Source organism: Rhizobium sp. H4 (genome assembly GCF_003013335.1).
Classification (GTDB): domain Bacteria; phylum Pseudomonadota; class Alphaproteobacteria; order Rhizobiales; family Rhizobiaceae; genus Rhizobium; species Rhizobium sophoriradicis.
In genome coordinates, this window is sequence record NZ_PSOW01000023.1 from 1 (window position 1) to 56,194 (window position 56,194).

The 56,194-nt window shown below is 64.0% G+C and carries 52 protein-coding genes, 2 pseudogenes and 1 riboswitch; of the genes and pseudogenes, 21 read left to right on the forward strand and 33 right to left on the reverse strand.

Annotated elements, in window-relative coordinates; all coding sequences use genetic code 11:
- Positions 1–256: 256 nt before the first annotated feature.
- From C4N04_RS27815 to C4N04_RS27835, 5 genes are all read right to left on the reverse strand, one after another.
- On the reverse strand, positions 257–2,389 hold the full coding sequence (locus C4N04_RS27815) for a beta-galactosidase (protein WP_106797515.1): 2,133 nt from the start codon (positions 2,387–2,389) through the stop codon (positions 257–259).
- Positions 2,390–2,403: 14 nt separating this feature from the next.
- On the reverse strand, positions 2,404–3,549 hold the full coding sequence (ugpC, locus tag C4N04_RS27820; RefSeq protein WP_106797516.1) for a sn-glycerol-3-phosphate ABC transporter ATP-binding protein UgpC: 1,146 nt from the start codon (positions 3,547–3,549) through the stop codon (positions 2,404–2,406).
- Between the two features lie 37 nt (positions 3,550–3,586).
- Positions 3,587–4,438, reverse strand: a complete 852-nt coding sequence (locus C4N04_RS27825) for a carbohydrate ABC transporter permease (RefSeq protein ID WP_106797517.1) — start codon at positions 4,436–4,438, stop codon at positions 3,587–3,589.
- The gene (locus tag C4N04_RS27830; RefSeq protein ID WP_097667520.1) at positions 4,438–5,322 is read right to left on the reverse strand and encodes a sugar ABC transporter permease; all 885 of its coding nucleotides are present in this window, start codon (positions 5,320–5,322) and stop codon (positions 4,438–4,440) included. Before C4N04_RS27830 ends, C4N04_RS27825 begins: the two co-directional genes overlap by 1 nt.
- A 206-nt stretch (positions 5,323–5,528) precedes the next feature.
- Positions 5,529–6,803 (reverse strand): ABC transporter substrate-binding protein, encoded by a 1,275-nt coding sequence (locus C4N04_RS27835; protein ID WP_077992849.1) that lies wholly within the window; start codon positions 6,801–6,803, stop codon positions 5,529–5,531.
- Between the two features lie 203 nt (positions 6,804–7,006).
- Here C4N04_RS27835 and C4N04_RS27840 point away from each other — a divergent pair, with 203 nt between their 5' ends.
- Together C4N04_RS27840 and C4N04_RS27845 are read left to right on the forward strand one after the other, a co-directional pair.
- Entirely contained in the window at positions 7,007–8,215 is a 1,209-nt protein-coding gene (locus tag C4N04_RS27840; RefSeq protein WP_077992851.1) for an ROK family protein, read from the forward strand.
- A 302-nt stretch (positions 8,216–8,517) separates the two neighbouring features.
- The gene (locus C4N04_RS27845) at positions 8,518–8,904 is read left to right on the forward strand and encodes a cupin domain-containing protein (RefSeq protein ID WP_106797518.1); all 387 of its coding nucleotides are present in this window, start codon (positions 8,518–8,520) and stop codon (positions 8,902–8,904) included.
- A gap of 102 nt (positions 8,905–9,006) precedes the next feature.
- On the opposite strand, the gene C4N04_RS27850 is transcribed toward C4N04_RS27845, so the two are convergent.
- Together C4N04_RS27850 and C4N04_RS27855 are read right to left on the reverse strand one after the other, a co-directional pair.
- On the reverse strand, positions 9,007–9,462 hold the full coding sequence (locus C4N04_RS27850; RefSeq protein ID WP_009993066.1) for a DUF4168 domain-containing protein: 456 nt from the start codon (positions 9,460–9,462) through the stop codon (positions 9,007–9,009).
- 182 nt (positions 9,463–9,644) lie between these two features.
- A complete protein-coding gene (locus C4N04_RS27855; RefSeq protein ID WP_077992853.1) occupies positions 9,645–10,508 on the reverse strand; it encodes a DMT family transporter in 864 nt (287 codons plus the stop codon).
- 180 nt (positions 10,509–10,688) lie between these two features.
- Here C4N04_RS27855 and C4N04_RS27860 point away from each other — a divergent pair, with 180 nt between their 5' ends.
- Positions 10,689–12,110 carry a PLP-dependent aminotransferase family protein gene (locus C4N04_RS27860; RefSeq protein ID WP_106797519.1) on the forward strand — a complete coding sequence of 474 codons (1,422 nt, stop codon included), beginning with the start codon at positions 10,689–10,691 and terminating at the stop codon, positions 12,108–12,110.
- A gap of 270 nt (positions 12,111–12,380) precedes the next feature.
- Here the strand turns inward: C4N04_RS27860 and C4N04_RS27865 are convergent, their stop codons facing one another.
- Positions 12,381–12,782 carry a response regulator gene (locus C4N04_RS27865; protein ID WP_106797520.1) on the reverse strand — a complete coding sequence of 134 codons (402 nt, stop codon included), beginning with the start codon at positions 12,780–12,782 and terminating at the stop codon, positions 12,381–12,383.
- Positions 12,783–12,792: 10 nt separating this feature from the next.
- Positions 12,793–14,490, reverse strand: coding sequence for an ATP-binding protein (locus C4N04_RS27870; RefSeq protein ID WP_106797521.1), 1,698 nt, complete (start codon positions 14,488–14,490; stop codon positions 12,793–12,795).
- A 343-nt stretch (positions 14,491–14,833) separates the two neighbouring features.
- Between C4N04_RS27870 and C4N04_RS27880 the strand changes: the two genes are divergently transcribed.
- On the forward strand, positions 14,834–15,367 hold the full coding sequence (locus C4N04_RS27880; RefSeq protein ID WP_106797523.1) for a GNAT family protein: 534 nt from the start codon (positions 14,834–14,836) through the stop codon (positions 15,365–15,367).
- Positions 15,364–15,657, forward strand: coding sequence for a hypothetical protein (locus C4N04_RS27885; protein ID WP_106797524.1), 294 nt, complete (start codon positions 15,364–15,366; stop codon positions 15,655–15,657). The genes C4N04_RS27880 and C4N04_RS27885 overlap by 4 nt, the downstream gene beginning before the upstream one ends.
- Before the next feature lie 10 nt (positions 15,658–15,667).
- On the opposite strand, the gene C4N04_RS27890 is transcribed toward C4N04_RS27885, so the two are convergent.
- Together C4N04_RS27890 and C4N04_RS27895 are read right to left on the reverse strand one after the other, a co-directional pair.
- Entirely contained in the window at positions 15,668–16,300 is a 633-nt protein-coding gene (locus C4N04_RS27890) for a PQQ-binding-like beta-propeller repeat protein (RefSeq protein ID WP_038692628.1), read from the reverse strand.
- A 28-nt stretch (positions 16,301–16,328) separates the two neighbouring features.
- Positions 16,329–17,549, reverse strand: coding sequence for a helix-turn-helix domain-containing protein (locus C4N04_RS27895; protein ID WP_106797525.1), 1,221 nt, complete (start codon positions 17,547–17,549; stop codon positions 16,329–16,331).
- Between the two features lie 117 nt (positions 17,550–17,666).
- Between C4N04_RS27895 and C4N04_RS27900 the strand changes: the two genes are divergently transcribed.
- Together C4N04_RS27900 and C4N04_RS27905 are read left to right on the forward strand one after the other, a co-directional pair.
- Entirely contained in the window at positions 17,667–18,464 is a 798-nt protein-coding gene (locus C4N04_RS27900; protein ID WP_009994583.1) for a DUF899 family protein, read from the forward strand.
- A gap of 17 nt (positions 18,465–18,481) precedes the next feature.
- Positions 18,482–18,688: pseudogene (locus C4N04_RS27905) on the forward strand (hypothetical protein); the annotation flags it as partial.
- A 65-nt stretch (positions 18,689–18,753) separates the two neighbouring features.
- On the opposite strand, the gene C4N04_RS27910 reads toward C4N04_RS27905, so the two are convergent.
- The 7 genes and pseudogenes from C4N04_RS27910 to C4N04_RS27940 all read right to left on the reverse strand — a co-directional run bounded on the left by C4N04_RS27910 (position 18,754) and on the right by C4N04_RS27940 (position 25,910).
- Entirely contained in the window at positions 18,754–19,758 is a 1,005-nt protein-coding gene (locus C4N04_RS27910) for an SDR family oxidoreductase (RefSeq protein ID WP_106797526.1), read from the reverse strand.
- A 159-nt stretch (positions 19,759–19,917) separates the two neighbouring features.
- Positions 19,918–20,783: pseudogene (locus C4N04_RS27915) on the reverse strand (inositol monophosphatase).
- A complete protein-coding gene (locus C4N04_RS27920; protein ID WP_106797527.1) occupies positions 20,783–21,613 on the reverse strand; it encodes a glycerophosphodiester phosphodiesterase family protein in 831 nt (276 codons plus the stop codon). The pseudogene C4N04_RS27915 and the gene C4N04_RS27920 overlap by 1 nt, the downstream one beginning before the upstream one ends.
- 10 nt (positions 21,614–21,623) lie before the next feature.
- Entirely contained in the window at positions 21,624–22,727 is a 1,104-nt protein-coding gene (gene ugpC, locus C4N04_RS27925) for a sn-glycerol-3-phosphate ABC transporter ATP-binding protein UgpC (RefSeq protein WP_106797528.1), read from the reverse strand.
- Between the two features lie 2 nt (positions 22,728–22,729).
- The gene (locus C4N04_RS27930; RefSeq protein ID WP_106797529.1) at positions 22,730–23,647 is read right to left on the reverse strand and encodes an ABC transporter permease subunit; all 918 of its coding nucleotides are present in this window, start codon (positions 23,645–23,647) and stop codon (positions 22,730–22,732) included.
- A 3-nt stretch (positions 23,648–23,650) separates the two neighbouring features.
- Entirely contained in the window at positions 23,651–24,541 is an 891-nt protein-coding gene (locus C4N04_RS27935; RefSeq protein ID WP_106797530.1) for a sugar ABC transporter permease, read from the reverse strand.
- Between the two features lie 73 nt (positions 24,542–24,614).
- Entirely contained in the window at positions 24,615–25,910 is a 1,296-nt protein-coding gene (locus tag C4N04_RS27940; RefSeq protein ID WP_106797531.1) for an extracellular solute-binding protein, read from the reverse strand.
- Between the two features lie 206 nt (positions 25,911–26,116).
- Here C4N04_RS27940 and C4N04_RS27945 point away from each other — a divergent pair, with 206 nt between their 5' ends.
- The 4 genes from C4N04_RS27945 to C4N04_RS27960 all read left to right on the forward strand — a co-directional run bounded on the left by C4N04_RS27945 (position 26,117) and on the right by C4N04_RS27960 (position 30,790).
- Positions 26,117–27,268 carry an ROK family transcriptional regulator gene (locus tag C4N04_RS27945; protein ID WP_106797532.1) on the forward strand — a complete coding sequence of 384 codons (1,152 nt, stop codon included), beginning with the start codon at positions 26,117–26,119 and terminating at the stop codon, positions 27,266–27,268.
- A gap of 269 nt (positions 27,269–27,537) precedes the next feature.
- Positions 27,538–28,251, forward strand: coding sequence for a DNA helicase (locus C4N04_RS27950; RefSeq protein ID WP_106797533.1), 714 nt, complete (start codon positions 27,538–27,540; stop codon positions 28,249–28,251).
- 364 nt (positions 28,252–28,615) lie between these two features.
- Positions 28,616–29,638 carry an LLM class flavin-dependent oxidoreductase gene (locus C4N04_RS27955; protein WP_086156258.1) on the forward strand — a complete coding sequence of 341 codons (1,023 nt, stop codon included), beginning with the start codon at positions 28,616–28,618 and terminating at the stop codon, positions 29,636–29,638.
- A 246-nt stretch (positions 29,639–29,884) separates the two neighbouring features.
- On the forward strand, positions 29,885–30,790 hold the full coding sequence (locus C4N04_RS27960; protein ID WP_077992868.1) for a LysR family transcriptional regulator: 906 nt from the start codon (positions 29,885–29,887) through the stop codon (positions 30,788–30,790).
- Here the strand turns inward: C4N04_RS27960 and C4N04_RS27965 are convergent.
- Positions 30,753–32,024, reverse strand: a complete 1,272-nt coding sequence (locus tag C4N04_RS27965; RefSeq protein WP_106797534.1) for an MFS transporter — start codon at positions 32,022–32,024, stop codon at positions 30,753–30,755. The two genes, C4N04_RS27960 and C4N04_RS27965, sit on opposite strands and share 38 nt — an antisense overlap.
- Complete coding sequence (locus C4N04_RS27970) at positions 32,021–32,662, reverse strand: helix-turn-helix domain-containing protein (protein ID WP_106797535.1); 642 nt, start codon at positions 32,660–32,662, stop codon at positions 32,021–32,023. Before C4N04_RS27970 ends, C4N04_RS27965 begins: the two co-directional genes overlap by 4 nt.
- Positions 32,663–32,821: 159 nt before the next feature.
- Between C4N04_RS27970 and C4N04_RS27975 the strand changes: the two genes are divergently transcribed.
- A complete protein-coding gene (locus tag C4N04_RS27975; protein ID WP_106797536.1) occupies positions 32,822–33,505 on the forward strand; it encodes a class I SAM-dependent methyltransferase in 684 nt (227 codons plus the stop codon).
- Here C4N04_RS27975 and C4N04_RS27980 read toward each other — a convergent pair.
- The 5 genes from C4N04_RS27980 to C4N04_RS28000 form a co-directional block, all read right to left on the reverse strand.
- Positions 33,502–34,263: an ABC transporter ATP-binding protein gene (locus C4N04_RS27980; protein WP_106797537.1), complete on the reverse strand. Its 762-nt coding sequence runs from the start codon at positions 34,261–34,263 to the stop codon at positions 33,502–33,504. The two genes, C4N04_RS27975 and C4N04_RS27980, sit on opposite strands and share 4 nt — an antisense overlap.
- 7 nt (positions 34,264–34,270) lie before the next feature.
- Positions 34,271–35,263: an iron ABC transporter permease gene (locus C4N04_RS27985; protein ID WP_096770988.1), complete on the reverse strand. Its 993-nt coding sequence runs from the start codon at positions 35,261–35,263 to the stop codon at positions 34,271–34,273.
- A 41-nt stretch (positions 35,264–35,304) separates the two neighbouring features.
- Positions 35,305–36,309 carry an iron ABC transporter permease gene (locus tag C4N04_RS27990; protein ID WP_106797538.1) on the reverse strand — a complete coding sequence of 335 codons (1,005 nt, stop codon included), beginning with the start codon at positions 36,307–36,309 and terminating at the stop codon, positions 35,305–35,307.
- Positions 36,310–36,328: 19 nt separating this feature from the next.
- Positions 36,329–37,297 (reverse strand): ABC transporter substrate-binding protein, encoded by a 969-nt coding sequence (locus tag C4N04_RS27995; protein WP_096770975.1) that lies wholly within the window; start codon positions 37,295–37,297, stop codon positions 36,329–36,331.
- A gap of 151 nt (positions 37,298–37,448) precedes the next feature.
- The gene (locus C4N04_RS28000) at positions 37,449–38,543 is read right to left on the reverse strand and encodes an adenylate/guanylate cyclase domain-containing protein (protein ID WP_106797539.1); all 1,095 of its coding nucleotides are present in this window, start codon (positions 38,541–38,543) and stop codon (positions 37,449–37,451) included.
- A 186-nt stretch (positions 38,544–38,729) separates the two neighbouring features.
- On the opposite strand from C4N04_RS28000, the gene C4N04_RS28005 reads away from it, so the two are divergent.
- A complete protein-coding gene (locus C4N04_RS28005; RefSeq protein WP_038689797.1) occupies positions 38,730–38,954 on the forward strand; it encodes a hypothetical protein in 225 nt (74 codons plus the stop codon).
- An 83-nt stretch (positions 38,955–39,037) separates the two neighbouring features.
- On the opposite strand, the gene C4N04_RS28010 is transcribed toward C4N04_RS28005, so the two are convergent.
- Positions 39,038–39,358, reverse strand: a complete 321-nt coding sequence (locus C4N04_RS28010) for a hypothetical protein (protein WP_064682750.1) — start codon at positions 39,356–39,358, stop codon at positions 39,038–39,040.
- A gap of 184 nt (positions 39,359–39,542) precedes the next feature.
- Positions 39,543–39,989 carry an SRPBCC family protein gene (locus C4N04_RS28015; protein WP_038689798.1) on the reverse strand — a complete coding sequence of 149 codons (447 nt, stop codon included), beginning with the start codon at positions 39,987–39,989 and terminating at the stop codon, positions 39,543–39,545.
- A 558-nt stretch (positions 39,990–40,547) separates the two neighbouring features.
- Positions 40,548–40,691, forward strand: a riboswitch (FMN riboswitch).
- An 80-nt stretch (positions 40,692–40,771) separates the two neighbouring features.
- Between C4N04_RS28015 and C4N04_RS28020 the strand changes: the two genes are divergently transcribed.
- Positions 40,772–41,206, forward strand: a complete 435-nt coding sequence (locus C4N04_RS28020; RefSeq protein ID WP_009996551.1) for a 6,7-dimethyl-8-ribityllumazine synthase — start codon at positions 40,772–40,774, stop codon at positions 41,204–41,206.
- 143 nt (positions 41,207–41,349) lie between these two features.
- Complete coding sequence (locus C4N04_RS28025) at positions 41,350–42,039, forward strand: VOC family protein (RefSeq protein WP_077992890.1); 690 nt, start codon at positions 41,350–41,352, stop codon at positions 42,037–42,039.
- Between the two features lie 231 nt (positions 42,040–42,270).
- Here the strand turns inward: C4N04_RS28025 and C4N04_RS28030 are convergent, their stop codons facing one another.
- Positions 42,271–43,047, reverse strand: coding sequence for a DUF1194 domain-containing protein (locus C4N04_RS28030; RefSeq protein ID WP_009996554.1), 777 nt, complete (start codon positions 43,045–43,047; stop codon positions 42,271–42,273).
- 105 nt (positions 43,048–43,152) lie between these two features.
- On the reverse strand, positions 43,153–44,055 hold the full coding sequence (locus C4N04_RS28035) for a LysR family transcriptional regulator (protein ID WP_106797540.1): 903 nt from the start codon (positions 44,053–44,055) through the stop codon (positions 43,153–43,155).
- Positions 44,056–44,243: 188 nt separating this feature from the next.
- Between C4N04_RS28035 and C4N04_RS28040 the strand changes: the two genes are divergently transcribed.
- Both C4N04_RS28040 and C4N04_RS28045 read left to right on the forward strand, forming a co-directional pair.
- Complete coding sequence (locus C4N04_RS28040; protein ID WP_106797564.1) at positions 44,244–44,969, forward strand: SDR family oxidoreductase; 726 nt, start codon at positions 44,244–44,246, stop codon at positions 44,967–44,969.
- Positions 44,963–45,451 carry a RidA family protein gene (locus tag C4N04_RS28045; protein ID WP_009995796.1) on the forward strand — a complete coding sequence of 163 codons (489 nt, stop codon included), beginning with the start codon at positions 44,963–44,965 and terminating at the stop codon, positions 45,449–45,451. The genes C4N04_RS28040 and C4N04_RS28045 overlap by 7 nt, the downstream gene beginning before the upstream one ends.
- A 54-nt stretch (positions 45,452–45,505) precedes the next feature.
- Here the strand turns inward: C4N04_RS28045 and C4N04_RS28050 are convergent, their stop codons facing one another.
- Complete coding sequence (locus tag C4N04_RS28050; protein ID WP_010055529.1) at positions 45,506–46,045, reverse strand: Pycsar system effector family protein; 540 nt, start codon at positions 46,043–46,045, stop codon at positions 45,506–45,508.
- A 130-nt stretch (positions 46,046–46,175) separates the two neighbouring features.
- Between C4N04_RS28050 and C4N04_RS28055 the strand changes: the two genes are divergently transcribed.
- Both C4N04_RS28055 and C4N04_RS28060 read left to right on the forward strand, forming a co-directional pair.
- A complete protein-coding gene (locus C4N04_RS28055) occupies positions 46,176–49,946 on the forward strand; it encodes a FecR domain-containing protein (protein WP_106797541.1) in 3,771 nt (1,256 codons plus the stop codon).
- Entirely contained in the window at positions 49,946–51,925 is a 1,980-nt protein-coding gene (locus tag C4N04_RS28060; RefSeq protein WP_038689809.1) for an adenylate/guanylate cyclase domain-containing protein, read from the forward strand. Before C4N04_RS28055 ends, C4N04_RS28060 begins: the two co-directional genes overlap by 1 nt.
- 432 nt (positions 51,926–52,357) lie before the next feature.
- Here C4N04_RS28060 and C4N04_RS28065 read toward each other — a convergent pair whose 3' ends face one another.
- Complete coding sequence (locus C4N04_RS28065) at positions 52,358–52,939, reverse strand: TetR/AcrR family transcriptional regulator (RefSeq protein WP_106797542.1); 582 nt, start codon at positions 52,937–52,939, stop codon at positions 52,358–52,360.
- 116 nt (positions 52,940–53,055) lie between these two features.
- On the opposite strand from C4N04_RS28065, the gene C4N04_RS28070 reads away from it, so the two are divergent.
- Both C4N04_RS28070 and C4N04_RS28075 read left to right on the forward strand, forming a co-directional pair.
- Entirely contained in the window at positions 53,056–53,613 is a 558-nt protein-coding gene (locus tag C4N04_RS28070; protein WP_106797543.1) for a DUF308 domain-containing protein, read from the forward strand.
- 159 nt (positions 53,614–53,772) lie between these two features.
- Positions 53,773–54,753, forward strand: a complete 981-nt coding sequence (locus C4N04_RS28075) for an SDR family oxidoreductase (RefSeq protein WP_106797544.1) — start codon at positions 53,773–53,775, stop codon at positions 54,751–54,753.
- An 84-nt stretch (positions 54,754–54,837) separates the two neighbouring features.
- On the opposite strand, the gene C4N04_RS32530 is transcribed toward C4N04_RS28075, so the two are convergent.
- A complete protein-coding gene (locus C4N04_RS32530) occupies positions 54,838–54,960 on the reverse strand; it encodes a hypothetical protein (RefSeq protein WP_280954360.1) in 123 nt (40 codons plus the stop codon).
- A gap of 445 nt (positions 54,961–55,405) precedes the next feature.
- Complete coding sequence (locus tag C4N04_RS28085; protein ID WP_106797565.1) at positions 55,406–56,158, reverse strand: nucleotidyltransferase domain-containing protein; 753 nt, start codon at positions 56,156–56,158, stop codon at positions 55,406–55,408.
- Between the last annotated feature and the right edge of the window lie 36 nt (positions 56,159–56,194).

Here is a 56,194-nt window from a genome sequence, read left to right on the forward strand (position 1 = left end):
CACATATAATTCTGTTCACGGTAACCTGCCTTGTGCGTGCGATTGGAGCCAAGCGACTATTCGGTCGTACGTGACGATGACGAAGATCCCAGGCTCATCCACGGTTGTAACCGGAGGGGGGACGGGCGACTTCGTCAAGCCTCTGGCCGGGTGGCCACCCGGCCAGAGGCTCAATCGCTTCCATCGCACGAAATTACTAACGTGCAGATACAAGGGGGGCCACCGGCACTGCCTACATTATTTTTGTTCTACTCCCTCACCCCTCCAACTCCACAATCGCACACCCATACCCCGCAAGCTCCAGCGTCCCCCGCACCGCCTTCTCCCCATCCAGCAGATCTCGCCCGGCCGGCACGCCGCCGACCACCACAGCCTGATCCGTATAATTCTGCACGAACAGCAGCCGGCGTTCCTCGTTCATCCGCATCGTCACCTCCACGCCCTCGGGCAATCCACCCACCAGCGGTACCACGCCGGCCTGGGGGAAGAGGCGTTCGGTGAGCGCGTCGGTCAATTCGGGCGTCAGATAGGTGCCGAGATAGACCACCTGGCCCTTGCCGACCTTGCGGGCGGTCGCCATCGGCTGGCCCTCGGCGTAGCGGTTGGACCAGGCGGCGATGACCTCGACATCGGGCTCGATGGTAAGATTTTCGTAGAAATGGCCGGCGGTCAGTTCGCGGTTGCCGAGCTTGAAGCGGCGCTGGCGGCGGTTGCTTTCGGCCGGTCTGTTCGGCGGGATGACCAGGCCGCCGGAGCGTTCCATCACGTCGAACAGGCCGTTTGCGCCAGGGGCGGCCAGGCGGCCGAAATCCTCGACGCGCACGCCGGTCAGCTTGGAGAGCGCGGTGCCCGGCGCGGTCTCGCGGATGACGTGGTTATCCTGCGTGCGGGTGCCGGTGCGGGCGCCGATGACGACGGTGCCGCCGGAGGCGGCGAAGGCTTCGAGCCTCGCCGTCCATTCGTCCTTCCACATCACCCAGTGGGGGACATAGAAGAGCTTCAGCCTGGAAAGATCGTCCTCGGGGTGGATGAAGCCGCAGGCGATGCCGCGGTCGTAGCAGTACTGGTGCATGAGGATCGCATCGTCCTGCGGGCTCGGCAGGCCGATCGGATAGGTCTTGTGGGCTTCCTGATTGTCGAAATCGGAGCCGGCGATGCCGACATCCATGCGCACATAGGTGCCGAGGATCTTGGGCTGCAGCGCTGTCATCTCGGTGGCGAAGCGCCTGGCCTCCTCATAGCGGTGGCGGCCGATATCGTCATGGTCGATGACGCCCATCCAGTAGATCTCGGCGCCGAAATGGGCCGGGCGCCAGCGGAAAAACATTAACCCGTCGGCACCATGAGCAACCGAGGAGAGCGCCATGCGGCGCAACTCGCCCGGCTCCGGTGTCAGCGTGCAGAAGCCCGGCTGGCTGCCGAAGCCCGATTGCTGCTCGGGCACGATGTAATTGCCGGAGAAGCCGCGGCAGATATCGAGATGCAGCGCCTGCACCTTGGCATGGTTGCCGAGCCGCATGAACTCGTCATAGAGCATCGGATAGATGTCGTAGCCGACGAAATCGAGATCCTTGCTGAACTGGCCGCGGAAATCGATATCCCGGAGGCCGCCGAGATTGTGGAAGACGAACCAGGAAGGCTTCACCGCGCGCAAAATCTCCACCTGGTCGTGCTGGAAGCGGGCCGTCGAGAAGGCGAGGAAGCGGTGGTAATCCTGCAGGTGACCGGGGCTCGGGAAGGTCGGGCCGAACTCGATCGGCAGCACCACCTGATCGAAGCTGTCATAGGCCGTCGCCCAGAAATCGCCGCCCCAGGCGCGGTTGAGTTCGGCGATCTCGCTGTATTTGTCGGCGAGGAACAGCTGGAATTCGCTGAGCGTCGCTCGGGAAAAGCTCTCAGGCATGCTGGTGTTGAGCTCATTGTCGGTCTGCCAGCCGACGACGAAGGGGTTGTCGCGGTAGTGCTCGGCCATCGCTTTGGTGATGCGCTTGCTGTGCTCGCGGAAGACGGGGCTTGCCGTGTCGCAATGCTGGCGCGAGCCGTGGCTCATCGGCCGGCCCTTGCCGTCCACCCTTAAAATTTCAGGGTGGGCAGCGGTCAGCCAGCGCGGCGGGGTGGCCGTCGGCGTGCACATGATCGTATCGATGCCGTGGCGGCCGAGGATCGCGATGGCGCGGTCGAAGAGATCGAAATTGTAGGTGCCGAGCTTCGGCTCGAGAATGTGCCAGGCGAATTCGGCCATGCGCACCACGTTGAAGCCGGCCTTGGCCATGCGCTCGGCATCGCGCTCCCAATAGCTTTCGTCGACATGCTCGGGATAATGCGGGACGCCGACGAGAAAGCGGTCTGTTTTGACGGTGTTCCATACGGAGAGGGTCTTGTCGGACACGGGGCTGGTCTTTCCTATTTGTCGAGAATGGTCTTGCGGGCGCTGATCGTGCGGCCGCCGTCGGCAGAGAAGAGATAGAGTTCGCGCGCATCGAGCTTCAGCGCCACCTTCTGGCCGGCGGCAAAGGGCGCGACGTAGCTGAGCTGGGCGGTGATGTTGCCGGTGCCGCTTTCCGACGCGATGGTTTGGAGATTGCCGGCATCGACATAGAGAATGGTCTCGCGGCCGAGATGCTCGACGAGGCGCACCTCGCCATGCACCGCGCCGCTCTCGCTGCCCTCGGCGACCACCGAGATCGCCTCCGGCCGCACGCCGAGCGTCAGGCCCGTGCCTTTGGCCAGTGTCGCGGGCTGCGACAGCTCCACCGTCAGCGGCGCAAGGCCGGGCGCGGAAACCGTGACATGGCGGCCGGAAACGGCATCGATGGTGACGCCGAGGAAATTCATGCGCGGCGCGCCGAGAAAGCCGGCGACGAAGAGATTGTCGGGGTTGCGGTAAAGCTCCAGCGGCGAGCCGACCTGCTCGATGATGCCCTGGTTGAGCACGACGATGCGGCTTGCCATGGTCATCGCCTCCACCTGGTCGTGGGTGACATAGACCATGGTGGCGCCGAGTTCGGCATGCAGGCTGCTGAGCTCGACGCGCATCTGGGTTCTGAGCGCCGCATCGAGGTTCGACAGCGGCTCGTCGAACAGGAAAACCTCGGGCGAGCGGGTGATCGCCCGGCCGATCGCCACGCGCTGCCGCTGGCCGCCTGATAATTGCTTCGGCCGCTTGTCGAGCTGGTCGCTGATCCGGAGGATCTTGGCGGCGCGGGCGACGGCCGCATCTATCTCGGCCTTCGGGCGCTTCGCCATGCGCAGGCCAAAGCCCATATTCTCGGCCACCGTCATATGCGGATAGAGCGCATAGGATTGGAAGACCATGGCGATGCCGCGGTCACCCGGCTCCTGCCGCGTCACATCGCGGCCGTTGATCACGATCTGGCCCGACGAGATCGTCTCCAGGCCGGCAATCGATTTCAACAACGTGGACTTGCCGCAGCCGGAGGGGCCGACCATGACGATGAACTCGCCTTGCGCGACCGTGAGATCGATGCCGCGCAGCGCATGATAGGCGCCGTAATTCTTGTTGATCTCTCGGAGTTCGAGACTGGTCATATCCTGGCCCTCTCTTGTTGAAACGGAAGACGCCGGCTCATCCCTTCACCGCGCCCATGGTGAGGCCGGCAATGAAGTGCCGCTGCATCAGGAAGAACATGATGACGGGCGGCACGGCGACGATGATCGTGCCCGCCGATACCAGGTTCCAGGCCGAGACCCATTCGCCGCGCAGATTGGCAAGGCCGGCGGTGACGGGCTTGACGCTGTCGCTGACGGTCAGCACCACGGCCCAGAAATAATCGTTCCAGACGAAGGTGAAGATCAGGATGGCAAGCGCCGCCAGCGCCGGCCGCACCAGCGGGATCACCACATGGATGAGCGTCTGGAAGGGCGAAGCGCCCTCGGCGCGGGCCGCCTGGAACAACTCATCCGGCAGGGCCGCAATGAAATTGCGCATGAAGAGCGTCGCAAACCCCGTCTGGAAGGCGACGTGGAAGATGATCAGCGCCACGGTGGTATCGATCAGGTCGAGCCGCACCATCAGGTCTCGCACCGGGATCATCATGATCTGGTGCGGCAGGAAATTGCCGCCGACGAAGAGCGCGAAGATCAGCATGTTGCCGGGAAAGCGGTAGCGCGACAGCACGAAGCCCGCGAGGGTCGAGAGCGTCAGCACGCCGATCACCGAGGGGATGGTGATGATCAGGCTGTTCAGGAAATAGCGCGCCATCGGCGTGTCGGTGAAGACCGCCCGGTAATTGTCGATGAGGCCGATCTCGGTCGGCCAGCCCCAGAGATTGCCGCCCATCACGTCCGCCGTCGAGCGGAAGGAGGTGAGGATGATCGCAAAGAGCGGGCAGAGCCAGAGGATCAGCACGAGGACGACGGCCGAGACATAAAAGCGGCGCTGCCAGGTCGCGCTTTCGGGAATGGGACGAGGATACATCAGCCTCCCCTCTCTTCGCTGCGGATGATGTGGGTGAGATACCAGGCGATGAAGACGGCCATGATCACGAAGAGCACCGAGGCGATCGCCGCGCCGTAGCCGAAGCGGTAGGAGAAGATCGACTGCTCGTACATCTGGTAGGCGAGCACCGAGGAGGACCCGAACGGCCCGCCCGATGTCATCACCGAGATCATGTCGAAGGAGCGAAGCGCCCCAACGACGGTGACGGCAATGGCGATGAAGGTGACCTGCGTCAGCTGCGGCAGCACGATGTGGCGCAGCATGTTCCAGCCCCTCGCCCCATCGACGCGCCCGGCGCCGATCAGCTCTTCGCTGAGATTATTGAGGCCGGCGAGATAAAGCACCATGCAGAAGGTGATCTGCGGCCAGAGTGCGGCGATGACGATCGCGAAGGTGACAAAATGCTCGTCCGACAGCACCGCCGGCGCCACCGCCCCGAAGGCCCTGAAGATCAGCGCCAGCAGCCCGAACTCCGGCGTATAGACCCAGGTGAAGACGACGCCGACGGTGACGGAAGCCAGCACCAGCGGAATGAAGAACAGCGACTTCAGGAAGCGCATGCCTGCAATCTTCTGGTTGACCAGGAGCGCAATGGCGAGCCCGATCGGCGGCGCGGCCATGAACATCACCAGCCAGATCAGATTGTTCTTCAGCGACACGTAGAATTGCGGATCGCTGTAGAGCTCGACGTAATTGCCGAGCCCGATCCACACCATCGGCCCGAACCCGTCCCATTCGTGAAAGCTGATCCAGACGCTCCGGACCGCTGAGAGCAGGATGACGGTGAAGAACAGCGCGATACCGGGCGCAATGAGCAAAGTCGGGGTAAGCCACCAACGCTGGCGGCGCCATAATGTCTGCATGTCGAGAACCTTGTTTAAGGATAAGAGCGAGCGGCCCTCGTGGGGCAGCCCCTCATCCGGCTGCCGCCACCTTCTCCCCGTAAACGGGGCGAAGGGAACAAGCCGCAACCTCTCGGTCCCCCGCTCACCTCTCGCAGGGCACGTCCCCTCTCCCCGTCAGAACGAGGAGAGGGTTAGGGTGAGGGGCAACATAACGCGCTTGCGGCTCAAATCTTATAAATCCGCTTCCGCGTCCCCTCGAGGCGCGTCAGGATCGCCTTGCGCCGGTCCGGCTTGGCCATGAACTCCTGGAAGCCGACGAGCCCGGCCTGGGCCATGTCGGGGTCGCTGTCGCGGTCGTAATATTGCGAGGCGCCCTGAACCGTCTTCATCGTCTCGACGGCGACGTTGACGAGCGGATCCTTGCTCGGCGGCAGGTCGTGGCGCGGCGGCACGTTGCCGCCCGGCTCGAGATAGGCGGCGAGGTTTTCCGGCTTGTAGAAATAGGCGAGGAAATCGCGCGCGCCCTGCTTGTTCTTGGCCTTGGCGGGAATATGGACAGAGTTGACCGAGAATTCCTCGAAATGGCCGACCTTGGGATCGAGAACCGGGAAGGTCGCGTAGGCGAGCTGCGGCAGGTCGGCTTCGGTGAAGGCCGAGCGCAGGAAGGCGCCGAGGTTCATCATGCCGGCCTTCTTCTGCGCCAGCAGCGCTGCGGCCTCCTGCCAGCCGAAGGAGGTGTGGTTGGGGGTGAAGAAGCCCTTTCCGATCATCGCCTCCCACTGGTCGAAGACCGGGGTCAGCGCCGGATCGAGATAGCTCATCTCGCCGTTCATCAGCGCCATGTGCTTATCGAGCCCGTTGATGCGCAGGTTCATCTGGTCGAACCAGCCGGCCGCCGGCCACAATTCCTTGGTGCCGATCGCGATCGGCGTAATGCCGGCCGCCTTGCACTTGTCGCCATAGGCCATGAAGTCCTCGGCGGTCTTCGGCACCGTCAAGCCGTATTGCTCGAACACATCCTTGCGGTAGAACATGCCCCAGAGCGTGCCGCCGGTGGGAAGGCCGTATTGCTTACCGTCCTCGGTGACGGCGCCGGCCGTCGCACCGAGCACGTCGTTGTATTTTTCCTTCTCGAACAGGTCGGAAATATCGTCGAACAGGCCGCGCTTGACGAAGGCGCGCATGCGGTTGCCGGAGAACCAGAAGCAGATATCGGGCGCGCCGGCGACGAGATAATTGCGGATCGCCGTCTTATGCGCCTCGTGGTCCATATTGTTGACGACCACGTTGACGCCGGCTTCCTTGCTGAAGCCCGCAGCGATCGACTTCAGCGCATCGAGCGCCGCACCGTTGTTTTCCGACGAGATGATCGTCACTTCCTGCGCCTGCGCGATCGCAGGCATCGGAAAGCTGCCGGTGACGGCCGCCGCGGAGACGAGGCCCGCCCCCTTGAGAAAGGTTCTGCGCGTGGCTGCAGGAAATTGCTTCGAATATGCCATTGAATTCCTCCCGGTGATCGATCAACACCGCCCGCTTCCAGCGGCCTCCTCCTTGAAGCCCGCTCGATCAGGCGCTCGACATGCCGACCCTCCACGATGCAACGCCCCTAACCCGTTTGGCTCGTTCTGTTGATCGGCGGGCAGACTTATGCATAAATTAACCCGACCCGCAATAATTAATTTACAAAATTAAGGAATGCCAAGTGAAGCTCAAAGGCGACCAGACCACGGCCAGAGCCATGAACCGACGCCTCATCCTCAACCTTCTCAGACGCGAAGGGCCGAGGAGCCGCGCCGATATTGCCACGGTGATCGGCCTCTCCCCGGCCGCCGTCACCTTCGTCGTCGCCGATCTGCTGGAGGAAGGCATCGTCGTAGAGGGACAGGCGGTGCCGGGGCCTGCCGGCCGCCGGCCGATCCCGGTCGAAATCAATTACCAGCATGCGCTCGCCGTCGGCTTCAAGCTGATGGTGGATTCGGTGGAATGCGTGGCGACCGACCTTGCCACCAACCCCGTTGCCGCCATGCGCGTCGGCCTTGCCGGCCATGATCCCGACGACGTCGCCGATCTCCTGGCGGGCACCGTGCCCGAGCTGGTCAAGCTCGCCGGCCGGCCAAAGGCCAAGCTCGCCGGCATCGGCATCTCCATGCCCGGCGTCATCAATCACGAGCAGACCGCCTGCGTGCGAAGCCACCGCTTCAAATGGGACAACGTTCCGCTGGCCTCGCTGGTCGCCGCCCGCGTCCACGTGCCGGTCTGGCTGGAGGACGATACCAACGCCTATGCCATCGCCCAGCAGCTCTTCGGCCTCGGCCGCCAGCACCGCAACATGGCGGTTCTCGCCGTCGGTGTCGGCATCAGCTGCGCGCTTGTCATCGACGGCAAGCTCTATCGCGGCGCCAATGGCGCGGCCGGCAAATTCGGCCACACACTGTTCGAGGAAGGCGGCCGGCTCTGCGAATGCGGCAAACGCGGCTGCCTGATGGCCTACCACTCGGAACTGTCGATGCTGCGCCGCTGGCGCGAGGCGACCGGCCGCGAGGACCTCGGCCTGGCCGAACTGCGCACCGCCCTCGCCTCCGGCGATGCCACCGCCACCGACCTCGTCGCCCATTCCGGCCGCAGCATCGGCACCGCCCTTGCCAACCTCGTCAACATCACCGACCCCGAAGTCATCGTCGCCGGCGGCGAAGCCGTCTCCCTCGGCGACCACTTCCTCACGCCCCTCCGCGAAGCCCTCACCGCCCGCACCTTCCGCACCGCCCCGCCGCTGCTGCCCGACTGGGAGGACAATTCCTGGGCCCGAGGCGCTGCGGCGCTGGTGACGCAGAAGATCTTCGACTTCGAGTCCTCCGGCGGGGTGACGGATATTGCGACGCTGGGTGTGAGAAGCTCGACGTCGGCGGCTTGAGGTGCGGGAGAACGGCGGATCGATCCATCGGACGGAGCGTGTTCGCACCCCCTCTGCCCTGCCGGGCATCACCCCCACAAGGGCAGAGATCGGCTGGGCGCGATGGCCGGCAGGTCAGAGGGGGGCTTGCACGGCACGACAGAGGATAAAATCCTCCCAACACCCGGAGCCACCCGCCGCAGCCAGAGATACACGCGCTTACAAAAATGGGGGGTTCCCGACACATCCCTGGTTCAATCATCGACTGAAATGCCGGTGCGGCCGAATGGGCCGAGAAACGTCAATTCAGGAAGGATGACAACATGAAAATGATCCAGGCTATCGCACTCTCCTTTGTGCTCGGCGCCGCGGCGACCGCGCATGCGGAACAGTCGGTGCAGCGCACCGATCTCATCAAGAACGATATCGACGTGCCCGGTCACGAGGTCGTTCAGGTGCGCGTCGATCTGGCTCCGGGCGTTCTCGCCCCCAATCACTCGCATCCCGGCGAGGAGGTCGCCTTCGTGCTTGAGGGAACACTGGAATACCAGCTCGAAGGCAGGCAACCGGTTACCCTCAAAGCCGGCCAATCCCTGTTCATTCCATCAGGCGTCGTCCATTCGGCGAAGAACGTCGGCAGCGGCAAGGCATCGGAGCTGGCAACCTACATCGTGCGCAAGGGCGAGGCACTGGTCGTGCCCGCCAAGTGAGGCCGTGTCGGGATCGGGGCGGGCGCAGGAAGCGCTCGCCGCGTGGACTTCCAGCCCGACCGCCCCTCACCCGACTTTAAGGATGATGCAGGAGCGGGCTGTCTATTGCTGCTGCTGCGACTGTCCCGGCGGCGGTGTGCCGATCTTTTCCAGAACCTTCTTGGCCAAAGCCGGATCGCTCTGCGCCGCCGTCAGGATAGAGGAATATTCCTCGACCGAGATATCGTTGGAGGCTTCGACGGTATCGACCATCTGCTTCTTGGCCTCTTCCTGCAGCTTTTGCTTTCCGGCCTCATCCTTCGTCGCGTCGATCTTGGCCGAATATTCCTGCCTGACCTTATCGACCTGCAGGTAGGCAACGGCAAAGGCCTCGAGTTTCTGATCGCTGACGGGGGCCGTCGCAGCCGTACCGCCGCTCTGGCCCTGCATTGGCGCCTGGCTCTGCGCGGCAGGCTGCTGTTGCGCTTGGGCCATTTCCACGGCGGAAGCCGGGCTAAACGCCAGCAGGCTGAAAACCGCAGCGGTCATCGTTGCGACAGGTGTGTAACGAGTGATCATATTCGTTCCTTTTTCACGTGCGTTTTTGACGGCAGCAAGACCGCCCGGTCGATCGCGCGGCCGCTGAAAAGGCCGGCGAGGTCGCGACGATGAAGCCTGAAATGGGCACGATGCGGCGGTAACGGGGCCATTTGCTGACGATTGAGCGGCGGCTTTGTGACCGGTGGAGGCCGGCGCACGCCCTACCGCGCAAACCTTCTCGCCCCCGCCACGCAGAGAATAACGGCGACCGTCACCCCAAGCATTGCCCAAGTCACCGGCTCGTGCAGCAGGGTGGCGGCGAGCGCCAGGCCGAAGAAGGGCTGGAGCAGCTGTAGCTGGCCGACGGCGGCGATGCCGCCCTGCGAAAGGCCGCGATACCAGAAGATGAAGCCGATCAGCATGGAAAACAGCGAGACATAGGCAAGGCCGAGAAGCGCCGGTGTTTCGATGCCGGCAAAACTCGCCGGTCGGTATAGAAACGCGACCGTCACCATCAGCGGCAGCGACAGCACCAGCGCCCAGGAAATCACCTGCCAGCCGCCAAGTGTGCGCGACAGCCTGCCGCCTTCGGCATAGCCGAGGCCGCAGACGAGGACGGCCGCCAGCATCAGGAAATCGCCGGCCAGCGAAGCGCTCAGGCCCTGCGTCAGGGCAAAGCCCGCCACCAGCGTACTGCCGAAAATGGAAAAGAGCCAGAAGGCCGGCCTTGGCCGTTCGCCGCCGCGGATGACACCGAAGGTCGCCGTGGCCAGCGGCAGGAGACCGATGAAGACGATGGAATGGGCCGAGGTGACATGCTGCAGCGCCAGCGCCGTCAGTAGCGGAAAGCCCACGACGACGCCGAGCGCGACGACGATAAGCGAGACGATGTCGCGCCCCGACGGCCGCTTTTCACGAAAGGCAATCAGCAGGCAGAGCGCCAACACCCCGGCGATCGCCGCGCGCGCGACGGTCAGGAACACGGGATCGAACTGCGCCACCGCGACACGCGTCGCCGGCAGCGAGCCACTGAAGATCACCACGCCGATCAAGCCGTTGATCCATCCCGCCGCCATGCGTTCCATTCTGCACTCTTCCTACCGGACCCTGCCGTTCAATCCCTGCTCGGCCTTGGACGGCGGGCATGAAAACAATGACTTGAGGCGGCCAATTGAACCAAATTCGAAGGCCGCGCGCTGCCGCCTTTATCGCTCAGCACGGATGGCCAGAACAGTGACAGTCTGATACGATTTAGACAAACTGTTATGGTGCGGAAAGCAATACAGATGAACGAAGAACTGGCAGGACGCACACGCGTGGAGATGGTGGTCGCCACGATCCGCCAACGCATTGCCGGACGGAGCCTGACGCCGGGCGCAAGGCTGCCTTCGGTTCGCGGCTTGGCGGCGACGTTGAAACTGTCGATATCGACCGTGGTCGATGCCTATGAGCGCCTGGTCGCCGAAGGCGCGATCCTGGCGAGACCGGGCTCCGGCTTCTATGTCGCCAATCAGGCAGTGCCCTTTGCGCTTGCCGAGGCCGGGCCGAAACTCGACCGTGCCGTCGATCCGTTCTGGATATCGCGGCAATCGCTGGAGGCCGGCGAGAGTGACCTGAAGCCCGGATGCGGCTGGCTGCCGCCTGCCTGGCTGCCCGGCGAAGCCATGCGCCGCGGGCTCAGAACGCTTTCCCGCGCCGACGCGCCGGCGCTCGCCGATTACGGCCAGCCGCTCGGCCTGCCGCCATTGCGCCAGCTGATTTCCCGGCGCATGGGCGAACGCGGCATCGAGGCCTCGCCGGATCAGATCATGCTGGCCGAATCCGGCACCCAGGCAATCGATCTGCTCTGCCGTTTCCTGCTGGAACCGGGCGACACGGTGCTGGTCGACGACCCCTGCTACTTCAACTTCCATGCGCTGCTGCGCGCCCATCGGGCGAAGATCGTCGGCGTGCCCTACACCCCGTCCGGCCCCGATATCGAGCTGTTTGCCCAGGTCGTCGCCCATGAGCGGCCGCGGCTCTACATCACCAATTCCGCCATCCACAACCCCACCGGCGCGGTTCTTTCCCCGGTCACCGCCCACCGGGTGCTGAAACTCGCCGATCAGTTCGATCTCACCATCATCGAGGACGATATCTTCGCCGATTTCGAATACACGCCGGCGCCTCGTCTGGCTGCTTTCGACGGGCTCGAGCGGGTCATCCACATCGGCAGCTTTTCGAAGACGCTGTCGGCCTCCGCCCGCTGCGGCTTCGTCACCGCAAAACCGGAATGGATCGACGGCTTGACCGACCTCAAGATTGCCACCTCCTTCGGCGGCGGCCGGCTAACGGCGGAACTGGTGCTGAACGTCCTCAGCGACGGCAGCTATCGCAAACACATGGAGACGCTGAGATACCGGCTTTCCCGGGCGATGGGCGAGGTCTCGGCCCGGCTGAAAGGCCTTGATATAACGCCCTGGCTGGAGCCGCCGGCCGGGATGTTCCTCTGGTGCCGGCTGCCCGACGGCATCGATGCGGCCGACGTGGCGCGGGCCGCGCTGGAAAGGAAGATCGTGCTTGCCCCCGGCAATGCTTTCAGCCTGTCGCAGTCGGCGACGAATTTCATGCGGTTCAATGTGTCGCAGATGTTGGATCCGCGGGTATTCGAGGTGCTGGAGGAGGTATTGGGGAGGCAGAGGATGTGAGAATGTATACGCTCGCCGTTGCCCTTCGCTCACGCTCCGGGCATTCGCTCCTATCGTCGCTCACCCCCTCATCTGCCGGCCGGCATCTTCTCCCCGCTGGGGAGAAGGGGTGTGCGGCAGCGTCTCGCCTTCCTCCAAAAGCGCGGTCGGGAAACACGGACGTGGCCGCGCGTTCCCCTCTTCTCCACATCGGGGAGAAGGCGGCCCACAGCTTCGGATGAGGCGGCTGCACGGCACGCCCTTCATCCTCATCTCGTTCAACGCCACCCCTCAAAACGACCGATTGACCGCCTTGTCGTTCTCCAGCCGCGTCACGCAGCCCTCCAGCTTGGCGAGCAGCAGGTCGAAGTCGAGCGGCTTGGTTAGATAGTCCGCCGCACCGGCCCGCAGGCCGGCAAGCGTGTTTTCACGGTCGGTCAGCGCCGTCAGCAGGATGAAGGGAATGTTGGAGAGCTCCGGGTGATTGATCTGGATTTCCGCCAGAAGCTGGTGCCCGTCCATAACAGGCATGGAAATATCGCTGATGACGATGTCGGGCCATTTCGACAGGAGCATTTCCAGTCCTTCAGCGCCGTTGGAGGCCTGGAGCGTCTTGTAGCCGGCTTCGTTCAACTCTTCGACGAGGAGATTCCGGATCTCGACTTCGTCTTCTATGCACAGGACTGTAACCATGAGCTCTTCCTTAAGCTGCGACTTGTTGATCCGACAATAGAACCTCTATTGGCAGACGAATGGTAAATGTTGTGCCCTTGCCAAGCTCGCTCATCACCTCGACGCTGCCGCCATGCAGTTCGACGACCTGCTTGACGACGTTGAGTCCGATGCCGGTCCCGGCAATGCCCGTGGCACTGCGGGCCCGGTAATAGGGTTGGAACAGTTTCGGCAGATCATCCGCATCGATGCCGATGCCACCGTCGGCAATGGCGATTTCCACCGTCTTTTCGTCAGCTTGAGCGCGAACATAAATGTCAGGCGCAGCGGGCGAATATTTGACGGCATTCGAAATCAGGTTGGTGAAAACCTGTTCCATCGCACTGCGATCGAAAGCCAAGACCTCAGGCGTCGGCTCGAGATCGAGATGGAAGACATGCGAGCGGCTGAGCTCGCGCTGTCTGTTAAGGCAGGCGACGAGCAGGGCTTTCAGATCGCCTTCGCTCCGCTTCAGAATGATCTGTCCGGTTTCCAGCCGGCCGCTGGCAAGAATACTCTCCATCAGATCGACCATGCGCACGACCGCGCTGCGGATCACCCCGGCTTTTTCGTGAACGTAATCGCCGCTGACATTGGTCGTCGAGCGGCAGAGCCGCTGGGCGGCGGCGTCGATGATTGCAAGCGGGGTTCGAAATTCGTGCGAGGCCATGGCGACGAACTGGCGCTGGAGCGCATTCACCTGGCGTTCGTGTGTCAGCAGGCGGTCCAGCTCCGCCCTTTGCCTTTCGATTTCGGCCGTCCGATCGGCCACCATCTCTTCCAGATGGTTGCGGTGGTGGGTGATCTCGGCCTGGCTGTCGAGCAGGGTCATCGACGTCCGGTGCAGGCCGCGTCCGAGCCAGAACACGGCGGCGATCAGCAGCGCCAGGCAGCCGAGCCCTGCCGGCGCGATCTGCTGAAGCAACATGAAGCCCGGCCGGATCGGCTGCCATACGAGATAACCGATCGTGCCCCCGTCGTGGGACGATACGGGCACATGCGCCCGCTCGTCCGGGCCTTGCGAAAGCGTAAAACGCAGGCCTTCGAGCCTGGCATAATGGGCGATGTCTTCGGCGACTTTTACGTCGATGAACTTGATCGAGACGGCGATGAATTCCTGGCCTGCCTGGATCTGCATCCGCGTCGAACTGGGCAGCATGGGGCGCGCGCTTGCGATCGCCGGCCTGTCGCCAATCATGATCGTGCGAACGCTGGCCAACTGGCCAAGCGGTTCGGCTCCAGGCTTCAAAGCCTCCTCGACGAGCGCGGCCCGCATCTCGCTGGCCAGTGCATCCACCTGCTCGCCGTCGTCGCTGCCAAGCCGCGGCGGCATCGCATCCACGCCATCGCGGAAGGCAAACATCAGCCGGTTGGTATCATCGAAAATATAGGTCCTGTCGTGCCCGAAATACCGGCTCGTCCATTTGCCAATATTCTCCAGCAGCCATTCATGGTTCCGCTGCTTGGCGTAAAGGAAAGCGTCGTCCCATTTGGTAACGCTTTCCTGCTCGCGCGGAAGCGCGTGGATTTGTTCTTCCAGCCCCTGGCCGACGAAATCCGCCTGCCGACGCAAGTAGAAATCATCGACTTTCACGGAGGCAAGCCAGGCAAAGCCGCAAAACAGCACCGCCGCCGCTGAGGTGAGCGCCACCAGGACGAGTGTTATGTGCGATGTGAGCCGGACCTTCAATTACCGCAACCTTTTGCTTTCGCTACTGGAGAAATTGACACGCAAAAGTTGACGGACGATGAATTGCTCCCCGGAGAGGGGTTGTAGCCCGCCCTGGACCAGAAGATCGTAAGAAGCAGCGCCGAGCGCGTGCTTCGAGGCATCAGCGCTGCGGGCTGCGCACCTCAGCATGAGGGAAGGTTGGAGATTGCCGCTCGCCGTGCCCACGAGAGCCTCATCCTGAAGGTGCCCCGGAGGGGCCTCGAAGGACAAGGCGAGTTGAAGGAAATTCGACCAATCTCTTCAGCACATGCATGAATTTAGCTACAGATCAGTACCGCCAGTCGCCGTGAAAGGAGAAAATATGGACGCAGTCACCTCGCCCGATACATCTGGCATCAGGATCGAGCCAATCGCCGCCGCCCATATCGACAGCTTTCACCGCGCCCTCGACACCGTCGCACGCGAGAAAAGGTTTTTGAGCATGTTCGAGGCGCCGCCGCTGCCGCAAACGCGTGATTTCGTCATGGACATGATCGCGAAGGGCAATCCGCAATTCGTCGCCGCCATCGGAGACGAGGTGGTCGGCTGGTGTGACATCCGCCGGCATGCCTACCCCTCGCACGCTCATCGCGGCAGCCTCGGATTGGGCATTCTTCCCACCTATCGCGGCAAGGGTCTCGGTCGGCGGCTCATCGAGACGACGCTGAAGGGAGCGCAGGAAGCCGGACTCTTGCGGGTCGAGCTCGATGTCCATGAAGACAATAGCCGCGCCATTGCTCTTTATGAGAAAGTGGGCTTCACACGCGAAGGCATAGCCCGGCGCGCCGTGCGCATCGACGACCGGTTCATCGATGCGATCAGCATGGCTCTGTTATTCGACGAGGGCAGCGCATGAGCGACATGTCGAGAATGGAATTCGAGCAGGCAGTGGGCGAAGAATTCGGCAGCGCGGTCTGCCCGCCGGTGCCGTTCGAGGATGCCTCGGCGCATGAGTGTTACGAGGTGATCCTCGATGTTCTCGGGGATCGGGTGACGCCGGAGATGCTGTCCGCAATTCCGGACGATCGGATAACCACCTTGGCGGCGCGGTTCGGCAGCTATTTCGAAGTCGATCCCCCGTCCGAGGAACAGGTCAGGTCCGCCATCCGGGGGATCTTGTACAGGTGGCCGGCCGGCTCGCTCTGATGCCGCAGCCTCACCCCGGCCGGCGCACCGCGCGGATCTTGCCGCTGCCGCCGCCGCCACAGAAAAAGCAGTCGCGCCCGTCGGATTCGAGGCCGGAGACGCCGGCTCCTTCCGGCATCTCCAGCCGCTCCAGCACCTCTCCGGTCTCGGGATCGATGCGCCTGACGTCGCTGTCTTCGCCTTCCCAGGTGCCGTGCCAGAGCTGGCCGTCGACCCAGGTGACGCCAGTCACGACGCGGTTGGATTCGATGGTGCGCAGGATTTTGCCGGTATCGGGATCGATCTGGTGTATCCTGCGGCCGCGATGCTGGCCGACCCAGAGCGTGCCCTCGGCCCAGGCAAGGCCGGAATCGCCGCCATTGCCGGGCGCCGGTATGGTGGTGAGGATCTGGCCGGTCTTCGGGTCGATCTTGTGGATGACATCCTCGGCGATTTGATAGAGGAATTCGCCATCGAAGGCCGTTCCGGCATGGGAGGCGACCTCGATCGAACGCACCACCTCGCCACTGTCAGGATCGAGCGCGTTCAGCCTGTCGCCAGAGGCGAACCAGACGTGCCGGCCGTCGAAGGTGACGCCGTTGACGCGGTCAGCGCCGGGAAAAGGCCCATATTCACGCAGGATCGTTGCAGCCGATTTCTTCATCTCTTCCTCCTGATGGATTTGCCCCATCTTAGTCGCTCGGCAGCGGCCCGGGGAGTAACAAGATCGTCGGGAAAGTTGCAAGCGGCGGGCTCAGCCAGCGGCGCGCCCGGCCGCGCCCGAGCGATTGCGCCTTGCCCTCCCCGGCCAGCACGTCCAGAGCCCGCTGCACGGTGCGGGAGCTCGCGCCGAGCGCAATCGACAGCGCCGAAGTCGACCAGGCCTCACCATCGGCCAGAAAGGCGAGCACCGCCGCATGCGGTCCTTCGACGAGCGGCGCAAGCACGGCGATCTCGCCACCGCCGCGCGGCGAGAGGCGAAAGCCGCGTTTCGTCGCCGAAATCTCCGCAAGACTTTGCAGGGCGCCACGCAGCCGGCCGATCTCGACGCGCAGCCGGGCGCGATGCGATTCATCGGCATGTTTGCCGCGGAAGGCGCGTGCGATGAGCGCGCCGCGCGCGACATCGCCCGGCCAAGCCTCGGCAAGCGCGCGGGCAAGGGCGAAAAGCACCGGCCGCGTCGCCAGCGACACGACGGTATCGCCGTTGCGCACGACATGGCGGCAGGCATCGACGACCAGCGTCTCCCCGGAAAACAGCGCCTCCACCTCTTGAAGCAGCAGCGGGCGCTCGCCGCCATGGGAAATCAGCCGCGCAGCCGGCATGTCGAGCACACGGGCGGCGGCTTCGACCTCCGCCGTCAGCGCCGGGATATCGGCTTCGCGCGCCGAAATCCTTGCCCGCTCGAGCGCCGCGCGCGCCGCCTCGGTCCGGAGTCGGCGCACGGCGATGCCTGATGCCACCAGCTCATGGGCGGTCCGCAAGGCCGGCGGCAGCGGCGTCGGGTCGAGCGCGCCAAGCGCCTGCTCTGCCTCGTCGAGCCGACCGATCAGCACCAGCCGGCGAATAGCGATATTGCCGGCATGGGCGGCGTTGACCCGGTCGCCGCGGGCCTGAAGCGTTGCCTGCGCCACCTCCAGCGCCTTGACCGGCCGGGTAAGGTCGCGAGAGGCGAGTGCGATCTCGGCCTCGGCGACGACGCAGCGGGCGCGGGCAACCGCCTCGCGCGGGCCGAAGGCGCGCGCCGCACTCTTCAACAGCGCCTTGGCGCGGACGAGGTCGCCGAGCTGCGCCATGGCAATGCCGCGCAGCGCCAGCGCCGGCGCATCGTCGCGCAGCGCCACCCGCTTCAGGGCGCCGAGAGCGTCCCCGGATGCCAGTGCCCGCGCGGCGGCGGTGATCAGCGAGTCCATTCAAATCCCGTCATACTTGTCACTCCCGCCATTTGCCTGACCGGCGGTAATCTTCTCGCAAGCGGCCGGCAAAGCCGCCGGATGCTACGACAATTGGCAAGCAAAGGAGAAGACCCCATGACCGGTGAACTGAACGCAACGCGCGAGCGCTGGCTGGCGGCGAGACTAGATCTGCTCGAAGAGGAGAAGGAACTGACGCGGCGTAGCGACGCGCTGGCCCTCAAGCGCCAGCAATTGCCGCGGGTAAGGATCGACAAGCAATATCGCTTCGACACGGAAAGCGGCGATGCCTCGCTTCAGGACCTCTTCGGCGGACGCTCGCAGCTGCTCGTCTATCACTTCATGTTCGGCCCGGATTACAGCGCCGGATGCCCCTCCTGCTCCTCGATCGCCGACGGCTTCAACGGCTTCTTCGTCCATCTCGAAAATCACGACGTCGCCTTCTGGGCGGTCTCGCGCGCACCGCTTGCAAAGCTTCAGGCCTTCAAGCGGCGCATGGACTGGAGTTTTCCCTGGGCCTCCTCCGCCAGCAGCGATTTCAACGGCGATTTCAGCGTCTGGTTCAGCGCCGAAGAGCAGCGCTCGGGCGGCATCGAATACAACTACCGCCGCGAGCCGCCCGCCCCCGAACCCGCGCCCGGCGCCGCCGTCCAGGAATGGCAGCTGCGCGGCAGCGAAGCACCGATCGTCCAGATCGCGTCGATGACCGGCACCGACGTCGCCACCTACACCCGCGACCGCCCCGGCGTCAGCGCTTTCGAGCTGATCGACGGCGCCGTCTACCACAGTTATTCCAGCTATGCGCGCGGGCTGGACGGGCTCTGGGGCGTATACCAATGGCTCGACCGCGCGCCGAAGGGCCGCAACGAAACCGGCATCTGGTGGCGCCACCACGACCGCTACGGCAAGGAGTGACGCCGATGCCGCTCGCCGCCGATTACCTCTCGCTCGCCGCCGCCCCGACCTTCGCGATCATGGCCCTGCTGACGGCCGCAACCGGCAGTCACGACATGATCTGCATGACGACGCCGGATGCCTTCCCGATCGGCGGAATGGCGCCGATGTACCTGCTGATGAGCGGCTTTCATCTGGCTCCTTGGCTGAGGCTTGCTGGCGGGCGGGGTGTGGGCCGGCAGTGATTTCTTCCGCCAACTCGGCTTGAGTGCCGCGCACCGTACAGAAATCCAGCACACCACGCAGCCGCCTACCAAATCCGATGCCGGCTGCCCAGAGCCAGCCGCCGGCGGGGCGGCGTTCTCGCCGCGGCACCGAATGCCAGCACGGCAACCGCGGCAAGGCCGAGGAGCAGCGGCGCCGAATATCGGTGCGGCGATCGGAGCCCGCCGTCGATGTGAGCCGCGTCCGTGGAGGGCCGGTAGAGATTGCCGTCGCTTTCGACGGCGCGCGGCGCCCGCTTGAAATAGCCGGCCATCAGCCGGGCGAGCGTTCTGGCGGCGAGATTAGGCGCCAGCAGATGGGCGAGTCTCGTCGCATTGGTGACCACGCCAACCGTTGTGGTGGCGCGCGGCGATCTGGCGACGCTGACGATCGCCTCGGCCACACGGCGCGCATCGAGGACCGGCGGCGGCGCGGAAACCTGCCGCCCGACGAAATTCGCTCCGTGCCGAAGGCCCGGGGTATCGGCAAAGGCAGGATAGACGTCGCAGATGTGGATGCGGGGCTTGTCGGCGAGCTCCGCCCTCAGCGCCTCGGAGAAGCCGCGAAGGCCGAACTTGCTGGCGCTGTAGGCGGTCGCAAACGGCGCCGCCGCAAAGCCGCCGAGCGAGATCATGTTGATGAAGACGCCCCTGCCCTGCTCCAGGAAGATCGGCACGGCCGCATGGGCATCATTGATGTGGCCGATCAGATTGGTGCGGATAACCTGCTCATGAGCCTCGATCGGAGTTTCCTCGAACCGGCCGACCGCGCCGACGCCGACATTGCTGACCCAGACATCGATTCCGCCGAGGTCCTTCGCCTTGTCGGCAAGCGCCTTGACGGCGGTAGGCTCGGTCACGTCGGTCACGACGGAGATCGCCTCCGCCCCGAGCCCTCTGCACGTCTCAGCAACCTTTTCCAGCGCCTCGCCGTTGCGCGCCGCCAGCACCAGCCTGCTGCCGCGCCGGGCGAAAGCCTCGGCAGCGGCCTGGCCAATGCCGCTCGATGCTCCCGTGATAACCACGACTGCATTTTCGAGGTTGATAGACATCGTTGATCCCTTCTGTCCGACTTGGGAATGCACCCGCCTACACGGGCACAGGGACCGAACACATCCGCGCAACCGGAGTTCCCGGTTCTATCGGCGCGACGTTCGTGCGGCCGTGCGGGCGGCGTCCACCTCCCGCACGGCCAGCCGGCTCGCCGGTCGCTATCCCTCCGACAACACCCGGCGGATCGCTTCCCAGCTTTCCGCGTCCGGCGCCAGCAGGAGCCGCCCGACGGACATGGCCGGCCGGTAGGCTTCGCCGGTGAGGAGTGCGCCGTAGCCGCCGGCCTCCCGGTGAATGAGGACGCCGGCGGCGTGGTCCCACGGTTTGAGTTCGGCATTGAGCGAGAAGCTCATCGCGCCTGTCGCCACCATCCGGTATTCATGCGCCGAGCAGCGCCATGTGGTGGTGCGGCAAAGCGCAGCAGGCGCTGCGCATAGACCGGCTGATCCTCGGCGGGGAACATCTGCAGCGGCACGAAGCCATGCATCTCGCCGAGCGGCGATGGCAGCGCGACGGAAAGCCGGGTCTCTATGCCGTTGCGGGCGATGTGCCATGCGCCCTCGCCCTGCCGGGCGGCAAGAAAATCGCCCGTGACGGGATAGTGGATCAGCCCGGCCACCGTTTGCCCGCCGGAGACGATCGCGACGATCATGCCGAAGAGCGGCACGCCATGAGCGAAATTCCAGGTGCCGTCGACGGGATCGATGATGACGGCGAGATCGGCATCGGCGAGCCGCGAAAGGATTGAAGGGTCGGCCGACACCGCCTCTTCGCCGACGAGCAGCGCCTTGGGAAAGCGCGCCGAAAACGCCTCGGTGAGCCGCCGCTCGGCGCCGATATCCGCATCGGTCACCAGATCGTCCGGGGCCGTCTTGGTACGGATGCCCTCGGCGGTGACGCCGAGGAAGCGGGGCAAGATTTCCGCCTCCGCCGCCTCACGCATATTCTGCATCAGCGCAGCGAAAAGGCTGTCGGAAATTCCGCTGAAGCCTCGTGCCGGCTCGGCGGCCTTGACTGCTCTCATCATGCCCGGCGCGCCTCGATGTAGGCCTTCAGCGCTGCCGGCTGGTCGGTCTGGATGACGCTGATGCCCGATGCCATCATCCGGCCCCAGACCGCATCGGGATCGGCAAGGGCTGCGCTGTCGGTCAGGCCGCAGCAGGAGACCGGATCGAGCGTATTGACCCAGAGCGAGATGCCGGCCTCGCGCAGGCGCGGATGCTGGCCGGCGAGCGTTTCCAGCCGGTCGAACTTGGCTTCGCACATGAAGGGCTTGATCGAGAGGATGGTTTCTGCCGTCCGCTCGGCGGTTCCCTCCTTGAAGAAGGCCTGGCCCATGAAAGGGATGCCGTTGATCCCGCTCCGTCCGGAAAGCCAGGCGAGCGCTTCCGGCGTGCCGGCCGGCGCTTTGAGGTCGACCTGGTCGGCCATGCCCATTTCCTTGACCTTGGCTGCCACGACTTCCATCATTTCGAGATGCTTTATGTCGAGATCGACGAAGATGCGGCCGCGCACGGTTTCGAGCACCTGTTCGAGCGTCGGAACGGTTTCGGTCGTGAAGGGCTGGCCGGGGCCGCCATCGGCCATGCGCAGCCTGAGGCTGGTGATTTCGGCAATCGTCATTTCCTCGGGAATGCGGTCGACGCCCGCCATGCGCATCAGCGTATCGTCATGCAGGATGAACAGCACGCCGTCGGCGCTCTGGCGGATATCCAGTTCGACGATGTCGTAGCCGCCGGCAATGGCGGCCTCGATCGCCGCCAGGCTGTTTTCGGGCGCATGGAGCCAGGCGCCGCGATGGGCGACGATGGCGCAGGGACGCGACGGATCGGCAATATGATTGATATATTTCATGGGGCTTCCTTTAATGGGCGGCGAATGCGCCGGGTATGGCCCTGCCGCTCTCCGCATCGAAGAGATGCAGGCGGGAGGCAGGGAAAGTGAGAGAGAGCTCGCCGCGGTCCAGAACCTCCGCGCCGAAAGGAGTCGCAATCCGGACGACCGAGCCGCCGAGCTCGGCCGCCAGGATCGCGTGCGAGCCGAGATCCTCGCGAAAACGCAGTGCGGCGGTGACGGCGCGGCCGTCCTTGCTGTCGAGAAGAATATCCTCCGGCCGGATGCCGAGCTGGTAGCTGCCGGTCAGCGGCGCTTGCGCCGCAACCTGCCCGTCGGCGAGCCTCAGCACCGTGCCGTCGCCGGTGACCGGCAGGATGTTCATCGGCGGTGCGCCGATGAATTTCGCCACGAAGACCGAGGCCGGATGGTGATAGATCGCCTTCGGCGTGTCGAACTGCTCGATGCGCCCCTTGTTCAGGATCAGGATGCGGTCGGCGAGCGTCATCGCCTCCACCTGATCGTGGGTGACGAAGACGGTGGTGGCACCGATGCGCCGGTGCAGCTCAGCGAGTTCGACGCGCATGTCGTGACGCAGCTGCGCATCGAGGTTGGACAGCGGCTCGTCGAAGAGCAGCACGCCGGGTTCGCGCACGATGGCCCGGCCAATCGCCACGCGCTGGCGCTGGCCGCCCGACAATTGCGCCGGCTTGCGGGCGAGATAGTCGGAAAGCCCGAGCATCTTCGCCACCGCCCCGACCCGGTCGATGCGCTCGGCCTTCGCCATGCCCGAGATCTTCAGGCTGTAGGCGATGTTGTCGAACACGCTCATATGCGGATAGAGGGCGTAGTTCTGGAACACCATGGCGCAGCCGCGGTGCTTCGGTTCCAGATCCTGCACCTCGCGCCCGCCGATCGCGATCTGCCCGGCGCTTACCCGCTCCAGCCCCGCGATCATCTGCAGGAGCGTGGACTTGCCGCAGCCGGACGGGCCGAGAACGACGGTGAATTCGCCGGCCCTGAGTTCAACGTCGAGCGGCGGGATGACGACGGTCTGGGCGTCATAGGCCTTGGTGACGCCTGTCAGCTTGATGTTGGCGGCGGCGGCGCGGATCGCCATGTCGATCGCGTTCATGGCTATTTCTCCGTGAGAACGAGGCCCTGGACGAGATAGCGCTGCAGAAGCGCGATCATCGCCAGCGGGATGATTGAGACGACGATGGTGGCGGCCATGATCATCGGAAAATCCGGCACCGTCCCATCGGCATCGGGAACGAGCCGCGCCAGTCCGACGACGGCTGTCTGCATGTCCGATGTCGAGGCGGCGACGAGCGGCCAGAGATATTGCGTCCAGCCGCTGAGGAAGGTCAGCACGAAGAGTGCGGCGAAGCTGGTGCGCGACAGCGGCAGCAGGATGTCGAACAGGAAACGGATCGGCCCCGCCCCATCCATGCGCGCCGCCTTGAACAGATCCATCGGCAGGGTGAGGAAGAACTGGCGGAACAGGAAGGTGCCGGTGCCGTGGGCAACAAGCGGCGCGACGAGTCCGAGATGCGTGTCGAGCAGGTTCCATTCGAGCTTCACGGGCGCACCGAAATAATTGGCGATCAGCCCGTTCAGTCCTGTCATGTCGAGCAAGGCATTTACCGGCGAAAACACGTTCGACGCCACCTGATAGGTGGTGATGACGCGGATCTCGATCGGCAGCATGATGGTCGCGAGGATCAGCGCAAACACCACGCCCGCCCAGCGAACACGAAAATAGACGATGGCATAGGCCGACAGGAACGACAGCACGCAGGTGGCGATCGCATCGCCGAGGGCGACCGCCAGGCTGTTGAGCATCTGGATCGGGATGTGCGTTTCGGAAAAAACCCGCGCCATGTTGGAGAACAGCTGGTCGCCCGGGATCCACGCCAGCCCGTTGCGCAGCATATATTCATAGGATTGCGAGGCCGTGACGAGCGTCAGGTAGAGCGGCCCGAGAATATAGAGGATGCCGACGACGAGGATGAGGCTGGCGGCGATGTTGAGGGAACGCGCGTTTTCGATCATGGGTCACCGCTCGTAGTTGATGCGCCGGCCGAGGAAGAGGAACTGGGCGGCGGTGAGGAGAACGACGAAGACCATCAGGATCGCCGTCTGCGTCGAGGCGCCGGACAGGTCGTAGCCGGAAAAGCCGTCGGTATAGATCTTGTAGACGAGCAGCGTCGTCGAGCCGCCCGGCCCGCCCTTGGTGATCGTGTCGATCAGGGCGAAGGCCGAGGTGACGCTTTCGGTGAATTCCAGCACCAGCGTCAGGAAGAGCTGTGGCGCGATCAGCGGCAGCTGCACGTCGAGGATGCGCCGCCACGGCCCTGCCCCATCCATGGCGGCCGCCTGGTGCATGGTGCGCGGGATCGATTGCAGCCCGGCGAGCAGGATGACGAAATTGAACGGAATGCCGCCCCAGACATGGGCTGCTATCAGCGTGATGAAGGCGTCCGTGCCATCGATGCCAGGCGCCCAGATGCCTGGAAAGATGGAATTGAGCGGCGCAAGCACGCCGACGAACGGATTGAAAAGGAAGGCGAAGACGACGCCGATCGAGGCGCCCGCCACGCCCTTCGGCCAGACGAGAACGTTGCGGGCCGGCAGCGAGAGGCGGATCTTGCGATCGGCCGCGACTGCCAGGATCAGCGGGATCAGCACCGCCAGCGAGGAGCCGGTGATCATGAAGACGATGGTGCGCCAGCCGGCCTCCCAGAATTCCGGATCGGAGAGCACACGGACGAAATTCTCTGATCCGACGAACATCGAGCCGCCGCCGAAGGGGCGTTCGAGAAAGAACGACCAGTAGAAGGCCTGGAAGATCGGCGCATAGAAGAACAAGACGATCAGCAGCATGAACGGCGCCACCAGAAAAAGCGGCAGCCAGCGATGGCTGAAAAGCGAAGATTCCGACGTCATGGGAGGAGGCCCTGCATGGAAAGAACCGTGCGGGGCGCGCGGCTCCGCGCGTCCCGTACGGGGGAGTGTCCGGTCAGTGCAGCTTTGCGCCCTTGTAGGTCTGCTCGAAGCGGCGAAGCAGTTCGTCGCCGCGCTTCTTGGCGCTGTCGAGTGCTGCCTGCATGGTCTTCTCCCCGGCAAAGGCCTTCTGGGTCTCCTCCATGAAGATCTGTCGGAACTGGACATAGAAGCCGAGGCGGATGCCGCGCGTATCCGGCGTGCGCGGCTCGTTCATCGAACCGATGCCGAGGGCCGCGGTGGCATATTTCGGCGAACTGGCCTCCCCGCTCTTTTCGATCGCCTCCATCACATCATTGGTGACGGGCACGTAGCCGGTGGCCGCGGTAAAGGCCATCTGCTGCTCGGGACGGCGCAGGAAATCGAGAAAAGCCTTGGCGCCTTCGATTTCAGCCTTGTCATGACCCTTCATGATATAGATCGAGGCGCCGCCGACGAAGGTGTTGTGGCGCTCGTGGCCCTGATACATCGGCGCCAGGGAGACGGTCAGTTCAAACTTGCCTTCGAAGGCCTTGGCGGAGGCCGTATAGGAGCCCGAGGAATTTTCCATCATGGCGCATTCGCCGGCATTGAAGGCGGCGGTGAAATTGCCGGCCTTGGTATCGCTTCCGAGCTTCACCAGGCCTTCCTTGCGCCAGTCCACCAGGTTCTGCAGATGCTTGGCGGCGAAGGTGGTGTTGAAGACATATTCGGCGTCGAGGCCATCATAGCCGTTGTGCTTCGAGGCGATCGGCAGGCCGTGGCGGGCCGAGAACTGTTCGAGCACACGCCATGTGTCGCCATCGGTGGTGAAGGGGCAGGCATGGCCCGCGGCCTTCAGCTTGCGGGCGGCCTCGATGATCTCCTCCCACGTCTCAGGCGTCTTGGTGATGCCGGCTTTCTCCAGCTCGGTTCTGTTGGTGTAGAAGAGCAGCGTCGAGGCATTGTAGGGCTGGGCAAACAGCTTGCCGCCGGAGGTTTCGTAATAGGCGCGGGCGCCGGTTATGTAATTGTCCCATTTGACGTCGGGCAGTTCGTCCTGGACCGGCACGACGGCGTCCGACAGCATTAGGTCGAGCGTACCGGCGTCGAAGAACTGGATGAGGACGGGATGGTTCTTGGCGCGGAAGGCGGCAATCGCCTTCTGCATCGACACCTCGTAGCTGCCCTGCCCGACGCAGGTGATGTGATGCTCGGACTGCGCTGCATTGAAAGCAGCGCACTGATCCTGAATCGCCGTTTCGACGACACCGGTATTGCCGTACCAGAATTCGATATTGGCGGCCTGCCCCGCCGTCAGCGCGGCCGCAGCCGCCAGAATGGAAATCTTCATCTTGCCCTCGCCTGTTTGATCGGCCGGCTCACTGCCCGCCTTCGGTGATGGCGCATTACTACACACAGTGTGTAACAATTTGGTGACGGATCCTGGCTTGCGGCGACAACAGGCTGTTGCTATAGGCTCAAAGCACGAAATCACCGCTGGAGACGGGCCTGATTACTACACGCATATGGTAATTATCGACGACCGAGGTGTTGGATATGACCTATTTCCCGGAGCCGCTGATCGCCCCGCACTTCCTGCGCGAAGGCGGTGGAGTCGTTTCTCCCAACGAACGCGATCTCCTGAGGCTGATCTGGCGCAATCCCGGCCTCTCCCGCTCCGAAGTCACCGGCCACACCGACCTCACCCAGCAATCGGTCTATCGCATCATCGACCAACTGGAGGAACGCGGCATAGTCTCCTTCGGCTCGCCGAAGCCGGGCGCCGGCCGCGGCCAGCCGAGCCCGACGCTGCGGCTGGACGGCCGTTACGCCTACTCCTGCGGCATCTCGGTCAATACTGACGTGATCGGCATCTGCCTGATGGATCTGTCGGGCAAAGTGCTCGCCGAAAGCAGCATCACCCTGCGCGAGCGCTCGATGGCCCAGTCGCTCGATCTCGTGCTTGAGCAGATGACAGAGCACCAGAGGCAGAACGGGCTCTCCGACGAGGCATTCTTCGGCATCGGCTTCGGCATTGCCGGCTTCCACGTCAGCGGCACCCGCTACAACGCGCCCCTGCCGCTGCACGAATGGTCGCTGATCGAGCTCGGGCCGCTGCTGACGGACTTCTTCAAGAAGCCCGTCTGGGTCCATAATGGCGGAAAGGCGGGCACGGTCGCCGAATCCATGTTCGGCGCCGGCCGCTACATCAGGCACTTTGCCTATCTCAGCTTCAATTACGGCTTCGGCGGCGGCCTCGTCAGCAATGGCGAACTGCTGCATAGCGGCGTCGGCAATGCCGGCGAATTCTCCGGCATCTACGATGCCGAGGAAAGCAAGCGCCGGCCGGCCCTGCAATACCTGATCGAAAATCTCAACCGCAACGGCCTCGATATTCCGTCGATCACCTACATGCGCAAGCATTTCGACACAAAATGGCCGGGTGTTGCGGAATGGGTGGACAAGGTGACGCCGGCCTACAACCGCCTCATTAACGCGATCTGGGCCATCTTCGATCCGCAGGGAATCGTCTTCGGCGGCCAGATCCCGCCGGCGCTCGCGCAAATGCTGATCGATCGCACCGAGATCTTCGATCGCCCCCGCTACGGCGTCGGACGCCGCCACCCTAAGCTGATCATCTCCGAGATCGCAAGCGACGCCTCCGCCATGGGCGCCGCCATCGCGCCGTTCAAATCGGCGTTTTATTGATTCCGGCGGCTTATCAACGCGAGCGGAGACCGACTCCGGTAATTTCCTCCGTTTCCGCCTGGCGGCGTTACAGATTTTTTGCTCCGAGGCGGCGCAGGCAATTTTCGGCCGAATGGACCTGCGCTATGATCTGATTCCGGCGCAGCCCACGCCTCCCCCCTCCATCGGGAAAGCAGACGTCATGCGGGGCTACCTGACACCGAACCGACTGTTCGAGCACCTGGCATAAGGAGGGATTGCGAAAGCCGCTCGCAATAGGAGGTTTATGCATGAAGACGACTCAGCCCATTTATCACCTTAAGCGTAAGGCCAAGGCGCTGTCGCGCGCCGAGGATATACCGCTGCATCAGGCGCTCGACCGCGTAGCCAAGGACGAGGGTTATAGCCGCTGGAGCCTGCTCGCAGCAAAGGCATTGGAGACCTTGCCCGCCAGCGAGCTGTTTGCACACTTGCGGCCCGGCGACCTCCTGCTCGTCGGCGCCCGGCCCGGCCACGGCAAGACCCTGATGGGGCTTAAACTCGCGGTCGAGGCGATGAAATCAGGCCATCCCGGAGTGTTCTTCTCGCTGGAGTACACACGAGAGAATGTGGATGATCGCTTTCGCGCTATTGGTATCGACCGGGTCCAGTTCGATCACCTGTTTGAATTCGACGGCTCCGACGCTATCAGCGCCGACTACATAACCGCGAGACTGGCCTCCGCCCCGCGTGGCACTCTTGTGGTCGTCGATTACCTCCAGCTGCTCGACCAGAAGCGGGAAAACCCGGAACTCTCGGCCCAGGTCGGCACTCTGAAGGTCTTCGCGCGCCGACACGGCATGATCATGGTCTTCATCGCTCAGATCGACCGATCCTTCGAGGTGGCGCGAAAGCCCCTGCCCGACATAGGCGACATTAGGCTGCCAAACCCGCTTGACCTGCAGCTGTTTGACAAGGCGTGCTTTCTGAACAACGGAAAGATGGTCTTCGGCGCGGCGGTTTAGGGCACTGCGCTGCCCCGGTCGCAGGTCTCACGCCTGACCCGCGACCGGTTTTTGCGAGCGGACCAATTTGCGCATCTGGCGTGAGCGCCAGAGACGGACCTTGCTCCGCTGCACCCGTTTAACTTAGGGCAGGCATGAGCGGACACGATAACCCTTTCGAGTATTGTGGTCGATGTCGGCCAGCCGTAGCGCTTCCGCCGGGCGACGCCCCGACGATGAACCGGAGCGACCGAGGGAAAGGCTCGGAAACGGGCAGACGACAGCACCGATGCGCCGAGACTATCCGGTTCCGATTGTCTTCCCGCCTAAAACTGTGCCATGACCTGTCAACCCTAGACGCAACAGATCAAGGTGCGGCATCGACATGAAGAAGATCGGTTTCCTCTCGTTCGGGCACTGGACGCCCTCGCCGCAATCGCAGACGCGCTCGGCCGGAGATGCGCTGCTGCAGTCGATCGATCTTGCAGTCGCCGCTGAAGAGCTCGGCGCCGACGGGGCGTATTTTCGCGTGCACCACTTCGCCCGGCAGCTGGCTTCGCCCTTCCCGCTGCTGGCCGCCGTTGGTGCCAAGACCAACCGGATCGAGATCGGCACCGCCGTCATCGACATGCGCTACGAGAACCCGCTCTATATGGCCGAGGATGCCGGCGCCGCCGACCTCATCGCCGGCGGCCGGCTGCAGCTCGGCATCAGCCGCGGCTCGCCCGAGCAGGTGATCGATGGCTGGCGCCATTTCGGCTATGCGCCGCCGGAAGGCCAGGACGAGACCGAGATGGCGCGGCGCCACGCGGAAGTCTTTCTTGAAGTGCTGCGCGGTGAAGGTTTTGCCAAGCCGAACCCGCGGCCGATGTTTCCGAACCCGCCCGGTCTTTTGCGTCTCGAGCCGCATTCGGAGGGCCTTCGCGAGCGGATCTGGTGGGGCGCAAGCTCAAACGCCACCGCCGTCTGGGCCGCCAAGCTCGGCATGAACCTGCAGAGCTCGACGCTGAAGGACGATGAAACGGGAGAGCCCTTCCATGTTCAGCAAGCCGATCAGATCCGCGCCTATCGCGAGGCCTGGAAGGCAGCCGGCCATACGCGCCAGCCGCGCGTCTCCGTCAGCCGCAGCATCTTCGCGCTGGTGGATGAGCGCGACCGCGCCTATTTCGGCTATGGCGGTGACGAAGGCGACAAGATTGGCTTCATCGACGAGAAGACCCGGGCAATCTTCGGCCGCAGCTACGCCGCCGAACCAGACGTCCTGATCAAGCAGCTCGCCGAAGACGAGGCGATCGCCGAGGCCGACACGCTGCTGCTCACCGTGCCCAACCAGCTCGGCGTCGAATATAATGCCCATGTCATCGAAGCGATCCTGACCCACGTCGCACCGGCGCTCGGCTGGCGGTGAGGTTACGGTTGCTGTGATAGTGGCTTGGTGGACATGAGCAGCGAAGATGAGAGGGTGTGCAACCCGGCACACCCTCTCCTCGTCGCCTATGCACGATGATCCGGCCCAGCAACGCACATCTCCCATCCGCCCCATAAACCAAGCCTCGGGACCTTACTGCCGCTATAGGCGTTGATGGTGCAAACCTTGAATCGGCCGCAGGACTGACCGAATTAAGGCCTTAGCCCGAACCGGTCGAGTTGCCTCATGCCGCGCACGAACCTGAACGACATCCTGATCTTCATGGCCGTCGTCGATGCCGGGAGCTTCGTCGGCGGGGGGCAGACGATGGGGCTGTCGCGCTCGGCGGCGGGAAAGGCCGTTATTCGTCTGGAAGACCGGCTCGGCGCGCGCCTGCTCAATCGCACGACGAGAAGCCTGAGCCTGACCGAGGAAGGACGGCTGTTCTACGAGCGCGGGCTGCAGATCCTCGCCTCGGTCGACGAGGCCGAAGCGAGTGTCTCGGGCAAGAGCGGCGCGCCGCGCGGCGTGCTCCGCCTCACCGCTCCCGATGCCTTCGGCCGCCTCGTCGTGCTGCCGCTGCTCGAAAAATATCTCCGGGCCTGGCCGGACCTGCAGGCGGAAGTGAGCTTCACCGACCGCCTTGCCGACATCGTCGAGGAAGGCTTCGACCTGGCGATCCGGATCGGCGCGATCCCCTCGGCGTCAGACAGCCGGCTGGCTTCACGCGTGATCGCCAGCGAAACGGCGCGGCTCTGCGCCTCTCCCGCCTATCTCGCCGAGCACAGCGAACCGCATGATCTCGACGATCTCGCCGTCCATGACTGCCTGTTCTTTGCGAGCCGCAATCAAAGGCAGGGCTGGCGCTTTCGCGGCGAAGGCGGCGCCTGGGTCAAGGCGCAGGGCCGCAGCCGCCTGAGGCTCGACAGCGGCGAGGCGATCCGCGACGCGGCTCTCGCCGGCCTCGGCATCGCCCTCCTCCCCGACTTCCTCATCGCCGACGACCTCACCGCCGGCCGCCTCCGCCACATCCTGCCCCAACTCGAAACCGACGACGCCAGGATCGTGGCGCTCTATCCCGACAAGCGCCTGCTCGAACCCCGCGTGCGCGGCTTCATCGACCTGATGGTTGAGGAGCTCGGCCGCGGCTAGGAACTCCTTCAGGCAAGGTCCTGTCAAAGCCGCGAAAACTCTTCAGCGCCAGCGGCGCAAGCGTTGTCGCGAAATAGCCAACCCCCATCAGGAACAGTGCGGCGGCAAGGCCGAGCGTGCTGATCAGCGCACCGCCGGCGAGGCCGCCGAAGGGGATGAGGGCGAAGCAGAGGGCGGTGTTCAATGCGGTGACGCGGCCGGTCAGCGGCTTGGGGATGCGCTCGAAGATGACCGCCGACAGGATCGGGTTGAGGAAGCCCGACGCGAAGCCTGCGATGGCGAGCGTCGCAAAGACGAGGCCGATGGGCGCATCCAGCGCCGGAACGAGGAAGCGCGGAAAGCCGGTTAGGAGGAAGGCCACCGTATAGACCGTCAGGCGCGGCATGCGCTCGCCGATCGCCGCGGCAATCGCAGCACCTGCGATCGAGGCGCCGGCGAAGGCGGCAAACATCGCCCCGAGCAGTTCCGGACCATGGCCGGCATCCCGTGTCCAGACCGGCAGCAGCACGGCATGATAGGCCTGGTCGAAGAGATTAGTGGCCGCCACCATGGCGACAATGCTGACGAGCACGGCATCGCCCCGCAGAAATCGCCAACCCTCGCGGAGATCGTCGAAATAGGAGGCCGGTTCGGCCGGTGGAGTTTCAAGCGCGGGCGCGCGGCGCGTTCCGGGTATGCCCACAGCAACGATTAGTGCTGCGGCGGCGAAGGTGGCGGCATTAACGAGCAGCGCCTGGCCCGGGCCGATCAGCCCGATCAAAGCGCCGGCGCCGGCCGCGCCCGCCGTCGACGCCAGCCGCTCGATGGCGCTTGCGACGCCGGTCACCCTTTCGAGCGGCACGCCGGCGAGCGTGGCGATATCGGGAACCATTGCCTGCTTGGCCGCATCGGAGGGTCCGCGCAGCACGCCCATGGCAAAGACGAGCGGTAGCAGCACCGGCATGGCGAGCAGGCCGAAGATATCCAGAAGCGGCACCAGAGCGACCACGAGCACCGAAGCGGTGTCTGAGATGATGGCGATGCGCTTGGCGCCGGCGCGGTCGATCAGCGGTCCGCCGAGCGCCTTGGCGACGACATAGGGCAGCATTTCCATCATCGCCGTCAGCCCCGTCAGCACGGGGCTGCCCGTCGTGCTCAGCACCAGCCAGGGAATGGCGATGGTCGAAAGCCGCGTGCCGGAGAGCGAGAATGTCTCGGCAGCCGCGAGCGCCAGGAACGGCCGGCCCGGTCTCACGGCTCGCCCTCGCCTTCACGATGCGGCAAGCGGCCGGGGTAGGGAAAGGCGTGCAGCATGACATAGAAGGGAACCATGCCGGCTTCCTGCGACGCCGCCTCCCCCAGCCGTGGGGCCGCCTGCATCGCTTCCAGGATGACATCCCTCAGCCGTTTCGTCAGAGCCTCGGCCTGTGCCGCCGTCATCGGGATGATGATGTCTTCGGCAGCCGTCGCCTTGCGCCATTCGGGCGGCAGCTCGGCATATTCCTCCAGCGCCTGTTGCATCTGGCCGACTTGCAGCGAGAGTGCGGCCTGATTGAAGGCGATGTCGAGATCGAGCGCCTCCCCTTCGGATTCGCTCGCCGGCACCGAGGTCAGCTCGTGGCTGGCGCGCCACCAGCGGTCGCGCCGCGAGGCATGCGGCGCCTCCTCGATGAAGCCGTATTGGGCGAGCTGGCGCAGATGATAGCTCGTCGCGCCGCTGTTCAGGCCGAGCCGCGCGGCAAGCTGCGTCGCCGTGGCGGGACCATCGATCCGGAGCATGCCGAGCATGCGCAGCCGCACAGGATGCGCCAGCGCCTTCAGCGCGGTGGGCTCGGGCACGACCCGGCTGACGGTGCGGGCATCTGCGGCAGGTTTAGGGTGCGGATGTTTCATCCCCAAAGCATACAATCGCACACATATCTTTGCAAAGTTTTCTTTGCAAAATACCTGACGGCTGTGGAAGGCGCTCGAAAACCGCCTTCCGATCTAGCCAAGCATGACAACGCATCCTAAGACCATCACCGTGATCGGCATGATGCGAGGGGCAAGAGGATGGCTGAGGAAGCGCAGAAAAACATCGGCACGTGGTATATCGATCCAGATGCCGAAGACAGGATGGCCGATGGACATGCGCCCATCTGGCGCCACTTGATCGACCTCATCCTCGAGCGCGACCTGACCGACAAGAGCGTGCTCGATTTCGGCTGCAATCAGGGCGGCCTGCTGCGCCATCTCTATGCGATCCGCCCCTTCCGCAAGGCGCTCGGCATCGACATTGCCGAAACCTCGATCGCCAAGGCCGAAACCTTGAAGGGCAATCTGCCGATCCAGCATCAGGTCGGCGGCAGGCTCGACGGCTGGAGCGAAGAATTCGATCTCGCCCTCAGCCATGAGGTCATCTACCTCGTTCCCGATATCGACGCACACGCCACCGACATCTGGCGGGCGCTAAAATCCGGCGGCGTCTACTATGCAGTAACGGGATGCCATACGGATAACCCGCTCTGGCCGAAATGGCGCGAGCTCGTCGCCAACCGCACCAACACCGCCGTCCAGGACCGGTCGATCACCGATTACGGCCGCGCCTTCGAAAAGGCGGGCTTCGACGTCTCCGCCCGCAAGCTCGAATATGACGGCTTCATTCCCTTCGTCGCAGACGGCTGGACGCCTGATTTCGCCGATGCGCTGAACTACTACACCCAGACGAAGATCGTCTTCAGGCTGGTGAAGCGCTAAGCTCGCTGAAGCCGCATCAGCTCGACATCGAAATGCGGCGGGCTGTCGGGCGCGACCTGGACGAAGCGGCCCCTGACGCGGAAGATTTCCTGGATCAGCCCGCGTTCGGCAAGCTCGCGCGGCGCGCCGTCGAATCTGAGCTCGCCTTTTTCGAGCAGCGAGATGCGGTCGCTGACGGCGATGGCCTGGTTGATGTCATGGAGGCTCAGCCGGTGCACGAGGTCGAGCACCTCCACCTGGTAGCCGATATCGAGGAAGGAGGTCGGCTCGTCGAGCAGCAGGATCTCCGCTTCCTGGGCGAGAGCGGCCGATATCCAGGCCCTTTGCCGCTCGCCGCCGGAGAGTTCCCGAAGGCTGCGGTCGGCAAGCCCGGACAAGCCGGTGCTTTCGAGCGCCCATTCGATCGCGTCTTCGTCACGGCTGTCATAGGAGCGGAACAGACCGACATGCGGATAGCGGCCCTGGCGCACGAGCTGGGCGACGGTCATTTCATCAGGCGCGGTCGGCTGCTGCGGCAGGAAGGCAAGCCTCTTCGCCACCATGCGGCGTGACATCGAGGCGACGGCAACGCCGCCGAGCGACGCCCGGCCCCCGGCCGGCCGGATCAGCCCGGCCAGCGCATGCAGCGCCGTGCTCTTGCCCGAGCCGTTCGGGCCGATCAGCGCCCGGATTTCGCCCTTCTCGAGCGAAAGACTGAAGCCGTTAAGGGCCTTTCGCTGGCCGTACATCACCGAGAGGTCGGAACAGGACAATGGCATTTCGGCCTCACATGGTTTTGCGCAGCAGCGCGAGCAAGAGCGGTACGCCGAAGACGGCCGTGACCACGCCGATCGGGATTTCCTCGGCTTGGCCGAGCAGCCGGCCGATGAGATCGCCAAGCGTGACGATGACGGCGCCGAGCACGATCGTCAGAACAAGCGACAGCAAGAAATTCCGCCCCGCCAGGAAACGGGCGAGATGCGGCACGACGAGACCGATGAAAACAACAGGGCCGACCGCGCCGACCGCACTCGCCGCAAGCGCAGAAGATGCGATCAGCACGATTGAGAACTGTCTCTTATAGCCGAGCCCGAAAGAGCGGGCGACGGATGCATCGAACTGCAGCAGCGTCAAGGGGCGGTAGATGACCGGCAGCATGGCGAGCCCGGCGATGGTGAAGGGCAGCAGGAAGAGTGCGTGATCCCAGCTGCGGGCGTAAAGGCTGCCCGACAGCCATTCGAGGATGATCTCGATGCGGGCCGATCCCCAGCCGGCGATGAGGCCGATCGCCACCGCATGGAGAACCGCCCCGACCGCCACGCCGCAGAGCGTAATGCGCAGCGCGCTGAGGCCGAGGCGAAAAGCCAGGAGATAGATGATGCCGCCCGCAAGCAGGCCGCCGGCAAGCCCCGCGGCCGGCAGCCATGCTACCGGCAGCTCGGCAAGGGTGTTCGAGCCCGGCTCGAAGATATAGACGGTGAAGAGCAGGAAGATCGTCACCGACAGCGTCGCCCCTTGCGACACGCCCATCAGCGACGGATCGGCCAGCGGATTGCGGGTGATGGTCTGCAGCAGATATCCCGCCAGCGAAAAATGAATGCCGGCCAGAATGCCGGTGGCGATGCGCGGCAGCCGGATATCGAGAATGATCAGCCGCGCTTCCGCCGAGCCGCCGCCGGTCAAAACGGCCGCGACATCGGCCATCGGAATATCGGCAACGCCGAGGAAGATCGCCGCCGCCAGCGACAGGACCGTCAGGATGGCCAGTGCGGCGGACATGCCGAGGCCTGGCGAAGCAGCCGTCGTCGATGCCGGGGCGCTCATCGTGCTTCACCTGCAAGGCTCAGCCGCCCGCGCTGGACGAGATAGATGAAAACAGGACCGCCAAGCAGCGCGGTGACGATGCCGACCGGCAGCTCACGCGGAATGGCGATGCTGCGCGCCAAGACGTCGGCGACGGTGACGATCAGCGCGCCGAGGGCAGCGCTGAGCCCAATCTCCCATCCGGTGTCGCGCGGCTTGAGCAGCCGGGCGATGTGAGGAGCGGCCAGCCCGACGAAGGCGACCGGTCCGGCGACCGGCGCGACGCCAGCGACCGGAAGAACGGCGAGAATGAGGATGAGGGGCTTCCACAGGCCGAGCTGCAGGCCCATGCCGGCCGCCGCATGATCGCTCAGCATGAACATGGCGATGACGCGCCGCAGCAGCAGCGCGCCGGCGACGCCGGCGATCGTCCAGGGCAGCATGTAGAAGAGATGCGACCAGGTGCGCCCCTGGAAGCCGCCGGCAAGCCAGAAGAGCAGCGATGCCGATTGCGGCCCCGTCAAAAGCAGCACATAGGTGGTGATCGCACCCAGGAAGAGCGAGACGCTGACACCGCCGAGCGCAAGCTGCAGCGGCCGCCCCTGCCCGCCATGCGACACCCAGAACGTCACCGAGGCTGCTGCAAGCCCGCCGGCAAGGCCGATGAAGGGATAATAGGCCGGCGAAAGCCACGGCAGGAAGACGAAACAGCAGACGATCGGCGCGACCGCCCCCGATGTGACGCCGGTGATGCCGGGATCGGCCAACGGATTGCGGGTCAGCGTCTGCAGCACATAGCCGGAAACGGCAAGGCCCGCCCCGCCGGCAGCCGCGGTCAGGCTGCGCGGCAGCCGCAGCGTCCAGACGAGGATGGATTCGATCTTGCCGTCCGGCGCCAGGAGCACGCGGATGGCGGTCTCGGCCGACAGCGTCTTGGCGCCGATCAGCAAGCCAAGCAACACCGCCAACATTGTCGCGATGCCGATGAGCCCGATGGCCAGGAATGATTGCCGGGGGCTCATCGCCGGTCTTGTCCCTGGCTTAGTTCTGCAGTTCGGCCGGGATCAGCTTGGCAGCTTCCGCCTTGACGTCGACGGCCGGGAAAGTGTCGGGATAGAGGTAGTGCGCGGCCTCGCGCAGTACGATTTCGCGGGCGATCGGACCGTTGGTCTCGACCCACTGGTCGCCGACATAGAAGACCCGGTTGTTCTTGACCGCCGACAGCTGCGACCAGATCGGATTGCTCTCATGCGGACGATCCGGGCCGGAATCGTAGACGAAGATGACCTCCGGGTCCTTCTCCAGCATCGTTTCCAGGCTGAGGTCGATGCCGAACTCGCCGCCCGGGGTCTTCGGGCCGGGAATATTGTCGCCGCCGATCGCAGCGACGATCGAGGCCGAGGTGTTTTCCGTGTGGAAGGCGAAAGGTGTCGCACCGCCCCACATGATCAGGAAGCGCGGATGCTTGTCTTTCGGCGCCTTGGCGGCGAACTCCGCCAGATGCTTACGGAAATCGGCGTTCAGCTGCTCGCCGCGCTCCGGCTTGCCGAGCAGCTTGGAAAGTGCTGCGGTCTCGCTGTAGCTCTCTTCGAGCAGCTCCATATTATAGGCAACGTAAGGCGCGATGTTCTGCAGCTGCGCTGCATTGCCGACCGTATAGCGGCGGATCGCAATGATCAGATCCGGCTTGGCTTCGGAAAGTAGCTCGAGATTGGGCTTGGCGCGCTGGCCGATCTGCTTCATCCCTGAGGTCAGGCCGAGCAGGAAAGCGGGCTCGCGGCCAGCCGTCATATAGGTGCTGGCGACCGGCTTGATGCCGAGCGCGAGCGCAACGTCATCGGCGAAATAAGAAATCGAGGCAATACGTTTCGGCTGCGCCGGGACTTCGACAGTCACGCCGCGATCATCGACGATCGAGACTTTCTTGCCGTCTTCGGCCTGAGCGCCACCGGCCATCAGCATTGCCGACAGTCCCAGGACGGAAAAAAATTTGCGTGCGTATTGATCCATGTTTGAACCCCCTCATTCGATGTGCGGACAGGCTTTAGCCAAAAAAGAGGAGCTTCACAATCATGATTCTTGCCTGCGCTTCGCGAACGATAAAAGTCGCGGCCGGAAGCCCCCGCGTCTGCGGCGCCTTCCGGCAGCACCGCCCTCGGGCTCAATCCTCCGGCAGGGTGAAGACCGCACAAGGATCGGCGATGCCACGCAAAGCGTGCTCTCCGAGGGGCACGAGCGGCGCCGACGTGTTCGCCGCCACCGCCCCCGAGATCAGCACGCTGCGGCCGAGCGGCTTGCAGAGCCCTTCGAGCCGGCTGACAAGATTGACGGCGGGGCCGATGGCGGTGAAATCCAGCCGGTCCGCCGCGCCGATATTGCCCCACAGGATTTCGCCGAAATGCAGCGCGGCCCCGAAGGGCAGCGGCGCTAGGCCCTGCGCCCGGCGTACCTGGTCGAGATGGGCCATGCCGGCGCGGCTGGCGGCGATGGCCCTCAGCGCCGCCTCGCAGGCGTCACGGTCTCCCTGGGCCTTGCCTGGCGCAGCCGCGACCGGGAAGATCGCCAGCACGCCGTCGCCGATGAATTTCAGCACCTCGCCGCCGAAGGCGTGTACGGCGCCGGCGACGCGGTCGAACCAGGCATCGAGCGTCGCGATCATCGCGTGCGGCTCCGTCACCTCCGAGAGTGCGGTGAAGTCGCGCAGGTCGGCGCAGAGAAGCGCCGCGCGAATGGTCTCCCCGGTGCCCCGGGCAAGCGCCCCGGCCTGTACCCGCGCGGCACTGCGCCGGCCGAGATAGGCTTCGAGCAGGGCAGCCCGCGCCTCCCGCGCCGCGAGTGCCGCAAGCGGCGCAGCGGCAAAGCGCGCCACCTCGCGCAGACGATCCGCGTCGGCCGGGTCAAAGGCGTCCCTCCCGGCCCCATTGGCGATACCCGCCCAGCCGAGCAGCGGGCTCTCCGGCGAGGTTCCAATCCCGTCCTCCCATACCGGCCCGAGCCCGGCCAGCCACTCGCGCCCGGCCTCGACCGGCGGGGCCACCGCGAAGGCCAGCGCCTCGATAACGGCTCCGGTCTCCGCCCGCCAAAGCCAGGTGCGCCGGGCGATGATCGGATGCGGCACTGAAAGTGTCAGCGCGCCGCCGGCAAGCGGCAAGCCGTCGCAAAGCAGCCGGCGCCCGAGTTCGGCGAGGAACCGTTCGGGAGCGGGCGAGGCAGCGGCCTCGTCAACCAGCCAGGCAACGAAGGAAGGCAGATCCATGACTTAGGATGACATCGCCGGCAGACCTCCGCAAGCCGACGCTTCCGCGCCCGCTCTCCCCTCGGGCTTCATGCAACAACAACACTGTCAAACATCACACCGGTGGAAAACAGAAAAATAACACTTTAAACTTGCGCGGCTCTGATTCCATTGTAGTGTCGGGTCATCCGCGATTGAGGGGTTGCGATGGGCACGACATTCTGGCCGAAAGATCCGCTGGACGGAAACGACATGACGTTGTTGACGTCGATCCTGCGGCGCTGGTGCGCGCGCTATGGAATCGAGTTTACGGCGGACGAAAGCCGTCTGAAAGCGAAGGAACTCGTCGAGTGGTTTGAGTTCGGCGTCAAGGATCCGGCCGAACTCGAGGAACTGATCGACGGCAAGTACTGGCTCGTCAGCCGGATCTGACCTGAGCGCAATGACAGTTTCCAAAAGAAAAGGCCGGGCGAAACATCGCGCCGGCCTCGCCCGTCAGCCTCATGCAGAGGCTTTTAGTAGTCGTCCCGCCAGCGGCGTTCGCGATCCCAGCGGCGTTCATGGCGCCACCGCGGGCCATCCCAGTCGCGGTGGCGGCGCTCCCAACCCCAGCGAGGTGGACCACCATAGAAAGCCACCGGCGGCGGGCGTCGCCAGTTGCGGCGGCATTCGCCCCAGCGGGTCAGGTGCCAGCCGCGGCCGCAGGCGTAGTCGACCTTGGTGACGTCGCTTGTGACCTTGCTCTCGACATTGATTGTCCCCATCGGCATCGCCTGCGCAGAGCCGATCGAAAGGCTGCCAGCGAGCAAGGCAGCCGCGATAGATAGTGCCTTCATCGAAAACTCCATTTCATCCAGCCGTACCCACTTTAGGGCCGCCAAATTGAACTGGAGATGAACCGGGCATTCATGTTTGCAGGTGACAAAACCTTGCTTTTTGACGGTCGGCCGGAGCGCCGGCCGGGCGTTTTTCCCGCAGCGGCAAGCGCTTGAGAAGCGTCACACGCCCGCGAAAAATCGTTCATGTCCTGCCATAAAAAGGATCCGGCCCCGGATCGCGCCCGGCGGCGACCGCGGTGAGCCGCCCGAGATAATGCTCCCAGCCCTCGGCATGGCCGGCGCACTGCTCCTCGCTCGGCAGGCCGCTATGGGTGAGTCGGAGTAACGTCCCATCCGGCTGCTCGATCAGGTCGATCTCGACCAGGCTGGAGCCCGGCGGCACGACCTCGCTGCCATCCCATCCGAAGCTATAGGCAAGCCGATGCACCGGCACGACCTCGCGAAACGAGCCTCGCGCAAAGCGGGCGCCGGTGACGTTGACGAGATAAAGACCGCCCGGCTCCGGCTCGATCTCGGCCTCCGTTCCCATCCAGCGCAAAATCTTCTCCGGATCGGTCATCAGCGCAAACACCGCAGCCGGCGGCGCCGCAATATGCGCCTCACGGCGCACGACAAAAGACTCTGGCATGCCTCCCTCCCATGATGGTCACGGCCTGCCCCGCCTCATGCGGGACGGGGCGTCATGCTGCTTCGGCGTGAATGTGCTCCGGAGGGATGTAGGCGCGAGTGCACGCACAGCAAGGGCGATGGAAGCCGCTCCTCGCATCGTCGGCACCGCTGCCGCTACTAAACCGTTGCAACGCCACTCGTCATGGTGCCCTTCGCTTCCGCTCCGTGCATTCGCGGCTCAGCCGCTCACCCCCTCATCTGCCTGCCGGCATCTTCTCCCCGCCGGGGAGAAGCGTCTCGCTCCTTTGAAACGTTCGCTATGGGAATGACGACCCGTGCGGCTTGCTCCCCCTTCGCCCCAGCGGGGAGAAGATGCCCGTTAGGGCAGATGAGGGGGGTGAGGAGCGAAAGCGACGAACGCCTTGAGCGGCAAGCGAAAGGCAAGTGGCTTCCATCACGGCTGTGGATAGGTTGGTGGAGGACGATCAGCCGAAGCATGACGCCCCCTAAGATTGCAGCCCCTATCACCAAAACCAATTCCCCTATTGCCAGCCCCTCGCCTTGCCCCTATTGTCCGCGCCGTTCTCAGGGCGGGGTGAAAGTCCCTACCGGCGGTATGCAGTTTCGATTGCGAGCCCGCGAGCGCCTTCTTAACGAAGGGTCAGCAGATCAGGTGAGATGCCTGAGCCGACGGTCATAGTCCGGATGAAAGAGAACGCGCGTTCCTGCTGCCCTCGCCGGCAGCCGGTCAACGTTCGTGATCGCCTTGGGTGACGTGTCTGTACGCCAAAGGAGATTACCATGACACCCACCCGTTATGCCTTCGTCAAAGCCGGCTGGCACGCGGATATCGTCGACCGTGCGCTCGAAGGTTTCCAGCAGCTCATTCCGGCTGAGCAGATCGACGTGTTCGACGTTCCCGGCGCATTCGAAATGCCGTTGCTGTCGCGCGATCTTGCGGCGACCGGGCGCTATGCCGCCGTCATCGCCGCCGCCTTCGTCGTCGATGGCGGGATCTATCGTCACGAATTCGTCGCCCAGGCCGTCGTCGACGGGCTGATGCGCGCCGGCATGGACACCGGCGTGCCGGTGCTGTCGGTTTCGCTGACGCCGCATCAGTATCAGGAAACCGAGCACCACACGCAGATCTACCGCGCGCACTTCGTGGAGAAGGGCCGCGAGGCGGCCCGCGCTGCCCTGATGATCGGCAAGACGCGCGCCGCTCTTGCGGCGTAGGAGACTGCGCTGACGGCGGGGCTGGCCCGCCGTCTTCTCCTTGCCGACAGAAGAATTGATTCGACGCCCTGCCCGCGCTGTGGTCCACTCGCGCACGACATGTATCGCCATTCTTAATGCGTCCAAACGTCGAGGAGCTGAAGATGAGCAATGCAATGCGCAGTGAAACCCCCACAGAATCCATCAGAACACGGCCCGCCGACACCAAACTCGAAGTGGTGGTCATCCCCGTTTCCGACGTCGACCGCGCCAAACGCTTTTATGACGGCCTCGGCTGGCGGCTCGATGCCGATTTCGCCAATGATGCCGATTTCCGCGTGATCCAGTTCACGCCGCCCGGCTCCGGCTGCGCCATCATCTTCGGCAGGAACGTGACCGCCGCCGCGCCCGGCTCCGCTCAAGGCCTCTACCTCATCGTCTCCGACATCGAGGCCGCCCGCCGCGATCTCATCGCCCGCGGCGTCGAGGTGAGCGAGGTCTTCCACGACGCATCGGGCGTCTATGCCGGCAAGGACGAACCCTATCTCTTCGGGCGCCTGCGCATCGCCGGCCGCGATCCCGAGCACCGCAGCTACCGCTCCTTCGCCTCCTTCAAGGATCCTGACGGCAACGGCTGGCTGTTCCAGGAAGTCACCACCCGCCTGCCCGGCCGCATCGACGCCGACGAGACCGTCTTCTCCACCTCGAGCGACCTGGCCTCCGCGCTCCGCCGCGCTGCCGCCGCCCACGGCGAACACGAGAAACGCAACGGCGGCAAATACGACGAGAACTGGCCGGACTGGTACGCCAAATATATGGTCAGCGAACAAGCCGGCAGAGAGCTGCCGCTATAGGCAGTGAAGAGCCCCATCCCGAGGCGCGAGACGGGTGCTCCGAACAGCAATAAATGCAGGGAACACCGTTGCAGCGCGTCCTTCGGGCTTCCGGCCGTTAGGCTGCGCCTCGAAGGACGCGCTTCAGCATCGCTCTCGCGGGGCTCACCGCCTGGCTGCCTTCGCTGCCGCCACCATGCCGTCGAGCCAGTCCCGATAGCCATTGATCATCGGGTTGGGCCAGCAGCCCTCTCACCGGTCAAACATATCCCGCCATTGTTTCTCCCCGATCAAGCAGTCCGTTGCCGGCTCCGTGCCGGCGATCGGCTGCACCGTCGCCGGAAGAGACAGGCCGCTGATCTCCATCACCAGCTTGCGGCGCACGGCGACGGCGAAGTCCTCGATCTTGCGAACCGGCAGCACGAAGGCGCCGGGGCCGCCGATGACGCAGTCGGCATAATATTTGTCGAGCCCGTCAGGCGCATCGGAAGGCCGCAGCATGAGGGCGAGGCCGTTGATGACCATGCCTGATGCCACCGCCTTGTCGCGGACGGGCGTGACGGGATTGCCGGAATTGTTCGGGCCGTCGCCGGAGACATCGATCACCTCCCGCCTGCCCCGGAAGGGGCTGGCGATGATCATGCTGACGCCCTGGGCAATCGCGGTGGAGATCGAGGTGCGCCGCTGCGTGCCGATCGGCCGGGCGTCGAGTTTGTCGGCAAAGGCAATCGCATCCTGCTCCGTCTCGATCACCTGCCAGTCGATCACCGAACCCTGGACGACATAGCCCGCCCATTCAAAATAGCTGATGGCGATGCGGCCGGTAAGCCCGCCCTTCACCGCGTCGATGAATTCCTTGTGTTTCAGCGCCGCGACATAACCGTCGCGCTGGATGCCGATCTCTTCGAAATCCATCGAGCGCGAGGTGTCGACGGCAAGCACCAGCGTCACGTCGACATCGTTTGCCGCAGCCTGCGCCGTCGGCACGACACCGGAAAGACCCATGAGCACCGCAAGTGACGTCAGCATCGGCAGATCCCCGCGCCATTCTCAAGCCGGGCGACTCTAGCACAGCTTCGCCTGGGAAGGACGCACCGCCACGCGCACGGCTTCAATTTTCGGTGATGGCACCCCTCAATGCAACGGCAGCCACAAAGGACTTTTCCATGCCTTCAGCGCGTCGAGGAAGACCTGCTGGCGCAGGGGCAGGAAGCGGCGCGTGGGATAGACCGCGTGCACGAAGATTTCCGGCGACGACCAGTCCGGCAGCAGGCGGATGAGCGCGCCTCTTCGGATCTGCTCGTCGCAATAGGTCGAAGGCAGGAGCCCAATGCCGTGGCCACGATAGGTGAAGGCGCTGACCGCATCGAAATCGCGGCTCGATGCCGGCCCCGACACGCGCACGTCGGCCGATTTGCGGCCGCTGACGAGATGCCATTCCGCTTCGCCGTTGCGCCCGTTCAGGAGCACGCACCGATGGTCCTTGAGATCTTCGGGCTTCGTGGGAAGCGCCCTGTCCCTGAGATAGTCGGGCGCGGCGACCAGATAGCGCACGCTCTTGCCGAGCCGCTGGGCGACGATGGTGGAATCCTTGAGGTCGCCGAAGCGGATGCCGAGATCGATATTCTCCGCGACCAGATCAAGGAACAGGTTAGTGACGAAAAGATCGACTTGGATCTCGGGATAGGCCTTCAGGAAATCGGAGATGAATTCGTAGAAGACCTCTTGGCCCAAGATGACCGGCACCGAGATCTTCAGCAGGCCTTCCGGCTTTCTCTGCGTTTCAGTCAGCGCCTGCTCGGCGTCGATGAGATGAGCAAGCGGCTCGCTGCATCTGTCGTAATAGGCCCGGCCCTGCGCGGTGAGGCTGAGCTTGCGGGTCGTGCGCTGGATCAGCATCACGCCGAGCTGCTCTTCGAGCGACGTCACCTTCCGACTGACGGTCGAGACAGGCATGCCGAGCGAATGGGCGGCGCGGCTGAAGCTGCCATATTGCGCCACCTTCACGAAGACGGCGATGTCGTTGAGATCGGCCATGCCGGCACTTTTGCACTGATGCAAAAGAGAATCCAGATATTTCCATCTAATCGAGCAATGACGTTTTCGCCATATTCACCTTGCGAAAACAAACCAACAACCCGATGGCGGCGCGATCGCAGCGGCCCCATCTCGAGCGACCCACCTAGCCAGGCCCGCGTTGCCCGAACCAGATTATGGAGTTCAACATGACCAAGCAAAGGACTGTCATCGTCACGGGCGCCTCCCAGGGCATCGGAGCGGGGCTCGTTAACGCCTTCGTCGAGCGCGGCTACAACGTTGTTGCCACCTCGCGTCAGGTCAGCGCTTCGGATGCCTTCCAGGCTTCCGACAGGCTGGCTCTGGTCGACGGCGACATCGGCGATCCCGAAACAGCGGCCCGCGTCGCCAAAACCGCAATCGACCGGTTCGGTTCGATCGACGCGCTCGTCAACAATGCCGGCATCTTCTTCACCAAGCCGTTCGTCGATTACACGATGACCGACTTCCGTAAGCTCTCGTCGACCAATCTCGAAGGCTTCCTGCACCTGACGCAGCGGGTCATCAGGCAGATGCTCGCCCAGAAGACGGGCGGCAGCGTCGTCAGCATCACCACGCCGCTGATCGATCATCCGATCGCCGGCATGCCCGCTTCCGTGGCAATGATGACCAAGGGCGGCATCGACGCGATTTCGAAGAACCTTGCGATGGAGTATGCAAGCGAGGGAATTCGCGTCAACACGGTCGCCCCCGGCGTCGTCGACACGCCCCTTCACAAGGACAATCCGAAGGAGTTCCTGAGGACGCTGTCGCCGATGACAGGCATTTCGAATGTCGCTGAAATCGTCGACGCGGTGGTCTTCCTCACTGAAGCTCCGCGCGTCACCGGGGAGGTGCTGCACGTCGATGGCGGCGCACATCTGGGCAAATGGTAAACCATGAGAAAGCGCAGGCAGCCGGCGCGGAACGGCGGCTGCAGGAACTCGGCATCACCCTTCCCCCGCCGCCGACACCCTTTGGCGCCTATGTCGAGGCGACGAGAACAGGCAATCTGGTCTTCTTCAGCGGCATGCTGCCGGTTGTCGGCCATGAGCCCCGCTATATCGGCCGTGTCGGCGGCGCGCTGACATCGGAAGACGGCCGCAAGGCAGCCGAGACGGCGACGCTGAGCGCGCTCTCCGCCGCCAGGGATTATCTCGGCTCGCTGGATAGCGTCGTGAGGGTCGTGAAGCTCGGCGTCTATATCGCCACCGAAGGCGATTTCCGCGACCACCCCAGGGTCGCCGACGGCGCGTCCGAATTGCTGTTTGCGGTCTTCGGCGAGGAAAAGCTCTCCGGCCGCGTCGTCCTCGGCGTCGCCAGCCTGCCCCTCGGCATGCCGGTCGAGATCGAGCTCGTTATCGAAGTCGAGGATTGAATGAGCGGGGCGCGCGCGTCTCAGCGCGCCCTGCAATCTTGCCTTCGCTTGCGCTCAGCCTGCCGCCAACAGCAGCACATAGGCAATGACGCTCACCATCAACCCGCGAAAGGCGAATGTGACGCAGCGATATTTGCTGCGGGCGATGCAGGAAAGAATTTCGGCGTTTTCGAGATATTGATCGAAAAGGTAGCGCGCATCGCGCCGCAGCGCCGCCTCGAAGAACAGGTCGCGGTGCTTGGGCCAGGCGCCCCAGAACAGCGACGTCGAGGTGCCCAGACGACGAGGCAGAACGACCAGGATCGCCGAGAGAATGGAGAAGACCGAGGCTGCGGCAAGCAAGCCGGAGAACAGAAGGCTGCCCGGCGCTCCGCTGACATAACGCGTCAGGCTGAAGACTGCCCTCACCTCACTGGAGCTCACCAGAAAGGCGAGCATAAAAGTAAAGATATAGGCGGCCTTCTGATCGGATATCTTGATCTGATCGTAGAATATGTCGTTGATTTTCTTGATGTGGTCGAAATACTCGGAACCGACATCGCCGCTCGACGGCCGGCTCAGCATAACCTCCGTGGCACTTTCGAATTCGCTCACCTGAATACTCCATCCCCTAAAGTGTTTCCCTGATATTACACTTTGGAACGAAAGCAAGAACACGTGTGCAACATGCTTGACTTTTCCACTCTACACGGACAAAGGGGAAGACGGGGATGGGGTCGAGATCATGCGGGGTTATTCCAATAACATCTGTCGCATCGGCATGGCGCTGGCGTTTGCCGTGCCCGGTTTCGGGCTGCCTGTCATGGCCGATCCCGTGCCGCGTGCAACCCCGGTCGCCGGCTCCGTCATCGCCCGCAAGACCGGCGAAGAGGTCCGCTTCATAGACGTATCGGACTGGCGCGTCGTCGACATCAACCAGGATCTTCTGACCGGCGACGTGCTGCGCACCAACGCCAACGGCCAGCTCGCCATCGTCTTTTCCGATCACACCCAGGTCCGCCTCGGCCGCAATTCCTCGCTGCAGGTCAAGAAGATGGCCGCGAGCGGCGATACGGTGCTCGAGCTTCAGGCCGGCACCATCTGGGCCCGCGCCCAGCGCGGCGGCCAGGGCCTGACGGTCGAAACCCCGGCCGCCGCGGCCGCGATCCGCGGCACCGACTGGACGATGACCGTCGAGGGCGCCAAGACCTCGATGATCGTGCTCGAAGGCCGCGTCGCGCTCAGCAATCTGCAGGGCAGTGTCGAGGTGAGCGAGGGCGAAGGTGCGGTCGCCACCATCGGCCAGGCGCCGCACAAGATCATCAGCGTCAATCCCGATGACCGGGAACAGATGCTGTTCTATCTCGACCTGCGCGACGGCTTCGATCTGATGCCGACGTCGCCGCTGCGGGCCGACCGTATGGCCACCGAGCGCCGCCGTCTGCTGGCGCTGCCGCCGGAGCGGCGCACGACCGAGGACTGGTTGGAACTTGCCGAAGTGCAGAGCGCCTTCGACGGCCGCCAGGCCGCGGCCGCAACCTTGCAGAATATCCGCGGCCGCAAGCTGACGGCGGCCCAGCAGGCGCGCGTCGACCTGATCGACGCCACCATCGCCGGCTCGGAGAAGCGCTACGGCGACGCCGCCAGGCTCTTCCAGAAGGCTTTGCCGCATCTCGACCCGTCACGCCGCAATATGGCGCAATATGGCGGATATTTCGCCCGCTCGCTCGCCGATCCCGCCCATGCCGAACAGCCGCCGGCTAACACCACCGGCCCCTATGGCGCAATCATGGAGGCCTATACGACAGGCTTCCTGAAAGACCCGCGCGCAGCGATCGAGATCATCAGGAAGGCGGAACAGCGCTATCCCGACGATCCGACCCTGCCGGCGGTCCGCGCCGAGCTGGCCCAGCTCACCGATGACCGCGAGCAGATGAAGCAAGCGATAGAACGCTCGCTGGCGCTCGATCCCGATCATCCGACAGCGCTCTCCGCCCGGGCGAGCTACAAGGCGGTGTATGAGAGCGACATCAACGGCGCGCTTGCCGACCTGAATCGCGCTATCGAGCTCGCCCCCGGTGGGTCAAGCACGCTGAATTCGCTCGGCCTGCTGCAAAGCTCGCGCGATGCCAATGGCGAAGCGGAAAAAGCCTTCAAGAAGGCGATCGAGCTCGACCCGCAAGACCCGCTGCTGCGCGCAAACCTGGCGATCCTCTATCTCGACCAGGGGCGGATGAAGGAAGCCAAGCGCGAGATCGACACCGCGATTGCACTCGATCCCTCGTTCGACATCGCCCTTCTCGCACGGGGCCGCTATTACCTGCAAACCGGCGATCGCGACAAGGCGCTGCAAGACCTGCTTGCCGCCAGCACCGCCAACCCGGCGCATTCGCAATCCCAGCTGATGCTCGCCGCCGCCCATTATGAAAAAGGCGACCGCATTCCTTCGCAGCAGGCGCTCGACAATGCCGACCGGCTCGATAAGAACGACCCGGTCATTTCCGCCTTCCGCACCGCTGTCGATATCGACGATTACGACGCCGACGGCGCGATCCGCAACGCGCAGGAATACCTGCGCCGCTCGCGCGCTCGCGGCGGCGATTACAGCGGCCTCGGCGCCAATGCGAACGCCGGTTCGACGCTCAACAACGCCTTCCGCCTGCAGGGCCTTGATGCCTGGGGCCGTTATTACGGCGATGCCGCCTTCGACCCCTTCAAAGGCACCGGTTATATCGACCAGTCGATCAAGGGCAGCATCTTCCCCTATGTCAACGCGACGAGCTTCAGCGACGACAATATCATCCAGAACCGTGGCAACGCGTCGAGCTACTCATCCTTCATCCAGGGCCTGCTGCTTTCTCCGCACATGCTGTCGGGCCGTTCGCGCTCGGCTACGCTGTTCGACGTACCCTTCATCGAAGGCTCGCTCGGCGGCGGCATCAACAGCGTCGACGGCCATACCAGACGCATCGGCGAAGCCGATATCCAGGGCTATTCCAACAAGACGATCCCGATCAGCTTCTATGGCAACCTGACTTGGGAAGAGCTGGCGCTCGATGGGGACTATCGCGACTTCGGCGGATATGCGACCGACAACAGGCTGCTCGGCGGCAACGGCTATCTGACGGCGACGGTGACGCCGGATGACCGCGTCGTGGCCTATTTCAATCACGCCAACAATGATGGAACGTTGAATGCGCTGTCGACGGACCCCTCGCTCTCGGACGCGCTGAACCCCGTATTGCGCTTTTTCGGCTTGCCCCTGGCGCCGGACGAACTGCCGCTCTACACAACTCGGCGAGACACCACCCGACTTACCAGCGCCGGCCTTGGCTGGAGTCATACCTTCGCCTATGAGAACGTCCTGAATGCTGCACTGCTCTATCAGCAGACCGAAGCCAAAACCACCAACGACATACATTTCGACTGGGCAGACGTGCCGCTTCTCGGCGGCCCCGGCCGGGACATCAGGCCTTTCCTGCAAACGAGCGACGAGAATGACTCGAAGGCCTACATCGCGGCCCTCAGCCACATTATTGGCGACGGGTCGCTGACCTGGCGTTACGGTATCGAGGGCGGATGGCTCGATGCGTCGCGCGAGACCTATTTCCATCTCGAGGATGTCATTCCAGGCCTCGTCGACGGCGTAACCGACGGACCCACGGAAGTTGAGACCCGCATCAATATCGGCCGCGCCTATGTCGATCTCCTGCACGAAATCACACCGAACCTGAAGGCCGAATATGCGCTCTTCGGCACGCGCCTGGAAGGCGACGGCGTTGACGTCAGCCGGCTCGAACCACGCTTCGGCCTTGCCTGGGCGCCGACGCAGAACCATTGGCTGCGCGCCGCTTTCATGCGCCAGAGCGCCGACACGGGCGTTCCCACGCTTGCGCCGATCGGCATCCTTGGCCTTCAGGCGAACCAGCTCGCGGTCGGCATCGATGGCTATACTGATACTGTCGCGTTGCAATGGGATGCCGAATGGACCGACCGCTTCTTCACCTCGGTCGAATATCAGCACCAGGACTTGCATGATTTCTCGATCGACCTGCCGCTGATCTCGCTGCCCTCTTCGGATAGTCTGCCGCTGTCGCGCGGCAGCCTCGATCGCGCCGCCATCACCGCCAACGTCGTGCTCGGTCATGGTTTCGGCCTTTCCGCCACCTATGCTTATATGGAATCCGAGAACAAGGATCCGCTGGAGCCGAATTACGGCGGCTCGCTCCCCTATATCCCGAGGAATTCCGGCCAGATTGCGCTGACCTGGGTCAACGAGGCCAAGGTCAAGGCGACAGTGGCGGCCAATTACATCGGTGAGCGCGACGGCGATGATTTCGGCACCAAGCTCGACGATTACTGGAGCCTCGACGCCCACTTGGTCTGGGAACCCTTCGACAAGCGCATCGAGCTGGAGGCGGCCGCCTATAACCTGCTCGACGAGGACTTCGAGATCACGCCCGGCGTGCCCGGCTGGGGCCGCGCCTTCAAGGGCACGCTCAAAGTCCGCTTCTGATGCGGGCGGAGCACAAGCCGCGGCAGGCCGGACTGGACAGCGGCCAGGCCGGAAGCCGCCGCCTCCGGCTGCTGGTCCTGTCGCTGACCGTGCTGGTCGCCATCTCGCTTCTGTCGCGCCTGCCCGCCTGGTCGCTGCTGGAGCTTAGAAGCTTCGACTATCTCTCGACGTTCGACGATCCGCGTCCGCCGCAGGGCGGACCCGTCATCGTCGCGATCGACGAGCCCTCACTCGCCGATATCAACGCGCAATGGCCCTGGCCGCGCAGCCTGCATGCCGAGCTCATCAGCCAGCTGCGTGCAGCGGGCGCCCGCGTCATCGGCCTCGACATCATTATGGCCGAGCCCTCCAACCCCGGCAACGACGCGGCGATCGCCAGGGCCGTCGGTCCCGATGTCGTGCTTGCCGGGGACGAAACGCTGATCGAGACGCCGCAGGCCTCGCAGCTGATCCGCGCCACGCCGCTGCCGGCATTGACCGACGCAGGTGCGGTGACCGGGATTGCCTCCGTCGATCTCAGCGGCGACGGCATCTTCCGCCGCATTCCCGGCTATGAGGACGGCTTTGCCGCCATGCTGGCCAAGGCCTCGGGCGCGGAGGCGGAGATCCTGCCGGCCGGCCGACTGATCCAGTCCTTCGGACCGGCTCGCAGCTATCCCACCGTCTCCTATTACCAGGCGCTCGACCCTGAGAATCTGCTGCCGCCGGGTTACTTCAAGGATCGCGTCGTCCTCGTCGGGCTCAGCCTGCAGAATGCGCCTGAAATCGATAAGGGCGGCGTCGACGCCTTCGCGACACCCTATACGGTTCACACCGGCAAGCTCGTCCCCGGCGTCGAAATCCAGGCGACGATTTACGACAATATCCGCTACGGCCTGTCGATCGCGGAAGCGCGCCTGCCGACGGTCGCCGCCTGCATCCTGATCTCGGTGCTGCTTGCCGCCTTCACCGTCTGGCGCTCGACGGGATGGCTGACGATCGTAACCAGCGCCGCCGCCCTCCTCGCCTTCGCGGCCGTCAGCTTCGCCGGCATCCGGCTTGGCCATGTCTTCGTTTCGCCGCTCGGGCCGACGGTCGCCTATATCGCGGTCGCCTTCGGCCAGGCCGCCTTCGACTATGCCGAAGAGCGCCGCAACAAGCGCCAGATCATCCGCGCCTTCGCCCAGTATATTTCGCCCGATCTCGTCCGGCGCCTGTCGAGCGACCCGTCGCAGCTGAAGCTCGGCGGCGAGCGGCGCACGCTTTCGGTGCTGTTTTCCGACGTGCGGGGCTTCACCACCATCGCCGAGACGCTGAAGGACGATCCGGAACAGCTGACCGGCCTGATCAACCGGCTGCTGACGCCACTCTCCGACGTGGTGATGGATCACGGCGGTACGATCGACAAATATATGGGCGACTGCATCATGGCCTTCTGGAATGCACCGCTCGACGATCCCGATCATGCGTTGCACGCCGTGCGCGCCTCGCTCGCCATGCAGGCGGCGATCTCGCGGCTGAATAGCCAGCTGGAGCGGGAAGCGGCCGCAATCGGCCGCAAGCCGCACGTACTGAAGATGGGTGTCGGCATCAACACCGGCGAATGCATCGTCGGCAATATGGGCTCGACCCGCCGCTTCGATTATTCCTGCCTCGGCGACAGCGTCAATCTGGCCTCGCGCCTGGAAGGCGCCTCGAAGAATTACGGCGTGGCGCTGCTGCTCGGCGAGGAAACCGCACGGCTGATCGCCGCCAATTACACGGTGATCGAACTCGACCGCATCATCGTCAAGGGCCGCACCGTGCCCTCGCCGATCTATACCGTCGTGCATAAGGCCGATGCCGAAGCGCTGGTCGCGCATGAGGGTTTTATCGAGGCGAAGTATGCCGGCACGCTTGCGCCGTCCGACTCGGTCTTCGACACGCTGGCCGCTGATATCCCCGAGCTTTCCGCCTATTACGCGATCGTGCGGGATGGACTGACAGAAGGCGGGGAATGACGGCGCAGCATTTCTGGCCACATGAGTTGGGCGCGGCACCCTCCAACGCTCCTCATCCTGATGAGGCGCGCAGGCCAAAGGCCGGAGCCTCGAAGGACACGCCGCAGCGCTGCTCCTTGCAGCCATCAACCGACAGCGCACCCGCCTCGTCCTTCGAGGCCCCTGCGGGGACGCCTCAGGATGAGGCTCTCTTGAGCGCTGGGGCGGCATCCGCCAACGCCCGTTGCCATCGGCGCGGCACACCTCCAACCTCCCTCATCCTGAGGCGCGCAAGGCCAAAGGCCCGGAGCCTCGAAGGACACGCCTCAACGCTGCTCCTTGCAGCCATTAACCGACAGCGCACCCGCCTCGTCCTTCGAGGCCCCTGCGGGGCGCCTCAGGATGAGGCTCTCTTGGGCCTCGGCGCGGCATCCGATTGGGAAGAGGAGATCGTTATGCTGTCCGCAGCCTCGCGATCTCAGGTCCAACCACCGCGATGAACAATCCAGGATCGCTAAGAGCCCTCGCCGAAAGCATCGCCCCATGGACCGATGCCATCAGCATCTGGGCCCGCTCTTCCGGCCGCCTGTCCAGCTGGAACAGGCCCTGCTCGAAGCCGGCCTGCAACACCGAGGTCAGCCATGCCGCAAGATTTCGGAAATGGGTGCGAACGCGTGATGCGACCTCATCGGGCAGCATCTGCATTTCGCTGGCAAGCATGGCGCAGATGCAGAAGGGCTGCGAAGCGTTCTCAATGCAGGAACGCCAGTAGTCGATGTAGAACTGCAGCTGATCGGCAGGGCTTGCGGCCTGCTCGCGCAGCGACTGCAATCCTGCAGCCGCCTGCTTGGTGTAGCGATCCACCAACACCGCGACCAGCTCGGCCTTCGCAGGAAAATGGTGGTGGATGCTCGCCTTGCGGATGCCGATCGCGTCCGAAATGTCGGCATAGCTGAAGCCGTTATAGCCGCCCGCCACGATGAGCGATTGGGCGACATCGAGGATCTTGTCGGAGGTCGAAGCCACTGATTTCATAGCGTCGCCTACCTTCTGGTAGGAAGCTTGTCAAGCCCCTCAGGCTCCTCTCGTCCGTTCACAAGAAGGTGTGCAGGAACCGAATTGACTCCTTCTCGTCACAAAGGAACCTGTCTATGCAAACTCAGTCTTCGAACCAGTCAAACTGGCTGCGATCCTATTATTTCGCCCGCGCCGCATTCTCGGTCATCTGGATTGCCGCCGCCATTGCCTTTGCCGGGCAGCCGGGCGCCGCGGCCTTCCTGCTGGTGATCTATCCCTTGTGGGATGCGCTCGCCAATCTGGTCGACGCCCGGGTCAATGGCGGCCTTCGCTCCAACCCGCCCCAGGCGTTGAACGTGGCGGTCAGCACGGTCACGGCGCTCGCCGTCATCATCGCGCTTGGCATGAGCGCCTATGCCGTCCTCGCCGTCTTCGGGACCTGGGCAATCCTCTCGGGCCTGTTGCAGCTCTATACCGGCGTAAGGCGCTGGCGCACCGAGGGCGCCCAATGGGTGATGATCCTGAGCGGCGTGCAGTCCGCCCTTGCCGGCGGCTTCATGATCGGCCGATCGCTCGGCACCGCCATCCCGACGATCCTCGATATCGTGCCATACGCAGGGTTCGGCGCATTCTACTTCCTGCTCTCCTCGATCTGGCTTGCCGTCGCAACCTATCGCAAGGCGCATGCATAGGCGCGATCACGTCCTTGCGGCGGCGAACTCGCCGCCGTAGGAGGCCGCATCGACCCATTCAAGATCTCGGCGATGCGGGAGATTTGCGGAGACGATAACATTCTTTCGCGCTATGAAGGATGATCATAGTCCCCGCCCATAGACCCCGAGGTCACTCCCATGGCTTTGAAAGTTCTCTTCATTGGCGGCACCGGCCAAATTTCCTACCCTTGCGTCGAACGCGCCGTTGCCGCGGGCCACGATGTCAGCGTCTACAATCGCGGCTTGAGAGATGCCGCCCTGCCCGCCGGTGTCACCTCGATCGTCGGTGAATTGGGATCGAGCGCCTACGCCGATCTCGCCAAGGGCAACTATGACGTCGTCTGCCAGTTCATCGCCTTCACGCCCGATCAGATCGCGCGCGACATCCAGGTCTTCTCGGGCAATTGCGGCCAGTACATCTTCATTTCCTCGGCTTCCGTCTATGAAAAGCCGCCGCGTCACTACGTGATCACAGAGGAGACGCCGGCGATCAATCCTTACTGGCCCTATAGCCAGGCCAAGATCGCCTGCGAGGAACTGCTCAAGAAGTCCGCCAACCTCGCCTGGACGATCGTCCGCCCTAGCCACACGGTCCGCACCGGCCTGCCGATCATGATGGGCGACAGCGACATCATGGCAAGGCGCATGCTGGACGGCGAGCCCATCATCGTGGCCGGCGACGGCCACACGCCCTGGACGCTGACCCGCTCGGTCGATTTCGCCGTGCCTTTCGTCGGCCTGTTCGGCAAGCAGGCGGCGCTGAAGGAGATTTTCCACATCACCTCCGACCGCGCGCATATCTGGGACGACATCCAGAAGACGATCGCGAGGCTGCTCGGCGTCGAGGCGAAGATCGTCCACGTGCCGACGGACACGCTTATCCGCTACAATGCGGAATGGATCGGCCCGCTGCTCGGCGACAAGGCCTGGACTGCCATCTTCGACAATTCCAAGGTCAAGCGCGTGGCGGGCGACTTCACCTGCGCCGAAAGCCTGGACGAAATCCTCGCCGACTCGATCATGCACCTGAAGCAGCGCCTGGCCAAAAGCCGGCCGCCAAGGGGTGAGCTTGATGCTCTGATCGACAGGATTTGCGCCGAGCAAGGCGCTTTAAGCTAAGATATTCCGCGGGCGTGAACAGATGGCGCCAACGCGCCGTGGGAGGCGCCACCGCCTCGTCTGTCGATGAGGAACGGCCCTGCTCTATTTCTTTCTGACATTGATATTGACCGTCACGTCCTTGATGGTCCCTTCGCCGTAGGAGACCCTCACCTTATACATATCCTTTCCGGAATATCCGCTGTTGGAAGTATAATATTCGGACACGCCAGGAGATTTCCTGGAATTGCACCTGATCTGGGGGGCGCCTGTCGAATAATGTGAGAAAATCTTTTCGCTGACAAATTCTACCGATCCATACGCGGGGGGCTGCACCAGCTTTATGCTCGGCATCGTCGCAGCGGTGCAGTCTGCATTCAGATTATAAGATTGGCCCATTTTTGTCCGCTCTCCACTCACGGCGCGGCTATGATCGGTGGAGACTTGAACACCATCCTTGTTGGTAACGCATCCGGACAGACCCAAAGTTACGGAAAATATAGGAATTAGAATATGGTGTGCCCTGAACAGTCGCCCCGACATTCTTCTTTCATCCTCTGGTTTTAATAATATTACAATTAACCTTATCCAACTGGCCGGTCATTGCAATGGCACGGGTCCACCTCGCGGGGCTGATCCTGCTGCAGATGCCCTCTTTGCTCATTCCCCGTACCTATTCCCGCCGCCGCGCTTCCGGCGGAGCCTCCTGCCTGAAGCCGTCGAAACAGCGGCCGCCGTGCAAAGCGAGCTCGCGGTTAGCCAGTGCGAGTAGCCGGCTGCCGTCACCCCGCGCCGCCAGCCTGAATGCAGCGTCGAACTCGGCTGCGAGCTGCACATCGAGCTTCCTGATGAGACGCGGCGCCCATTTGCCGCGGCCGGTCCATGCGCCGCGCCCGAGCAAGATCAGATCGGCGAGCTTCTGGTAGAGAGCCGCGGCGATGGCGGCGATTTCCTCCGGCGGGCGGTCGCCGCGCAGGTCATCGGCGTAATCGGTGACCTGATAGCGCAGCATGTCGTAGCTTGCGCCGGCAAGCGGCTTCGGTCCTGCGGCCAGCACACCCACCGCCTTTGCCTGGATCAGGCGCGCACGCTCAATATCCGGCCCCGCGATGCTGCCGGTTGCGACCATGTTGACCATGATGGGATAACCGCTCTCGGCATCGGCATGGAGATAATGCGCCAGCGTCTCTTCATCGTGGACGAAGGCCTCGACAGGGAAATCCCCTTCGGTGAAGGATTCCCGCCAGGCTCTTTCCAGCGACGGAAACGCCACGACTAGGTCGATATCCGAAAAGGCAGTCCCCTCGCCACGCATGATGGAGCCGGAGACATAGGCGAAGGCGGCTCCGGCATAGCGGCTGGCAAGGGCGCGGCGGGCGGCAGCAAGCGCCCGCTCGGCAAGAATCTGTTTCTGGATATCCATGATCTCGTCCTCGAATGCGGGAGGCGAGCGGGCAAACAA

Coding starts and splice junctions, on each gene's coding strand:
- ugpC (WP_106797516.1), bottom strand. CDS start 3,549: ATGACCAGTCTCGAACTCCGAGAGATCAACAAGAATTACGGCGCCTAT.
- C4N04_RS27825 (WP_106797517.1), bottom strand. CDS start 4,438: ATGTATCCTCGTCCCATTCCCGAAAGCGCGACCTGGCAGCGCCGCTTT.
- C4N04_RS27830 (WP_097667520.1), bottom strand. CDS start 5,322: ATGCAGACATTATGGCGCCGCCAGCGTTGGTGGCTTACCCCGACTTTG.
- C4N04_RS27835 (WP_077992849.1), bottom strand. CDS start 6,803: ATGGCATATTCGAAGCAATTTCCTGCAGCCACGCGCAGAACCTTTCTC.
- C4N04_RS27845 (WP_106797518.1), top strand. CDS start 8,518: ATGAAAATGATCCAGGCTATCGCACTCTCCTTTGTGCTCGGCGCCGCG.
- C4N04_RS27850 (WP_009993066.1), bottom strand. CDS start 9,462: ATGATCACTCGTTACACACCTGTCGCAACGATGACCGCTGCGGTTTTC.
- C4N04_RS27855 (WP_077992853.1), bottom strand. CDS start 10,508: ATGGAACGCATGGCGGCGGGATGGATCAACGGCTTGATCGGCGTGGTG.
- C4N04_RS27860 (WP_106797519.1), top strand. CDS start 10,689: ATGGTGCGGAAAGCAATACAGATGAACGAAGAACTGGCAGGACGCACA.
- C4N04_RS27865 (WP_106797520.1), bottom strand. CDS start 12,782: ATGGTTACAGTCCTGTGCATAGAAGACGAAGTCGAGATCCGGAATCTC.
- C4N04_RS27880 (WP_106797523.1), top strand. CDS start 14,834: ATGGACGCAGTCACCTCGCCCGATACATCTGGCATCAGGATCGAGCCA.
- C4N04_RS27885 (WP_106797524.1), top strand. CDS start 15,364: ATGAGCGACATGTCGAGAATGGAATTCGAGCAGGCAGTGGGCGAAGAA.
- C4N04_RS27890 (WP_038692628.1), bottom strand. CDS start 16,300: ATGAAGAAATCGGCTGCAACGATCCTGCGTGAATATGGGCCTTTTCCC.
- C4N04_RS27895 (WP_106797525.1), bottom strand. CDS start 17,549: ATGGACTCGCTGATCACCGCCGCCGCGCGGGCACTGGCATCCGGGGAC.
- C4N04_RS27900 (WP_009994583.1), top strand. CDS start 17,667: ATGACCGGTGAACTGAACGCAACGCGCGAGCGCTGGCTGGCGGCGAGA.
- C4N04_RS27910 (WP_106797526.1), bottom strand. CDS start 19,758: ATGTCTATCAACCTCGAAAATGCAGTCGTGGTTATCACGGGAGCATCG.
- C4N04_RS27920 (WP_106797527.1), bottom strand. CDS start 21,613: ATGAAATATATCAATCATATTGCCGATCCGTCGCGTCCCTGCGCCATC.
- ugpC (WP_106797528.1), bottom strand. CDS start 22,727: ATGAACGCGATCGACATGGCGATCCGCGCCGCCGCCGCCAACATCAAG.
- C4N04_RS27930 (WP_106797529.1), bottom strand. CDS start 23,647: ATGATCGAAAACGCGCGTTCCCTCAACATCGCCGCCAGCCTCATCCTC.
- C4N04_RS27935 (WP_106797530.1), bottom strand. CDS start 24,541: ATGACGTCGGAATCTTCGCTTTTCAGCCATCGCTGGCTGCCGCTTTTT.
- C4N04_RS27940 (WP_106797531.1), bottom strand. CDS start 25,910: ATGAAGATTTCCATTCTGGCGGCTGCGGCCGCGCTGACGGCGGGGCAG.
- C4N04_RS27945 (WP_106797532.1), top strand. CDS start 26,117: ATGACCTATTTCCCGGAGCCGCTGATCGCCCCGCACTTCCTGCGCGAA.
- C4N04_RS27950 (WP_106797533.1), top strand. CDS start 27,538: ATGAAGACGACTCAGCCCATTTATCACCTTAAGCGTAAGGCCAAGGCG.
- C4N04_RS27955 (WP_086156258.1), top strand. CDS start 28,616: ATGAAGAAGATCGGTTTCCTCTCGTTCGGGCACTGGACGCCCTCGCCG.
- C4N04_RS27960 (WP_077992868.1), top strand. CDS start 29,885: ATGCCGCGCACGAACCTGAACGACATCCTGATCTTCATGGCCGTCGTC.
- C4N04_RS27970 (WP_106797535.1), bottom strand. CDS start 32,662: ATGAAACATCCGCACCCTAAACCTGCCGCAGATGCCCGCACCGTCAGC.
- C4N04_RS27975 (WP_106797536.1), top strand. CDS start 32,822: ATGGCTGAGGAAGCGCAGAAAAACATCGGCACGTGGTATATCGATCCA.
- C4N04_RS27980 (WP_106797537.1), bottom strand. CDS start 34,263: ATGCCATTGTCCTGTTCCGACCTCTCGGTGATGTACGGCCAGCGAAAG.
- C4N04_RS27985 (WP_096770988.1), bottom strand. CDS start 35,263: ATGTCCGCCGCACTGGCCATCCTGACGGTCCTGTCGCTGGCGGCGGCG.
- C4N04_RS27990 (WP_106797538.1), bottom strand. CDS start 36,309: ATGAGCCCCCGGCAATCATTCCTGGCCATCGGGCTCATCGGCATCGCG.
- C4N04_RS27995 (WP_096770975.1), bottom strand. CDS start 37,297: ATGGATCAATACGCACGCAAATTTTTTTCCGTCCTGGGACTGTCGGCA.
- C4N04_RS28000 (WP_106797539.1), bottom strand. CDS start 38,543: ATGGATCTGCCTTCCTTCGTTGCCTGGCTGGTTGACGAGGCCGCTGCC.
- C4N04_RS28005 (WP_038689797.1), top strand. CDS start 38,730: ATGGGCACGACATTCTGGCCGAAAGATCCGCTGGACGGAAACGACATG.
- C4N04_RS28010 (WP_064682750.1), bottom strand. CDS start 39,358: ATGAAGGCACTATCTATCGCGGCTGCCTTGCTCGCTGGCAGCCTTTCG.
- C4N04_RS28015 (WP_038689798.1), bottom strand. CDS start 39,989: ATGCCAGAGTCTTTTGTCGTGCGCCGTGAGGCGCATATTGCGGCGCCG.
- C4N04_RS28020 (WP_009996551.1), top strand. CDS start 40,772: ATGACACCCACCCGTTATGCCTTCGTCAAAGCCGGCTGGCACGCGGAT.
- C4N04_RS28025 (WP_077992890.1), top strand. CDS start 41,350: ATGAGCAATGCAATGCGCAGTGAAACCCCCACAGAATCCATCAGAACA.
- C4N04_RS28030 (WP_009996554.1), bottom strand. CDS start 43,047: ATGCTGACGTCACTTGCGGTGCTCATGGGTCTTTCCGGTGTCGTGCCG.
- C4N04_RS28035 (WP_106797540.1), bottom strand. CDS start 44,055: ATGGCCGATCTCAACGACATCGCCGTCTTCGTGAAGGTGGCGCAATAT.
- C4N04_RS28040 (WP_106797564.1), top strand. CDS start 44,244: ATGACCAAGCAAAGGACTGTCATCGTCACGGGCGCCTCCCAGGGCATC.
- C4N04_RS28045 (WP_009995796.1), top strand. CDS start 44,963: ATGGTAAACCATGAGAAAGCGCAGGCAGCCGGCGCGGAACGGCGGCTG.
- C4N04_RS28055 (WP_106797541.1), top strand. CDS start 46,176: ATGCGGGGTTATTCCAATAACATCTGTCGCATCGGCATGGCGCTGGCG.
- C4N04_RS28060 (WP_038689809.1), top strand. CDS start 49,946: ATGCGGGCGGAGCACAAGCCGCGGCAGGCCGGACTGGACAGCGGCCAG.
- C4N04_RS28065 (WP_106797542.1), bottom strand. CDS start 52,939: ATGAAATCAGTGGCTTCGACCTCCGACAAGATCCTCGATGTCGCCCAA.
- C4N04_RS28070 (WP_106797543.1), top strand. CDS start 53,056: ATGCAAACTCAGTCTTCGAACCAGTCAAACTGGCTGCGATCCTATTAT.
- C4N04_RS28075 (WP_106797544.1), top strand. CDS start 53,773: ATGGCTTTGAAAGTTCTCTTCATTGGCGGCACCGGCCAAATTTCCTAC.